Genomic DNA, 57,671 nt, shown 5'->3' with positions numbered 1-57,671 from the left:
GCACAGGTTTGTTCATTGCACCAAGTAACGCAACGACAGGACCACCGTGAGCAACACTGTTAGTAATGCCAAATGAGAAGGCCATAACAGCAGCAACCATTGAACCGAGTACGTTAGCAGGGATAACGGACATAGGATCTTGGGCAGCGAATGGAATTGCACCTTCTGATATACCAACCAAGCCCATTGCTCCGGCAGCTTTACCCGCTTCTGTTTCTGAAGGTTCGAACAAGTCTAACTTACGACCTAATACCGTCGCTAGTCCCATACCTAAAGGTGCAACTGGAATAGCACAAGCCATTGCTCCCATAAATTGAGTTTGGCCGCTAGCAATCATTCCAACAGAGAATAGGAAGGCAACTTTGTTAAACGGACCACCCATATCAAAGCCAGCCATACCACCTAAAACAATGCCGAGTAACACGACATTACCAGTGCTCATACTGGTTAATAGCGCGTTTAAGCTGTCCATTAAGCTAGCGATTGGCGCGCCAATAACAAAGATAAATAGTGCAGAGATAAAGAGTGAACCAGCAATTGGCGCAATCATAATTGGCACTAATGGCTGAATGAATTTATGGTAGTTAATACTGGTTAACCAACGAACAAAGTAACCAACCAATAAGCCCGCAATAATTGCACCGATAAATCCGGTACCTGCTTCTGCACCGTAGAAAGAGCCATTATTTGCAATCCAGCCACCAATTAGACCAGGAGCAAGGCCTGGACGGTCGGCGATAGCATAAGCAATATAACCGGCAAGAATAGGGATCATCAAAGTAAAGGCAACCACACCAACATCCAGTACTTTATTCCATAAACTGTCAGCTGGAATCGCCATACCGGCTTCGGATGGTTCGCCACCAATCGCTAAAGCCAACGCAATTAATAGGCCACCGGTGACGACGAATGGGATCATATGCGATACACCATTCATCAAATAACGATATAAATCACCGCGAGTTTGAGATGCTTTGCTTGATGATGAACTGGTTTGTGAACCATCAGCAACATAGGCAGGGGCAGCTAACGCTTTTTTAATCAGACCTTTAGCATCACTTATCGGTGCTTTTACACCAGTTTCGATGACTTTTTTACCAGCAAAACGATTCATGTCGACTTGCTTGTCACAGGCGACAACAATTGCGTCTGCCTGTGCTATTTCTTCCTCGGTTGGTGCGTTTTTGACACCAATTGAGCCATTGGTTTCTACTTTAATTTTGTAGCCAAGCTCTGCTGCACCTTTTTCAAGTGCTTCGGCAGCAAGATAAGTGTGCGCAACACCTGCAGGACAACCCGTTACCCCAATCAAGAAACCTTGATCGGCTGGTGGTGTATCCGTAGCAGGTTCAACTTTTTCTACTAATAACTGCAGTGCTTGTTGTTCTGATGTTGCTTTGAGAAACTTTTCAATAAAGCCATCTTGGATAAGTTTAGAAGACAATTCGGCGAGGACTTCAATATGGTGATCTGAACCGCCATCTGGAGAGGCTATCAAGAAGAAAAGTTTTGAAGGTTTACCATCTTCGGCACCATAATCGATACCAGATTTACTGATACCGATAACTACAGCTGGTTTGATAACCGCAGAACTCTTAGCGTGTGGCAGCGCGACACCATCTTCAAATCCTGTGTTTCCTAGCTCTTCTCTTGCTTTAACGTCAGCAAGGAATTGTGATTTATCGTTAATACGTCCTTGCGCATGAAGCACATCGATTAATTCGATAAATGCTTCATCTTTCGTCGTCGCGGCAAGATCAAGACGAATCAATTTTTCATTAATCAATTCAGTGATCATAACTGTGTCCCCATTGTTGTTTTTGTGTGTTGTAGACTTATGTTTGTTGCTAAATAGTTTGGGTGATTACAACGAATTGAGATAGTGTATAGGAAAGACATTTACTGGATTATTGTACCATCATTATTTTTGTGTGATGTGTGTCATAAAATATACAAGGCTCTGATTTGTTATTTTTTATAATTAAAGTCGTTATTTTACAATAATATATGTGTAAATTTGTCATAAAAAAATAAAGTTAAAAAAGTGTTACTGTTATTTCAATGTGATTTTTCTAGACTAGAGTGATATGAAAAGAGTGAAGATTGTGTGTTTTATCTCACATATTTTCTGTAAGTTGAGCGTACAAATGGTGAAATGAGATTGAGTGGTAAAGGATGAATAGTGTTTTTCATGGATTAATAGAAACTCTGTTAGAGGAAAGAGCTACGTTTAATCGCATATGGTTTGCCAGCGATAAGTTGACCCCTCCACAGTTTAGTTATCAAGTGAACTTTCCACGGCTAGAGTTAGTACTCAGTGGGGAATATATCAATCAAATTGAAGATCCCGAACAAGGGATCGTAAGTATCCAAGTCTTAGCGGGGGATGCGTTATACGTGCCGCCAAACTGCTGGAACAAACCCGATTGGAGTACCGATTGTTCGGTATTGAGTTTACTTTTTGGTAGACGGCAATTGGGTTTTAGTTTAGTTAGTAAACATAAAAATGAAGCTGGGTTTTTTGATGTACAGAAACACAGCATTCAAACTCGAACTGGCCATGCTATCGACCACATACTCGATGCATTGAATGCATTAGGTAGTGAAGCAAGAAAAAGCCCAATGGATGAACATTTGCTGTTGGCGCTTATGAGTTATGCCCAATCTATGATTTCAGATCCTGCTCATGCATCTAACAAGAGGGCAGATGATGTTTATCATGGGATATGTATCTATATTCAAGAGAATTTTCATAAAACGATTACGCGATCAAGTATTGCTGAACGTTTTAATATTTCGCCAAATCATCTTTCAAGGTTATTCCGCTTTCAAGGTCATATGACTTTGGCGGACTATATTACTTGGGTCCGAATTGATAGAGCTAAGTTTATGCTGCGACGTTACGACTTTCGATTGGCTGAGGTGGCCACTCGTTGTGGTTTTCAGGACGTGAACTATTTTTTTCGTGTGTTCAAAAATAAAACTGGTCACACGCCAAGTGAATACAGAAATAATGCATACTAGTTAAGATGGTTGCTGAGTGCGCGACATAACGTGTAATAAAATGGCTTTAAATGCCTCTGGCTCAACGGTTGATGTGAGCAAATGACAGAAATCGGCATCAATCAAACGACGAGTCAACTGGGTGCAAGCTTTAATTACCGCCATATTGGCAGGTTTGGGTATCAGCACAGCAATGATGGTATTGACGTCTCCTCTAGGTGAGTGCCAATTTATCGATGAATCTAGTTTCATCACTGCTAACGACGGCTGACTCACTCCCTCTATCATTACGTGGGGTAGTGCAATGCCATGACCAATATAAGTGGTAGCAATGGCTTCTCTTTTTAACATGGCATCAAATATCGGTTGAGCGTTCCGTGCATTGAGCATACTGCATAATTTGGACAGCAAAGCGTATTTTTCTATCGATTTGTCGGCAATGCTTTTATAACCGTAGGTGATAGAAAAAGGTAAAGAAAAAGTTGGGTGTGCACCGATAACGGAATAACTAAACTCTTCCGTTTTTCGATGGGCAGTATTAACAATTTCAAATTGATCGGCAATAAAATCCGTTAACACCATGCAAGCCAGTTCGGCGTCTGACCCTTCAATCCATAGTTGGCAAAGATGGTTTTTCTGACAAGCAATACTCATAACTTGTAAGGTATGTTCTGCATTGGCATGTGATTGATTGGAAATATTTTGAATGATAACAACCGAACGAAAATAACTAGAAAGCGTTTTTAAACGGTTTAGTTTCCATGCTGCGAATCCATCATTACCAATGATAAAGGTTATTCTTCTTTCTATTTGCATAAGTATTTTATTCGCATAATTATTTGATTCGTGTGAGCTATTTTATTTGCGTCAATCGTTCTATGTGGGTCAATCATTCTATTCGTATCAACAGGTTTATTTTTATTGGTATAAATCTATCATTTTCATATGAGCGACATTTAGAATGGCTACGAATTTAATTGCGCGATTAATAATAAGTAGTTCAGGTGGTTAGAGTTGCTGACAGCGACGTAACACCGAACTTGCGTCAGCGAGAACTTCTTCTATTGTGACACAATGTATTTTACTGCCAGTAAATCTTGTTCGTTGCTCTATTTCTATATCTGAAGCGATGAGCACTACATTTGCAGAAGCGATATCTGAGGCGCTCAGTAGATTTTCGATACCCATCGCACCTTGAGTTTCAACTTTTATTGGAATACTTTGTTTATGTGCTTCTTTTTGAAGTGCATCTGCGGCCATGTAAGTGTGAGCGATCCCTGTGGGACAGGCGGTTACTGCGACTATTTTCATTTTGTTGACTCACATTAGTAATTTGTTTATTCGAACGGTTAATTAAAGGGTAGTTTATAGCATACTTCTTTTCTGTGGGAGAGATTTGTCGTCTAGCAATTTAGATTAGATAGGTCTATTTTAGATCACTAGATTTTATATTGTCACCTTATCAAAGGTAATGGGTAAATTTAAGGGATAGCCATTAAAAGGAAAGCTAATGAAAAATATTGTTTGTTTAGATGGGTTTACGTTGAACCCTGGCGATAACCCTTGGGATGCGATTGAACAACTGGGTAATTTTGTCTGTTATGAGCGCACATTAGATGGCATTGAACAAACCATTGAAAGAGCAAGCAATGCGCACATTGTTTTAACCAATAAAACAATTATTAACCAGCAAGTTATAGACCAATGCCCTAACTTAGAATGTATTGCCGTGCTTGCTACTGGCTATAATGTGGTGGATTACCAGTATGCTAAGAAAAAAGGCATAGTAGTGGTAAATGTTCCACAATATGGCACTGATACTGTGGCAGAGATGACATTTGCCATGATTTTTCGTTTAGCGAGATCGATCGAACTAAATAGTCAGGACGTACGTGAGAATCTTGGCTGGACCAATAATATTGACTGGACCTATTGGTTAAATCCACAAATGGAACTTTCAGGTAAAACCATTGGTATTGTCGGTTTTGGAAATATTGGACGTCGCGTGGGCGAAATTGCCAGTGTTTTTAAAATGAACGTTCTTGCTTATGATAAGGCTTATAGTGTTTCTCCTGACTATCCACATCAATGCGTTGAATTAGACGAACTTCTGGCGAAGTCAGACATTGTTTCGCTTCATTGTCCTGTATTTGCGGATACGGAGAACATGATCAACGCCGATAAGTTAACCTTGATGAAAAATAGTGCGTTTTTAATTAATACCTCACGGGGCCAACTCGTTGTTGAGCAAGACCTTGCCAACGCCCTCAATAATGGCGTTATTTTTGGTGCAGGTCTAGATACTTTACAACACGAGCCTCCTGCGGAAAATAACCCACTATTGACTGCAAAAAATTGTGTAATTACACCGCATATTGCTTGGGCAACGCTGGACGCTAGAGCCCGTATCATGGCGACGGTAGCCGATAATGTGAAATGTTATCTCGACGGTAAGTTGCAGAATGTAATTAATGCATGAAGGACTAGCACTTGATGCTGACTGGATGAATAATAGAAAATTATGGAGAAATCGTGAAGATTTCTCTTTATCCTTAGCAAAATAGCCTGCCGATCGTATACTCACTGGGTTCTAACATTTATAAGGTCGAGTAGATTTGTCTATTTTTACTAAACTGTTTGTTTCGATATTACTCGTCAGTGTAGTCATGCTCGCAAGCATGGTGTGGTTAATTAATTCTAGCTTTCAACAAGGATTGCAAAATTATTTAAATAGTGAGGAAGTGGATAAAGCGCAATTAATAGCCGAAAAAGTTAAGAATTACTATTCTCCCACTTATGGTTGGCAACGACTCAATTCTGCGCCATATTTATGGGCGAGTATTTTGACTCAATTTGGCGAGGCACCGCCACCCAGAAATAGGCAGTTAAGCGAACATCCGCCTCGACCAGAAAGAAGAAGGCCAAACGATACTCATCCCCCTGAACCTGATTTTGAATTGTCAAAAGAAACCATGGTAAATCTGGAACAGAAAGATTCTGTTTTAGTGCCTCTGAGTGTCAGAACGAATTTATTTGACGTGGATGGACGTTCACTTTTTGGCCTTGAAGAGAACCTACATTATGATCAGCAACGTTTTAAGCAAGTTAGAGTTGATATTATTGCTGACGACAAGTTGGTAGGTTGGATTACCGTACTGCAAAGTAAAAGTATTTCTGGAAATTTAGCGGAAAGTTTCTTTCATGAACAGACTAAATATACCGTTACAGTCGCGGTGCTCGCAGTGTTCTTTTCCTTTATTATCGCTTTTTTCTTAGTCAGGCATTTTCTTAACCCACTGAAAGCATTGCATGAAGGGGCGAAGGCTATCGAACAGGGGAACTTGGATGTTCATATTGAATCTAAAAGTTCAGATGAACTGTCCGCCCTGACAACAGCATTTAATCAGCTAGCGATGTCGTTAAAAAAACAGCAAATAGATAGACAGCAGTGGTTATCTGATATTTCTCATGAACTAAGAACCCCAATTGCGGTATTACGCAGTGAAATTGAAGCGATACAAGATGGCATTCGTAAGCCTGAACCCAAACGGATAGCATCGTTACACCAACAAACGATGACCTTAGGTAAATTAGTCAATGACTTGTATGAGTTGTCTATCTCTGATTCTGGTGTGAATTTTGATCTAAAACCTATCGACAATGTTGTAGAAATATTAACCGATGTGGTTAATCAAAATGAACTTAGGTGCAGACATAATCAACTAGTAGTGAATTTGCGTTGTAACGTAAATAACAAGGTTTCATTAGTGGGTGATAGTCAATCTCTTAAACAGTTGTTCTTAAACATAGTGGAAAATAGCATCAGATATACCGATGCTCCCGGCAATATTGTCATTAGCATTACTCAATATGAGCACAATATCAAAATAGTATTTGAAGACAGTTTACCCGGTGTTCCAGATAACGCTTTACCAAAACTGTTTGACCGATTATATCGAGTAGACAAATCTCGAAGTCGGGCGAGTGGTGGCTCAGGCATAGGATTATCTATCTGTAAAAATATCGTCAAAGCACACAATGGCACGATTCAAGCTAGTCATGCGTCAATAGGCGGCGTAAGAATAGAAATAACGTTACCAACACAAAATAGTTACTCATGATGGAAAACAGTAAAAATGCAAAGTAGTAGATCAGTTTTAGTTGTGGAAGATGAATTAACATTAGCCAACGTTCTGTGTGAATATGTAAATCATTCGGGAATGGTTGCCCATCATATTGATAATGGAGGCGAGGTAATTGATTGGGTGAAAAAACATCATCCCGACCTTATTGTTTTAGATTTGATGTTACCTATCCGTGATGGGTTAGATATTTATCGGGAACTTAGAACTTTCTCTAGCGTACCCGTTATTATGGCAACGGCGAGAGTAGATGAAATCGACCGTTTATTAGGATTAGAACTAGGTGCAGATGACTATATTTGCAAACCTTATAGCCCAAGAGAAGTGATTGCCAGAATCAAAAATGTATTGAGACGTAGCAATGGATCATTACAACCCGAAGCGGAAACTAAGTTGACGATTAATGTTGAAAAAATGAAAGTAATACTGAATGGCTCTGAACTGTGTTTAACGCCAGCCGAATTTAAATTACTTAATTTTCTTTTTCAGCGCGAAGGACAAATATTCAGCCGAGAACAACTGATGGACCGAATATATGATGATGGCAGAGTCGTAACGGATAGAACCATTGACAGCCATATAAAGAATTTACGTAAGAAAATGCTAGAGATAGATAAAGAATGTGATTACATAAAATCTATTTATGGCATCGGTTATAAATTTGAATTTACTTGGTAAATTGGTTTAATCAATAAATTTAATTCTTAGTGTTTAACTTCACTATTGCTCCACATTTTCTCCTCTATTTATTTTTATACTTTATCCATAAAAAATATCATAGCGAGAATTAAGATGGCGAGTAAAGTAGTGGTGTTCAAGGTTAATTTAAGTATCGTGATGTTGGGGATTAGCTCGTTGTCTGCTGATGTTGTTGCTAATACTATGGGTAACGTTGCACCTAGTATTAATAAGTTAGCGGTGAATTTGACATATCCTATTGTTGATACCAATCAAAATCTCTGCTTTTCCACCTCTGAGCCACTAGAAAAATGCCCTTCTCGAGGCCAAAACAACGTCGGCCAAGATGCTCAATATCAAGGTTTTGTCGCTAGTTATACCGAAAATCACGATGGAACGGTGACAGATAACAATACCCGTTTAATGTGGTCTCAGACGGTAGATATAAACAGTGATGGTAAAATTAATATCGCCGATAAATTAAGCTACCAAGAGGCTCAAACCTATGTGATGCAACTTAAGTTATCAGGATATAACGATTGGCGACTTCCAACCATTAAAGAGCTGTATTCATTAATACTATTTGATGGTGAAGATCCGAGTGGATTGAATACCCAAAATAGCGTGTCTATTATTCCATTTATTGACCAATCGGTGTTTGGTTTTAATTCTGGCGATACACAATCGGGTGAACGTTTAATAGATTCACAATATGTCACTAGTACCAAATATGTATCTACTACTATGAATGGAGATGAAACGGTATTTGGCGTCAATTTTATTGACGGTAGGATAAAAGGTTACGGTTTAAAAGCCAGAGATGGCGGAGCTAAAAAATTCTATGTTTTAGCCGTTCGGGGTAATATTGACTACGGTATTAATGCGTTTATCGATAATGGAGATCAAACAGTTTCAGATAATGCGACAGGGTTAATTTGGCAAAAAAGCGATAGTGGGATGGCAATGAATTGGCCTGTTGCGCTTTCATATTGTGAAAACTTAACGTTAGCAAATAGAAGTGATTGGCGTTTACCGAATGTAAAAGAACTGCAGTCTATCGTAGACTATTCTCGATCACCTGACACCACAAATAGTCCCGCAATCAATTCAATTTTTAATTTTAGCTCGATCCTTAATGAAAATGACCAGTTTGATTATGCCAATTATTGGTCCAGTACCACGCATAAGAATTTAAAAAATGGTAGAAATGCCACCTATATCGCGTTTGGACGATCATTAGGATTTATGCAAGGCCGTTGGATAGATGTTCATGGTGCAGGATCTCAGCGAAGTGATCCTAAAGTAGGTAATGCATCTCAATATCCTACCGGTCATGGGCCGCAAGGCGATGCAATACGAATCAATAACTATGCCCGTTGTGTCACTGGGGGACAAGCGACTTTTGTTCAATCGCCGAAATTCATTCAACGTAGAGGTAAAGTTTTTTCTTCTATCCAGATGGAAGGCAATGGTCCTCATATTAACAAGGAAAGTCCCCACACCAGTAATGGGCTGCCTAGTATGGGGATGAGTAAGCTATCGCACGGTTCTCGACCTAATAGAGCAATGAAACCTGATGATTTGTTCGCCTCTATGGACACCAATAATGATGGTTACCTATCACCACAGGAGCTAAAAGGACCACTAGCTAAAGATTTTACAAAGATAGATAGCAACGGTGATGGGCTAATTAGCAAGGATGAGATACCAGAGCCTAAAAATAGATCAAAATAACGCATAAGGTATTTTGTTAATAATTAATCCAATAAATCAGATTGTTACTGACGAAAAATCAGTTGTATATTCACGTTTATTGTATTGTACTATTTGCTGATAGTAGGTTAGCTTTATGGCTAAACCATACTAAAACTATAATGCTAGGCTAGATAAATAATGCTAGGTGGACGCTAGGTGCAATACTTAAAAATTAAACAAACGATTGTTGAGCAAATTGATACTGGCTTGTTAGTGGCAGGGCAAAAATTACCAACAGAAAGAAAGTTTGCAGAATTGTTTTCAACCACACGAGTAACGCTTAGAGAAGCTCTCTCTTTACTAGAAGCGGAAGGTAAGATTTATCGTGAAGACCGACGTGGGTGGTTTATTTCACCACAACCGCTGCGTTACGATTTAGGGAGAATGACCAGTTTCTACGAGATGGCAAGAGCACAGAATAGAGCCCCCAGTACAAAGCTTATCTCATCGATAAAAGGGCTAGCAAATAATCAAGCCTCGCTTTTACTACAGTTAACACCGTTTAGTGATTGCTATTCAATTGAGCAACTACACTATATGGAAAATAGGCCAGTAGCTTTTGTTATTAATCATATTAAACCTGAGCTATGTCCTAATCTTCTTAATTGTGATTTAACCACGTCATTGACTAATGTATTGATACATGAGTACGGTGTTATTCAACATCAAAGCCAGTTTCGCGTGAGTTCTACTTCTTTGTTTGGAAATATAGCGCAAGCCCTTAGAGCAACGCCTGGTACATTAGCTACTCAAATTGAACGCATTAATTACGATAAAGATAAACAGATTATTGACTGTGCTGTCGAGTATTGGCGACATGATGCTATTTGTATCGAATCACTGGTTATACTCAGCCAGAGTTAAATTATAACCAGTGAAATAGCGAGAACCGAAAAGGTTACTGAGTATTATTTTACAGCAAAGTTAATGATCGAATGAATGGGCCCTAACGATAATGTTACCTATCTACTAGGGCGGGTTTTATTGTATAGACTGTTTTGTTGTACAAACTATTCTATTATACAAACTGTGCGATCGGTTTTTCTAATCAAGACGATTTATTGTTTTGCTTCTCTGTCGTGACGTCCTTCATAGTATTCCCATTGCTCGTATTTTTCATCTTCAGAGAATACACAGTACATGACACGAGCTTCGCTCTCATTGAAAGCCATTAATTCCCCTTTTTGCTGAACACAATAGACTGACGCTGGATTAGAAATTTGATCATAACCTTCTACATCGTATCCGTCTGGCTCACTTGAACAAGCGGTAAGGGTTAAAAGTAGCGTAAAACTAACTGACCAACCGAGTTTATTCATCTGTTTTTCTCCAAAAAATGGTTGAGTTTTAATTTAATCTTTTTCCCAAACTAAGTGTAGAAGAATTTTACGAAAATTTGTTGTTTAAACAATATATTGCTGAAAAAAACAGATATAACGTTAGTTGATATAAACAAATTAGATGAATGTGTTAGCATACTAGCCCCAAAAGCCTTTCACTACTGAAAACAATTATATATGAGACATATCCATACTCAAATTCACTCTGAGATAAATCACTTAGAAGATAAGACAATATACCAACGTCGTAGTGCCAGAGCCATTGTGCTTGATGGTAATAATATTCTAATGCTGTATACAGAAAGGTACCATGACTACACCATCCCTGGTGGAGGCTTAGATAATGGTGAAGATGTTATTACCGGATTAGTGAGAGAGCTTAAAGAAGAAACTGGAGCGAACAATGTTCATGATATAAAACCTTACGGCATTTATGAAGAGTACCGACCTTGGCACAAAGATGATGCCAATGTAATGCACCAAATTTCTTTTTGTTATACATGTAAAATAGACCAACAATTGGGTAAAACGGCACTTGAAGATCATGAAATAAACAACGGCATGAAACCTGTTTGGATTAACATTCATGAAGCAATTGCTCATAATGAGAAGACTATGTTGAATAATCCAAAGAAAGGTATGAGTATAGAAAGGGAAACGTTTTTACTAAAATTAATAGTTAAAGAATTGTTATAGCCTATTTATTTAGTGAATAAGATGGTAATAAAGTCTTATCAGCATCACACAACTTTGACCGTTTACATACCTTTACAGCGAATTCTTGACACAAGATCGCAAAAAACTTGCACAAAATTGGCAATGAGGTAGATACTATATCAGTATAATTATTGAACAATCTGACTAATTATTGTTTCTAAATATTTAACCTAGTAATGAATTCAGATTAATTAATTGTTATGAGGTCAGATATGAAAAAATTATTGATAACTATTACCATTGTTATATTAAGCATCTTCGCTTTAGTTTTTAGCCTTTTATTCGCTATTCCATTAACGTTCTTAGCTCTTATTACAGGAATAAAGATAAAAAATAATCTTGAGCCAGAGTATATTAACAATAGAAAGTATGTTTTTATTGACGGAGAGTATCATGATATTTCTGGTAAATAAGATGCTCTAGTTAATCCAATTTGAATAATTCGGGTCAACTAATAATTATAATTAACTGGGATGGAAATTAAACAGGTGAGCAGTAGCCAGTATTATAACTTCCCATTTTAATCCTCAATTGTTGGTCTGGAATGGATTAGTCTGGTTTTATCAACAATACCTGCTGTGTGCTGATGTTTCACTACATATCAAATTCATTTGATATTTTCTCAAAATACCCAATATTCCTGACATTTTGCCTTGTCTGATATTAAGTTAACTACCGACAAAATAGTATTTAGCACTTTCCATGACGTACAAAGCGTGTTGTAAATAATACTAAGGCGGTGTTGTGATTTGTGTTTAATAGTTAAGCATTTGCGTGTTTAATAACTTAATAATTTCAGATTAGCACTCGTGTTTTTTGGATTGGATACCGACGTTGTGGAAGAATCAAAAAAAGGTAACAAAGGGTTAATTAACTTTGGTATGGAAGTTGTTCCTGTTTTGGATAAACAAGATGGGAAATTCTAGTGAGTACAATAGAACTGAGATATTTTTAGTTATAACAAAAGGCGAACCAAATGGTTCGCCTTTTGTTATTCAAGTTAGTTTCCAACTTAGTTATCGGTTTCCAACTCGGTTATCACAGTTTCCAACTTGGTTATCTGTGATCAATCAATTTGTCATTACTCATACTCACTAATGCTAGGGCAAGAGCAGACCAAATTACGATCACCAAACACGTTGTCGACACGGTTTACCGTTGGCCAATATTTAGAGGCTTTGGTTTGTTTGGTCGGGAAACAGGCGATTTCGCGTGAGTAAGGTCGGTCCCATTCATCAGTTGATAGATCAACTTGAGTATGAGGCGCATTTACTAATGGGTTGTTATCTAGTGGCCACTCCCCATTTTTAACTTGATCCATCTCTTCACGAATGGCGATCATTGCGTCACAGAACCTATCCAATTCTTGCAAATCTTCTGACTCTGTCGGTTCAATCATTAGCGTGCCTGCGACTGGGAATGACATCGTTGGTGCATGGAAACCGTAATCCATTAAACGTTTTGCAATGTCTTCTTCACTAATACCTGTCGCTTCTTTTAGAGGACGAATATCAATAATACATTCGTGCGCCACACGCTCATTAGTGCCACGATAAAGAACAGGATAGTGCGGAGCCAAGCGTTCCATGACGTAGTTTGCGTTCAGAATAGCCACTTTCGTCGCTTGAGTTAGACCTTGTTCGCCCATCATTGCAATATACGCCCAAGAGATAGGTAAAATAGAAGCACTACCCATATCAGCAGCCGATACTGCAAAGTCATCGCCTTCTAGGCCACCTTCAATATGTCCTGGAAGAAATGGTGCTAAATGCGATTTAACGCCAATAGGTCCCATACCAGGGCCACCACCACCGTGCGGAATACAGAACGTTTTATGTAGGTTCAAGTGTGAAACATCCGAACCGATAAAGCCCGGTGTGGTTAAGCCCACTTGTGCATTCATGTTAGCACCATCAAGGTAAACCTGTCCGCCAGCGTCATGTACCATGTCGCAAACTAATTGTACCTGTTCTTCGTACACGCCATGAGTGGAAGGGTAGGTGATCATAATGCTAGACAGATTATCGCGATGTTTTTCAATTTTTTCAGCTAGATCTTGAATATCAATATTACCAGCTTCGTCGCACTTAACCACAACCACTTTCATAGAAACCATAGAGGCAGTGGCAGGGTTGGTTCCGTGCGCTGAGCTTGGGATAAGACAGACGTTACGGTGTGCATCGCCACGGCTTTGGTGATAACGTTGGATAGCGATTAATCCAGTATATTCGCCAGATGCACCGGAGTTAGGTTGGAGAGAAAACTCATCGTAACCAGTAATTTCACACAACATGGTCTTAAGCGATTCAGCCAGTTTACTGTACCCCTTAGTTTGCTCTTTAGGAGCAAATGGGTGCAGTGACCCAAATTCTGGCCAAGTAACAGGGATCATCTCAGCAACCGCATTGAGTTTCATGGTACAACTGCCCAGTGGGATCATGCCATGGGTCAAGGAGAAATCTTTGTTTTCGAGTTGTTTGAGGTAACGCATCATTTGCGTTTCGCTATGGTATGTATTGAATACCGGATGGGTTAGAAAACTCGATTCACGACGACACGCTTCTGAAATTGCACCAAATTCATCCTCTGCAATTGAACCAGAAATCGCATTCACATCTTGTTTAATATCGAAGATAGCAAATAAATCGTTAATATCTTGAGTCGTTGTTGTTTCATCAAAGCTAACACCTAACTTGCTATCAAACTTACGTAGGTTGATGCCCATAGAAAGTGCTTGATTATATAGTGCTTCTGTCTTATCTCCGGTTTCGATAGTAACGGTATCGAAAAAGCTTTGATTGCTAAGTTTGTAGTCGGCACTTTTTAAGCCTGATGCTAGAACAGCCGTTAGGTGATGAGTGCGGCGCGCGATGGTTTTTAGCCCTTCACTACCATGGAATACGGCATAGAAAGAGGCCATATTGGCCAATAATGCTTGAGCGGTGCAAATATTAGACGTCGCTTTTTCACGACGAATATGTTGTTCGCGAGTTTGCATTGCCATGCGCAATGCTTGATTGCCTTTTGAATCAATAGAAACACCAATAACTCGCCCAGGCATAGTTCGTTTATGCTTATCTTTGGTTGCCATAAACGCGGCATGAGGACCACCGTACCCCATTGGCACACCAAAGCGCTGTGCACTACCGATAACAACATCGGCGCCCATTTCACCAGCAGGCTTAATCAGGGTAGAGGCCAATAGATCAGTTGCAACAGTAACCAATGTTTTATTGGCTTGTGCCGCTGAGATAACATCCGTTAAGTCAATGACTTCCCCAGTAGTCGAAGGGTATTGTAGTAGGGCACCAAATGCATCTTGCTCGGCAAGTGAATCAATTGAGCCTATTACCACGTCAAAACCAATAAACGCAGCACGAGTTTTTACCACTTCTATGGTTTGTGGGTGAACGTCATCTGCCACAAAGAAGGTTTTGCTTTTGTTTTTACCTGCTCGTTTACATAAGGTCATGGCTTCGCCAGCAGCGGTTGCTTCATCAAGTAATGATGCATTAGCAATTTCCATTGCAGTTAAATCCATCACCATTTGCTGATAATTTAACAAGGCTTCTAAACGACCTTGTGAAATTTCTGGTTGGTAAGGGGTATAAGCCGTATACCAACCTGGGTTTTCAAGTACATTACGTAAAATAACATTAGGTACAAAGGTGTTGTAATAGCCTTGGCCGATAAAGGTACGTTTAACCTGATTAAGTTGCGCGATCTGTTTTAGCTCAACCAACATATCAGATTCACTCATTGGCGCATCAAGTGACAAAGGGTTAGGCAAACGAATACTTTGTGGAACGGTTTGATCGATTAACTGCTCTAGGCTGTCTAAACCCATTGTTTGCAGCATTTTTTGCTGATCAACGCTATTCGGACCGTTGTGGCGAGAAACGAATTCGTTTTGTGTGCTTAGCTTTTGAAGTAGTTGTGTCATTTCCTTTGTACCTTATGAAAAAGCTGCCCATGGCTGACAGCTTTTTGTTAAATTTTGCCTAATTACTTTATCTATACTTGCAAATTACTCGTCTTCAATACTGCTTAGGTATTCTTCAGCGTCGGTTAGCGCATCTAATTCCGCTGCATCAGACATCTTAATTTTTGCAATCCAACCGCCTTCATATGGTTCTTCGTTAATCAGTTCTGGGCTATCTTCCAGCTCTTCGTTTACTTCAACGATTTCACCAGTTATTGGAGTATAAATATCAGACGCCGCTTTAACTGATTCTACTAAAGAAAAACTTTCACCCGCTTCAACTTCACTTTCTACTTCTGGTAAGTCAACGAAAACCACATCACCGAGCATTTGTTGTGCGTGGTCTGAGATACCAATAGTCACAGTACCGTCACCATTGTCTTTAACCCATTCATGGCTTTCTGTAAACTTGAGGGTGTTGTCCATTTCTTTGTCTCCAAATATGTTTGTGTCGATAATTATAAAACTGGTCTATACAAAATGTTGTCATTTATGACTGAGAATTTGATTGAAACGCAACCGTTTGCTTCGCTTGTGGCTATTGCGCTTGCATAGCCGTAACATAACCATTGTTTTTACAATAATCAATTAAAATTTCCAATAGGAAACATAATTTCGTATTGTTAGATAAATGGCTGTTAAAATTTGGCCGTTTCCTTATTCGTAAGCGTCATGTAACAATAACGCAGCATGTTAACCAGAGTATGAAGAAAAGATGTCAATAGAAAACTTAGATGAGTACCCGTCTATCAAGCTAGAAAAGCAAGGTGAGAAAGAGACAATCGAGCCATTAAAGCTGGGACAGAAGATCAAAGATATCCGTTCAAACTTAGGCATTACACTTGAAGAAGCCAGCCAGCGCACTGGTTTGGCGCGTTCTACTCTGTCTAAAATTGAAAACGAACAAATTTCTCCGACCTTTCAAGCAATGCAAAAGCTTGCATCTGGATTGCAAATTGATATGCCGCAGCTGTTTGAACCGCCAAAATCGAGCATGGCGACAGGGCGTAGAGATCTGACTAAACAAGGGCAAGGCAAACCTCACCCAACACCTACTTATGAACATGAGCTGTTAGCAACTCAGCTTACTCATAAAAAAATGATGCCGTTCAAAAGTAGAATTCGAACCAGAGAAATTACTGATTTTGCTGATTGGGTTAGACATGATGGTGAAGAGTTTTTACTTATTCTAGAAGGCGAAGTGACGTTATTTACTGAATATTACGAGCCTATAAATCTCAAGCAAGGTGATAGCGCTTACTATGATGCGAATATGGGCCATATGTTAACGTCAGTGAGTGAGGAAGATGCGTTAATCCTTTGGGTTACGGCAAAGTAAGCTATGTAATGTCGCTTAGTAGGCTCGTTTTATTTGCGTTACAGATGAAATTAACAGGTGATAAATCTAAAACAATCTGCTATTAATGCCCCATATAGTAAATAATGTTTATTATTGGAAACAGTTCGGTTTGTGACCGTGTACCAGTCTAACGATTAAAATCTTTATGGAGAAAGAAATGTCCGATTTACATAAGACCCCGCTATATGAATTGCATATTGAAGCGGGCGCGAAGATGGTTCCTTTTGCTGGCTATGAAATGCCGGTTCAGTATCCACTTGGTGTAAAAAAAGAACATTTACATACTCGAGCGTCAGCGGGTCTTTTTGATGTTTCTCATATGGGACAACTCCGTTTAAAAGGTAATAACCGAGCTAAGGTGCTTGAATCATTAGTTCCTGTAGACATTATTGATCTACCTGCTGGAAAACAGCGTTATGCCTTTTTTACTAATGAGCAAGGCGGTATTTTAGATGACTTGATGGTGACTAATTTTTCTGATCATCTATTTGTGGTTGTTAATGCCGCATGCAAAGAACAAGATATTGCGCATCTACAAGCTCATTTGACCGATGAGGTTGAGCTAGAACTAATTGAAGATCGAGCACTCTTAGCCTTGCAAGGACCGAAAGCCGCGCAAATCTTGGCATCTATTGAACCTTCTGTTGCTGATATGGTTTTTATGGATGCTAAAATAGTGCAATTAAATGGCGTTGAGTGCTATGTAAGCCGCTCCGGCTATACCGGCGAAGATGGCTACGAAATTTCGGTGCCTGCGGAAAACGCTCCAGCATTAGCGAAACAATTGACCGAAATGGACGGTGTAGAGTGGATCGGGTTGGGAGCTCGCGATTCTTTACGCCTAGAATGTGGTTTATGTTTGTATGGGCATGATTTAGACACAACAACAACGCCTGTAGAAGCGAGTTTGCTTTGGGGTATTAGTAAATGTCGTCGCCAAGATGGTGAAAGAGCGGGTGGCTTTCCTGGTGCTGAGATTATTCTTCAACAGATCGCTACTAAAGATGTACAGCGTAAACGCGTTGGTTTAGTTGGTCAAACCAAAGCGCCAGTACGCGAAGGTTGTAAACTGTTTGACGCGCGAGATAATGAAATTGGTGTTGTAACCAGTGGTACAGCAGGCCCGAGTGCTGGAATGCCCGTATCTATGGGGTATGTACAAATAGATTACACCGCTGTAGATACAGAAGTTTTTGCTGAAGTTCGTGGTAAGAAACTACCGATGATTGTGAGTAAAATGCCATTTGTCGCACAAAGTTACTATAGAGGCTAAACGTTACTATAGAGGCTAAACGTTACCATAGAGGCTAGCTGTAACATTAGTCGTGTTATATTGGCAGAGTGTCACCGTTACTGGTGACACTCTTTTGCTATAAATATCGATACAGCGTCAACCGCATTTTGCCATTTTTCCTTTCAAAAAACCTTTTTAACATAATATCGCTATTCTCATCTTCTGTTTTTTAAGTTAGTGTCAGTGCTGGTTCTACTTATGTAAGATAAAAAACACGATATGCTCTCGCTGTTTTATCTTAACAAAAGTGTAATATATTCAATTAACTATCTTTTATTGAATGACACTAGACAGCAAGGCAATAAGGTCTTCTAAATAAGTACTAAATCTACAATGAATACTAGGACGACAAGAAACACAAGGTCTACAGGAATAATTGGTTTAAAAGGTAACGACTATGCTTAAAAAATTATTTGTGAGTGCTTGGTTTATATTTGGTTCATTAATGGTGGGGGCAACTGAAGTTGCAACTTACATTGTTAACGGTACTAATACGTCAACATCAAGCTATCCATCGTACGCACGCCTTTACTACAATGAATTTGGCAATTTTGGTTATTGTGGTGGAACGTTTATCGATGCCACTCATGTACTAACCGCAGCACATTGCGTTGATTTGAATGATGATGATATATCTGAAGTCAGCTTATTATTCACTGTTGCTATCCCAAATTTAGATGATGAAGATGATATATCGAATGCGCAATTATATTATATCGCCAAGTTTTATGTTCATGAAGATTATGACTCTAGCGATCTTAGTAATGATATCGCCATTTTAGAGTTAGAGTCAGCAGTTAACATTGGTTCATATGCAGAAATAGTCACTGATGAGAGTAGCTATCGATCTGATGGAGCGAATCAAACGTTTATTGCTGTTGGCCATGGCAATACAAAAACCAATGAAGACGATACGAGCGTCTTACAACAGGCTGAGTTAGACTATTTAGATAACTTGGCTTGTAATGATTATTATGGTGATGCAGGCGCACCGGATTCTCAATTATGTATGTCGGGTGAGATCAGTCATGGATTAAGAAAGGCGACTTGTAATGGCGATTCCGGCGGCCCGCTTTATTGGACCGATAGCAGTAATAATCGTCAGGTTGGCATAACCAGTTATGGGCCGGCTGACGGGTGCGGTGATATTTCGGTGGTGGCTACATCGGTTTTTACAGAGGTAACAGATTACGCAACGTGGATCGCTAATGTACAAGCTGGCTTGGTTGAGCCTACTTACACAACCAGCGAAAGTGATAGAGATTACTATCGGCAATATGGCGTTGAAGACGCGACAGAAGACAGTAGTTCAACCAGTGGTGGCAGTGTTCATTTTTGGTTTAGTATATGGTTAGCTGTTTTGGCTGTTGGACGAATGAGAACGGTAGAATAAGCCAATAAATAGAGTGTTAACTTTGCTATTGTAGCTACAGATAAAAACCGCCTAACTTATGGTTCGGCGGTTTTTTTATATGTTCAGTATTTATCTATTCATTGGTTTAGGTTAAAAAACCATGTGAGCTACAGCGGCTATTACAGGTAGAGTAATCAGGGTTCTTAAAATAAAGATAAAGAAAAGCTCGACAAAATTTACTGGAATACGGCTTCCTAATAATAGAGCCCCCACTTCTGACATATAAATCAGCTGTGTTACCGACATTGCTGCAATAACAAATCGAGTGATTTCACTATCAACAGAAGAAATAATAATCGCTGGTAAAAACATATCAGCAAAACCAACCATCATTGTTTCCGATGCGGCTGCCGCTTCTGGTATGGCAAGAAGCTCTAGATAAGGAACAAAAGGTGCGCCTAAAATTGAAAATAGGGAAGTGTATTCAGCAACAATCAGCGCTAAAGTACCCAGACCCATAACAACCGGTAGCACACCAAATACCATATCTGCAGCATTTTCGAGCCCGTCGCACACGACTTTTCGCATGCTTTTAACTTGAGCCGCTTTATTGAGTGCTAATTCCATTCCCCATGAAAAGCTGTTGTGGTGTTCAGGGACAAGGTCAATGTCTTTATCTGGCGAACTACCATCTATATAAAGATCTTTTTTGCCTCTGAGCGGAGGCAAGCGAGGAATAATGATTGCCGCAACGATGCCAGCAAGACAAATGGAACCATAAAACGGTAAAAAATAGGCTTCTAATTTAACTTGAGCTAAGACGACCAAGCTAAACGTTATTGATACTGCAGAAAAAGTTGTGCCGACAACCGCTGCTTCTCGTTGAGTATAAAACTTACTTTCGTACTGCTTACTGGTTAATAGAATACCTACACTACCATCACCTAACCATGAGGCGATGCAGTCAATCGCACTTCTTCCTGGTAAATTGAAAATAGGGCGCATTACTTTACTTAATAGCGTTCCGACTAATTCTAATAATCCAAAGTTCAATAATAGAGGCAAAAGCAAACCTGCAAAAATAAAGACTGAAAATAAGGTTGGTAATAAGCCTTCTAATACTAGTCCTCCAGTATTCTCTTCCCAAATCGCGTTTGGTCCTAAATGGAAATAAGTCATAGTAACGGCAATACCGCCAATAACACGAACAATTAACCAGAGTAATGTCGGGGTTAATAAGCGGTTAAGAAACGCGCTGTTACGAATGAATTTAGGTTTGACTATACGGTAGCCTAAAGAAGCGATTGCCATGAAAGCAATAATCGCACTGACTAAAGGGATAATGGCGTCACCAAGTAACGTTGTTAATCCTTTTGCGAGTATCGCGACTGGTATAGTGATGTCACCTTGATAGCTGATCGGTGCCATAAATAAAAATAGGCCGATTATCGAGGGGATGATAAAAATCCAAAAGGGTTTTTCTTTAGGTTCAAGCACACTAGCTTGTTCATTATTTGGCATCTGATTTCTCTAAATATCTTAGTGTAATGCACCATGGTCCATGGCATAGTTATGCACTAAATATCCTTATTTAGTCAGAGAGTGCTAGACTATCGTTTGTTATTATCAAATGCAATAGTATTCACTAAATATAATGCTTTATGCAGACGGGATCGCCGTTTATTTGAATGATACTGGCTGGTTATGTTGGAATAAGACGTAATGTCGATATTAAGAGTGATAGGTCTAAAATCACAAGGATTTGTATTAATAAATCGATCAATATGTAATTTATCTATTGTTATAATATAACATTTGTCATAATGTTGACGTACAGCTAATGGTGATTATGGTAAACCTGCGTTAGTATAGATAGCGGTAATAGTCAATGTCTCTACTTGGCAGTTAGACTCTGCTGTGTAATTTAATTCATATTTCTTAAATCATGGACAGTTGGATTTATTGTGTTTAGAAAATTATTTTCCCCGTTTTTTTGCATTTTTTCTTATGATGTAGCGTTAAAAAATAAGTGGTTTGCGGTAGTTTTGCCTTTAGTCGCTGTTATTACTATCGTCAGCGTAACTTCCGAGGCCCATTCAACTGAAAGAAAATTTGTGCCTTTTGAATTCAAAGAAATGCCAAGTTACGAAAAAAAATCTAAAGAAGTCGATCCGTTAGGAGTCGACTCTGCACCTGAATATAGCTATATCATTAATCAAGGTGATAACCTCAGTACTATATTCGACCAACTCGGTTTCCCTTATAGCGATTTATTAAAAGTGATGGAATCCGACCTTAACTATTTAATGTTAGATACCTTACGCCCAGGCAATCAATTGATGTTTTGGCGAACAGAAGACGGCCAACATCTAGATAAAATGGTGCTACAGTTCAATATTGCCGATAAAGTTATTTATACTCGTCATCAAGAGGGTGGGTTTCAGTTTAAAGATATATCTACACCTGGTGAGTGGAAATTAGATGCTATTGTGGGAGAAATACACGGCAGCTTTTCTCAATCGGCTAACAAATCCGGCGTTGGAAGTTATGAGATAGAACAGATTAATACTTTGTTAAAAGACAAAATAAACTTTTCTCGAGATTTACAGGCCGGCGATTTGTTTGAAATCGTTCAAAATAAACAGTATGTAGGCTCTGAGGCTACTGGGAAAAAAGAAGTTCAAGCTATCCGTATTCATAACAAAGGGCGAGTGATTACTGCGTTTTTGCATACCGATGGACAGTATTATGATAAAGATGGCAAAAGTCTACAACGCGCATTTCAAAAATACCCAACCAGTTCTCGTTATAGAATCTCATCATCGTTTAACCCTAATCGCAAGCACCCTGTAACCGGACGGATTTCACCGCATAATGGTACCGACTTTGCCACGCCTATTGGCACGCCAGTTTATTCTACAGGGGATGGTAAAGTTATCTTAACGCGAAATCATCCATACGCGGGTAAGTATATTGTTATCCAGCATGGTAATTCATACAAAACCCGTTATTTACACTTGAGCAAAATCTTAGTTAAAAAAGGTCAAAGTGTATCCAGAGGACAACGTATAGGGTTATCAGGTAATACTGGCCGTTCAACAGGACCACACCTACATTATGAATTCATCATTCGAAACAGGGCTGTAAATGCTATGACAGCAAAAATCCCAATGGCGAGTTCGATACCGAAACAAGAAATGAATGATTTTAAAGCCAAGATAGCTCAATACGATAAGATGTTCGGAGAGCGTTTGTTGGCAAATAATAGCAATTAATATCTAGGTAATTTGCTAATGAATCATAATAGACGTGATAATCGACAGGCGCCATAATTGTAATAGACGAAATAATTATAACAGACGCAATAATAGTAACAGACAGAATAGTGAACATAATTATTTATAACGAGAGAAAATAATGCTCCAACAAGAATTTGAAAATGTAGTCAAGCAACTAAGTCAGCTAGATACTTTACCTCAAGTATTAGAGCAACTGGCAAAAAATGATGATCAAGAGATCGCCAGTGCTGCTCAATCGCTGACAGGCCAGTTTGCATTAGCTGAGGTGGAAGGAGAAAAACGAATCTATCATGTTACTCTGCAACCGAATAGTGAAGGTGAACAACAAGAATTTGTAGAACATGTCATGAATGAAGGCGACGAAGTTATTCACTTTATTGCTTGGTTTTTCTATGTAATGTTCGAAGTAAAACACAAAGAAACTTTTCAGGCTGCAGGTAAGACCTATAAGCAACCTAAAAGAAGCTAATGGTATGTAATACAAAGTAACGCACTAGCAATAGTGCGTTCTACATAACGTATACCGAAACCTATACCAAAAGTAGCAATCATACCTTAAGTCTCATTTCCCTCGACAGTACCATTTATACCGAAAAATCACGTCTCAACAAAAATTATTTTTTGAGTTTGAACCCAATTTATTCGACATAATACCGATAAATTATAATAATTTTAGTATATATAACCACTTCAAATATAATCTATATCAATAATTTCACTGACTTGCTTTGATAAGGTGGCAAATAAGGGAAGGAATATTCACACAATGAATAACTGAGAATAGCGTATGTTAGGTAAAATTGTATGTTAGACGAAAGAGTAAAATACTCTGATGCTGATAGTTTAATATCAACCACCACTGCAGATAGCCATATCACATATTGTAACGATGAATTTTGTCGTGTGGCACAATATGAACAGAAAGAGCTTATTGGTAAACCGCATAATATCATTCGTCATATCGACATGCCCAAAGCGGCGTTTGGACAGTTATGGGAATATATTCAATCGGGAAAAAGCTGGATGGGGTTGGTTAAAAACAAATGTAAGGGCTCAGGACATTATTGGGTATCAGCTTTTGTTACACCAATATTAGATGATGATGGTAATGTTTACGAATATCAATCAGTTAGAACTCAACCTTCCGATGAACAAATAGAAAGAGCTAGTAGTTTATACGCTAAGATAAAAAAAGACAGCAAACCGTCGAAGCGAATCAAGTGGATGAGTATTAATATAGGCTTAGTTTCACTTTTATTACTGACTTTATTTACCCAGTTTTTAGGCATTATTTCAGCGAGTCTCTCACTGTATATACTGACATCAATTAGCCTTGGTTTATGTATTGTTTTATTCCGCTTGAAGATGCGGATAGATACGATTAATGACTTAGCCAAAAACAATTACGATAACCCGTTAATGGAGCAACCATACACTGGCTATTGTGATGATTTATCCAGAATTGAACTGTCGATGATCATGAAAAAGGCGGAATTAAGGGCGGTAACAGCGAGAGCGACTGAAACCTCAGAGAAATTGGTTGAATCCGCGCATGAAGAAGTAAAAAGCAGCCAACTAATCAATGAAGAATTGGCCGAACAAGATGTTGCAACTGATGCAATGGAGTTATCCGCTAAAGAGTTATTAAACTCTATTGACCAAGTGGCTAAACAAGCGAAACAAAGTGCTGAATTTGCCCATCTTGCACAAAATGAGGCGGAGAGAGGAAGTAATACCATAGGAGAAGCCACGGAGAGTGTAAACTTACTGTGTCGCCGATTAGCTGACTCTAAACAGTCAATCGCTCAACTGTACCAAGATGTCAATGGTATTGAAGTCATTTTAGAAATTATCGAAAGTATTGCGGAACAAACTAATTTATTAGCACTTAATGCAGCAATTGAAGCGGCCAGAGCCGGGGAACATGGGAGAGGATTTGCTGTGGTTGCCGATGAAGTACGTGCTCTATCTGCAAAAACCAGTGCATCTGTAGACGAAATCAAGGCCAAAATTGAAATGTTGCAAGCAACGGTCAATCAAACTGGCCAACTAATGGAAGAAGGTATTACAGCATCCGAGTTGAGTGTGGTCAAATCAGAAAATAGTAAAGAAGCTTTTCACTCCATTGTGAAGGATTTGGCTTCTATCGACCAACAAAGTACTGATACATCCAAGGTTATTGCTGAGCAAGTAAAGGTTACTCAAGGTACGACGGAACATGTAACTAGGATGAAACAAGCAATTTTTAGAACAAAGCGTTTGTCTTCGTATTCTGTAATTCGAACAAGCGAACTGGTGGAAAGCTTAAATAGTTTACAGCGACTGGTAAAACAATTTAGCCAAAACTAATGAACATCAATATTGACAGTGTCTCAACATTGACAGTGTCGTAAAATACAAGATAAAAAAATAGAGTGGCGTAGGTCGCGACTCTATTTTTTATAATAATCTATATTTTTTATAATAATTTACTGTGGTCTTTCGCCTTGAGCTGGAGGGGCGGGCAACTCCTCTTCAGATAAGTAACCATCCCCATTACTGTCAAACTTATCAAAATCTTGTGCAAGTGGGCCTTTCACTTCATCCAAACTTAGCTGACCGTCACTGTTAATGTCCATATCTTCAAATTTAGGCGGTGGCATTTTACCCTGAGATGGTTCTTCCGTATTTGCATATGCAAAGAGAGTGGTTAAACCAATGCAACTGGCGGTGAATACGGCGATGGTAGTTTTGATCGAGGAATGTTTTTGCATATCTGAAACTCACTAAGTATATAAACCATAAAAAAGACACAAAAAAAACCGCCTAAAGTTCCTTTAAAATAGGGAAAGGTTGCCTTTAGGCGGAAAAACGCAAATGAGTGTCTATCTAAGTAGAGAGGTTGTCGTCTCTACTTGCTAACTAAGATAAGATTAAAAAAAGGAGCAAATATGGAGAAAAGAAGGAGAGTGATATTTTTCGCTGAATGCATTATTTAATAGAAAAAACTCGTGCTTACTTATTATCCTGAACTCTGGATTAAAGGCAAATTAACCTTTAAAGATGCTAGACCTTCAAAGAGCCTAGCTGGAACACTTTGCTTGCCCAGAGTTCAGATTATCTATTAACTAACCTATTAACTAACTTATTTGTTAAGCGTTGGCGACGGTCGCTAGTCTCTGGTTACTATCATTAAGTAACCGAGCGGAAGCCACGCGCGCCTGGTCTGGATTACCAGACATAATCGCTTCATAGATGGCTCTATGTTCGTCAAGACAGTAACGTCCACCTTCTGCTGAACGATCAATAAATCGTCTAAAAATAGTGGATAGAATATTACCAAAAGGGACGAAAAATTTATTGGCGGTCGATTGGAATATTTTACAATGAAATTCTAAATCAACTTTTACCCATGCCTGTTCATTATCTTCTAAAGCGGCTTGCGTCATTTTTTGAAATAAAATAGAAATTTCTTTTCTTTGTTCAACAGTCGCATTTAAAGACGCTAAGGCACATGCTTCAGGCTCTATCGCTTTTCTGAGCCCCAAAAATTGGCTTAGGAAAAATTCTGTTCCTTCAAGGTCTTGTAACCACTCTAAAAGTTGAGGGTCCAAAAAGTGCCAGTTTTCTTTTGTTAACACTTTTGTACCAACTTTTGGCCTAGAAGCAAGCAAGCCTTTGGCTGAAAGTAATTTCATTGATTCTCTTAAAGCCGTACGGCTAATACCAAATAATTCACATAATTCGAGCTCATTAGGTAATTTTGCACCCTGTTCAAGCTCTCCCGATAGGATTTTACGGGCAATTTGTTTAGCGACTTGCACATGAATACGTTTACTTGATTCTGCGACAAGTGAGAAAGTAACCATTAATTAACTCCTGATAAAGTAAGCAAACAGTACCATTGCTTACTGGGTAGCCAATGACCAATGAGCGACCGTTCGTCATTGGGCTTTACAAATTGGCCGTAATATATCCATCGCACCGATCTAATGCAAAAGGACAAATAACAGAGCTCGTTTTGATGTTATTCAACACGTTTCTAATATCAATACCAGCACCGTAGCTTGCAAATATTTTAGCTGGAGTTAATCCCGTACCATCTGTAAAATTACTGACAGTACTCATTTACTGTTAAGTCATTACAAATAATGACGTTCCGCTTATGTACATTAGCAATATTGTTTTATTATCATACAATACGCCTATTTGCGGCAAGTTATTATTTTATTTGTACTGAGAAACAAGATCGAGGACACATAAAACATTAGAGTGGATCAATATAAGTTACATAGTTGTTGGTAAAAACGGAGGCTATTAATAAGTTCCAATAAAATAACCTGCTAACTATCACGTTTAGTAACTTGTAAATTGGTTAACCTTATTAAAAATGTTACATTTCCATAAATAATACATAATTACTAAAATTTAAGAAGCGACCCATGTCAAGCACATTTAATTCAATTTCGGGTTCAAAGCGGAGCCTGCACGTTCAAGTAGCAAGAGAAATAGCCCGAGGAATATTATCCGGTGATTTAGCCGAAGGATCGGTTATACCGGGTGAAATGGTTTTATGCGAAGAGTTTGGTATAAGCAGAACCGCATTACGAGAAGCTGTTAAATTACTTACTTCGAAAGGTCTTTTAGTCTCTCGTCCTAAAATAGGCACAAAAGTCGTTGATAGAGCATTTTGGAATTTTTTGGATCCGCAGTTAATAGAGTGGATGGACGGGTTAATTGATACCGAAGAGTTTTGCGAGCAATTCTTAGGCTTACGTAAAGCTATTGAACCAGAAGCGTGCGCACTGGCCGCTATTCATGCGAGTGCAGAACAAAGAATAGAGTTATCAGAAACATTTCAAGCTATGTGCGAAATCGCTCATGCAGAAGTATTTAAACAAGATGAATGGATTGATGTGGATATGAAATTCCACAATTTAATTTTTAATGCTACTGGCAACAATTTCTATTTACCTTTTGGTCATATATTACAAACAATGTTTATCAATTTTTTTGCTCATTCTTCAAAAGAAGGGGATGTCTGCTTAGGTGAACATAGAGAAATATATGAGGCAATTATGGCTGGCAATGCGGATAAAGCAAAACAAGCTTCATATGACCATTTGCAATCGGACAAGCACCGTTTACCTGCTGATAGCTAATCGCTTATTTCAGAATACAGGCATATTGATATGTGCTATTAATTGCCTAAATACATAAGTAAGAAGCCAATATATTCGCATATTGGCTTTTTTTTCCTATGGTAACATGACTTAACAATTTGCCAGAATAAGTGGTATTTTTATTCAATTGTCTTCAACAAATATTGTTTTTGAGAGCTAGGTTTCAGCTTGTTTTCGAAGTTATTGTGCTTGTTTAATCACCGTGTTATAAAATAATACAAATAAATTTCAACCATATCGAATTAATATGTCTGATACACTACTTCCCAATATAATCCAATTTATCAAGCAAATAGATCCGTTTGATATTCTACCCGATTCTATTGTCAAAACATTGTCACAGAAAATACAAATCACCTATTTAGCTAAAGGTGAAGCAATTAACCTAGACAATGAAGAACACAAATATCTTTATATTATCCGTACTGGTTCGGTCGAGCAGCGATTAAAAAGCGGAGTGCTACGTGCTAGGTTAGGCACGGAAGATTTGTTTGGTTTTACCTTTTTTGACAGTAATGATGATGAAGATGGAAAGTACACCGCAACAGCGATAGAAAATACCTTACTTTATCTCATTCCGCACGACGCTATATTGGATCTATTTCGCGAATACCCACAATACGCCGAACATTTTGCATCTCAAGCCCAGGTTCGACTTAAATCGGCGTTAGATGTGGTGTGGTCAAATAAAGAAAAAGGTTTATTCATAAAAACCGTTTCGGAAGTGGCCAGTGATAAAGTGGCAGTGGTTGATGTTTCCATGTCTATTCAAGATGTCGCGGCTGAAATGAGGATAGCGAAACGGTCGTCATGTGCTGTTGTATTAGATAATGGTAAAATTGTGGGTCTTATTACCGATAGAGATATGACCAAGCGTGTTATTGCGCATGGCGTGCCTATTGAAAAACCTATCTCCGAAGTGATGACACTTGCACCTTTGATTGTTAAACCAACGGATTTAGTGTTGCATGCAGCGTCGGTAATGATGCAATTTAATATCAGAAACCTGCCTGTTGTTGATGATGATAAAGTGGTAGGTCTTCTTACTACTTCTCATTTAGTGCAAAATCACCGTGTTCAAGCTATTTTCTTGATTGAGAAAATCAAGTATTCGGATAGTGTTGAAGCTTTAAGTCATCTTAATTCAGAAAGACAGGCTATTTTTGAAGCGTTGGTTGGTGGTAATGTTTCGGTTGAAATAGTAGGCAAAGTGATGTCGATGATCATGGATGCTTATACTCGGAGATTAATTCAGATTGGCATTGATAAATTTGGTGCGCCACCTTGTGATTTCACTTGGGTGGTTGCAGGATCTCATGCTCGAAATGAAGTGCATATGTTATCCGACCAAGATAGTGCAATTGTTTTACCCGAAACAGCGACAGAAGCAGATCGGTTGTATTTTAACCATCTCGCGATGTATGTTTGTAATGGCTTGGCTGCTTGCCAATATCCACTTTGCCCTGGTAAGTTTATGGCTGCAACGCCTAAATGGTGTCAACCGATTACCATGTGGAAAGAATATTATAAGAAATGGGTGGCCAGCCCAGAGTATGAGCGTTTGCTGAATATTAGTGTCTTTTTAGAAGTTAGGGCGGTGTATGGTAATGCTGAGTTTGTTGAAGAGCTTAACTCGTGCATGCACAGCAAAATTTCATCTAACCGAGAGTTTTTAGGCATGCTTGTGCAGCAAGCAACCAGTATTAGCCCACCTTTAGGTATATTCAACAGTCTTGTTCTTGAAAAAAGTGGTGACAACAAAAAAGCGCTAAATATAAAAAAATATGCGCTTAATTTAATTATTGATTTAGCCAGAATTTATGGCTTATCAGTTAAGTCAGAAGCTACGGGAACAGAAGAGCGTTTTCGTGTAGCCAATGAGCAAGGTTATTTATCGGATGACGCATATAAAAATATTATAGGCGCTTATCAATTTATTTCTCAATACCGACTCAATAACCAGTTAAATGCGCTTCAAAATGGAGTAGAACCAAATAACCATATTAATCCAGATATGTTTGGCAGCTTTGAACGAAAACACTTAAAAGATGCCTTTAGGATTATTTCTGAGTTACAAGACTCAGCAAAAGTAAGATTTGGAAATCACTAATATGCGATGGATTAACTATTTTCACCCACTGAGAAAGTTGCAAAGACAACGTATTACTAGCTATAAACAAAGACAACTCCCTGATTTTTTAAAGTTAAATCTAACTGAGGAGTATCCAGATCTAGAAGATGAAGCAAATAAGCTCGAGTTTGTATGTCTAGATCTTGAAACGACGGGTTTAGATCCTAAAAATGATCGAATTTTAAGCGTCGGTTGGGTGGTGATTAAAAACCTTAGGATAGATATTTCAAGCCGAGTAGAATTATTAGTTAAAAGTGACGCCGAAGTTAGCGCGAAAACGGCAGTAATAAATCACATAACGCCAGAAATGTTAGCCAAAGGTGTCACCGTTGATGAGGCTTTATTGGCTTTTTTCACTCAAAGTCGAGGACGAGTAATTGTCGCGCACGGCTGTGTTGTGGAGAAAAATTTTATTAATCACTACTTGTATCATCGTTATAAACTCAATCCATTACCGTTACTCTGGTTAGATACACTGATGATAGAAAAACATCTGAGTAAAATTGTCGACAAGTCTGAAGGCAGCACCGATCTACGTTTGTCGTCTAGTCGTAAGCGATATGGTCTACCAGAGTACAATGCGCACGGTGCTCTGATAGATTCACTAGCAACCGCAGAACTTTTATTAGCTCAACTAAAGCGTGTCTATAAAGATGACAAAACGTGCTTTGGCCGTTTGTACCGTATCGGACTGTATAAATAATGTTGAGTTAATATAGTTTAACTCATATATAGCTGTTAACTGATCTAGTTCCTAACTGACATATAATTTCTGATAGAAGATAGAAGATAGAAGATAGAAGATAGAAGATAGAAGATAGAAGATAGCTTCAGAGTTGCTATTTAAGTTTTGTCTTAACTGGTCGATATAAAAAGGTAGTCGAATTATTTACTAAACCGACGTGCTGTCGATTATTGGATTGTTTACGATGAAAAAAATAATACTTATTGTCTTGGCGATCATTTTACTAGCAGGCATAGCTGGAGGCGTATACTATTATTTTTTTATGTTAGAACAAGATACAACGGCAACCAGCGTTGGACAAGTGCCGCTAGAAGTCGAACAAATACAGCAAACCGACAGTAAGATATTAGAACCACAAAATAATACTTATTTTGTCTCGAGCAATAAACTTAATGTTAGGTCTTATCCACGTTTAACTGCTTCTGTGCGGTATATTCTACGCAAAGGTAAACAAGTTACCGCGTTAGAAATTCAACAAAAATGGGTTAGGATTTCAGACTATCAAGTACACGATAGTGGACAAGATATTGCTGATTGGGTGCATATCGATTTTTTATCCTCTAAAAAACCGGTGATCACCGCTCAAGAAGTGAATAAAGCAATGCAAAAAATGCTGAATAAGTCGGATGATTTTATTGAATATGAAGATTCATTTATAAACGCGACTAAGCATTTGTTAGACGATGAGCGTTGTAATTATGAGGATTTTGAATTAATGAATGGCTGGCTTTTGTCGCGAACTTACACTGACGAGCCAGTCTATTTTGTATATTGTGGGGGAACAGAACAAAAAAATAAAGTGTATTTAAATGTTATGACTCAACAGATTTTCCAGCCTTAAATTCTTTAGCATTTTTCCCTTCGTCAATGAGCAAACCTGTTGCAATTAATAATGTCTGTTATAAATAGTTGGCATTCAAATACTCTAACGCATCTTCGTTGTTTCAGGCTAACCATAATTCGTTAGTATATTGTAAGTATAGTGTTAACAAGTATTTTGTTTTTATTCGATACGCTTTCCGTCGACCTTGTTCAAGGTATCGACTGCCTTGTAGATTTAGTGTCCGCATTTAGCTAAGATTCCATAGCAATATGTACTACAAATAAAAAATTAATGAACGAATTGATACTCAGTAACCTAATTTCTTTACACTAAGAAAATATTAAAAACAACAATACTATAGATATATATAATTGAAAATAATGAATTTTTTCAATTTATTTTGATTTTATCATATTGTTTGAAATTACACTTTTGTGTTTATTTGTAATATATTTAACAAAAATTTGATATAGATCTCATATTTTGTATTTGTAATACATTATGATTAACCTCGTCGGTTACTTATGAGATGTGTAGAATCCTATATCGCGACATTTCTAATTAACTCTCCATTGCGGAAAGTTATGATGATGGTAAAAAACGATAACTGTTACAAGTGTAAACTGCTCGTTAACGAATAAGTTCTGATATATACATTTCAATAAGTAGCTAATTATACGCAACAAGTAATAACTCTACGTTAGTTTTTCCTACGGTTAACGTATGAGTAGAGGTGAGTCCTCTTTTACGCCCATATTGATTACAGGCAATATGGGCGTCTTTTTATGTGAAAAATAAAGGTGTATAGATCGGTATGGTTGGACATTGTGATGTCTAGTCTGTAAGTAAGCTGAATTCTAAACTACCTGAACCTCTCATTCGTACACGTTTAGTGCCCAACGTCGTTAAACTAAGTCAACAGACCTTGTGAGCTATGTATCTAAAATATCAGTAGGAGTCATAAGTAGGCATTTATATTTTACCACTGCACGGTTATCGATTTGTTTATGCAGAGTTCAAGCTACAAAATAAAAAATAATGGCTCACTTATACCGCTTTAGACATATTGGGATATAGTATTACTATACTTTTATATAGCTAAAAATTGTTATGATATTTTCTTGTTTATAAATATGTTTATGCTGTGTTCCTTCTCATGAATAATTGATCTGCATCATAAAATAATATTAATTATAAGTATAAAAATAGAATTAATTTAACTAATGTATTGATTTTAATTGTTTATTTGTTATTTCGTTATCTAGATAGGATAATAGTTGCATTGTCAATTGTATTACTAATATATATAGAAATAAGGAGATCGCAATCACGCAATTAGCTTATTGTAGTACAATAAGTTTTACTGTCAGTTATAATAAAGCCTGAATTTAATACATAAGAAGGTTTACTTGATGGACTTGAATATTCTGATTGTAGGTATCTACTTTCTATTCCTAATGGCTATAGGTTGGATGTTCCGAACGTTTACTAGCACGACGAGTGACTATTTCCGTGGGGGCGGTAGTATGCTCTGGTGGATGGTTGGTGCAACAGCATTTATGACCCAGTTTAGTGCATGGACCTTTACCGGTGCGGCTGGTAAAGCGTATAACGATGGTTTCGCAGTAGCGGTAATCTTTTTAGCCAACGCGTTTGGTTATTTGATGAATTACCTATACTTCGCTCCGAAATTTCGTCAACTTCGAGTTGTTACGGTTATTGAAGCAATAAGAATGCGTTTTGGTAAAGTGAATGAGCAAGTATTTACTTGGTCAAGTATGCCAAACAGTATTGTTTCTGCTGGTGTATGGTTAAATGCACTTGCTATTATTGCATCTGGTATTTTCGGTTTCGACATGACAACAACTATTGTCGCAACAGGTCTTGTTGTATTAGTTATGTCTGTTACAGGTGGTTCATGGGCGGTAATCGCATCTGACTTTATGCAGATGGTTATTATCATGGCAGTAACCGTAACGTGTGCTGTTGTAGCGATTATTCAAGGTGGTGGTGTTGGCGAAATCGTTGCTAACTTCCCTGTTGATGAAGGTGCATCATTCGTTTCTGGTAATAACCTGAATTATGTTGGTATTTTCGGCATCTGGGCTGTATTTATCTTCCTAAAACAATTCAGTATTACTAACAATATGCTAAACGCATACCGTTATCTTGCTGCAAAAGACTCGAACAATGCTAAAAAAGCGGCGCTTCTTGCTTGTGTGCTAATGATTATGGGTCCATTAATTTGGTTTATGCCTAGTTGGTACATTGCTGGCCAAGGTGTTGATCTAGCTTCTGTATATCCTGAGCAAGGTAAAAAAGCAGCAGATTTCGCATACTTGTATTTTGTTGAGCAATATATGCCAGCAGGAATGGTCGGTCTTCTAATTGCTGCAATGTTTGCTGCGACTATGTCTTCAATGGACTCAGGCTTAAACCGTAACTCAGGTATTTTTGTTAAGAACTTCTACGAACCAATTCTACGTAAGAATGCGTCAGAAAAAGAACTAGTAGCGGTTTCTAAAGTGACTTCAACTGTTTTTGGTATCTTGATTATCCTAGTAGCATTGTTTATTAACTCGCTAAAAGGACTGAGCTTATTCGATACCATGATGTATGTAGGTGCGTTAATCGGGTTCCCAATGACTATTCCTGCATTCTGTGGTTTCTTTATTAAGAAAACACCTGATTGGGCTGGTTGGGGTACGCTAGTTGTTGGTGGTATCGTTTCTTATATTGTTGGTTTTGTTATCAATGCTGATATGGTTGAAGGTTGGTTTGGTCTTAATGAACTAACTAGCCGTGAATGGTCTGATATTAAAGTAGCGATTGGTCTTCTTAGTCATGTTGTCTTCACTGCTGGCTTCTTCATCGCGTCTACATTGTTCTACAAACCGTTACCAGAACATCGTCAGAAAGATGTTGATTTGTTCTTTAATAACTTAGCAACACCATTAGTGTCTGAATCAGATGAGCAAAAAGTACTAGATAATAAACAACGGCGTATGCTTGGTTCATTAATCGCTGTGGCTGGTGTTGGTATTATGGCTATGTTCCTTCTGCCAAACCCATTGTGGGGACGCTTCATCTTTGTACTTTGTGGTGCAATTGTATTAGGTGTTGGTTTACTGCTTGTTAAAGCGGTTGATGGAAAGATTGCAAGTAAATAAAGCAAAGAACAATTGACTAGCAAAAGTTAATTAACAGGCAACTTAGATTATCTTAATAATTTAAGTTGCTATAATAATAAAAAAGCCCTCACGTTAATCGTCGAGGGCTTTTTTTATGTGTTAAATCAAGTGCATCTTCTATTTTGTCCATGGTGCTTATACGGCTAAGTTGTTGAGTAGAAGAACTGAATATTATTACGGCTATAAATAGGTAACAATATTCATTTGCAAGCGCATTCCTTATATCAGTGGGCTAGATTATTATTGAGAAAGTCTACAGTTGCTTGATTCACAATATAAACTGTTGTCAGCCACGTTCAGGCGAACAGATTGATACTGGCAGAGTTAGGTTATTCAGAAAACAAAGTGAGGTGTGGATTTGTAGGAAAAATAGGTTTATATGCCGGTACCGCTTATATGCTAGAATAGATAGACATGAATATTTTGACGTAATTGATTGGAAGAGAGTATTTTTGCGTTGAATTGCCGCTTATTTTACTATCAAAAAGGCCGTTTATTTTCAGCTAGTAATAGGCTATTAGGAGGTCAAGTTAAATTGACCGCAATGTTGAATCAGCTAATAAGGCAGGCGATAGACCACCAGCATGCTAGTGCTAAGATGAACTACAAATAGAAAATGTATTAGTAATTGAGTCGGTAAAAAATTGATTATGAATAGGGTTTGCAAGGTTTATAGAAAGCTAGGTTTATAGAAAACAATGCTAATAGTAAGTAATGTTTATAGAAAGCCATATTTATAGTGAGTCATGTTTTTGTTTGTAATTATATGGGGCAATAAAAAAGGCTTCACTATGGAAGCCTCTTAAAACTAACTTTAATAACGATTAATAATTAGTTAACTTTTTTAACTGCATCAGCAACTAATACGCCAAGCTCGTCCCATTTACCTTGGTCAATTAAGCCCGTTGGAACCATCCAAGTACCGCCGCAAGCCAATACAGATGGAATAGACAAATACTCATCGATATTAGCAACACTTACACCACCAGTTGGCATAAACTTAACAGGGTAAACAGCGGTAAGTGCTTTAAGCATACCGGTGCCACCTGAAGGTTCAGCAGGGAAGAATTTAAGTGTACGTAAGCCCATCTCCATTGCTTGTTCTACTAGGCTAGGGTTGTTTACACCTGGAACAATAGGGATGTTTTTGTCTAAGCAATATTGTACTGTACGAGGATTAAAGCCAGGACTTACAATGAAATCCACTCCTGCTTCAATTGCTTCGTCAACCTGAGCATTGGTCAGGATTGTACCAGCGCCAATCAACATCTCAGGAAATTCTTTACGCATTAATTTGATAGCTTCTACAGCACATTCTGTTCTGAACGTGATCTCAGCACAAGGCATGCCGTTCTCTACCAATACGCGGCCTAGTGGAATAGCGTCTTCTGCTTTATTAATCGCAATAACAGGAATTACTTTAAGTGCTGCAAGTTGTTCGTTTAACGTTGTCATTATTGTTTCACCTAATCGTCTAGATCTATAGAGGGCATAGCATTACGTGGAATTATTGCTCCTGGATGTTGAATCACTGCGCCAGCCATTTTATGAGCTGCACTTGCTGATTTTATCGCAGAACCACCAGTAAAACGTTTTGCTAAATAACCACCACTGAATGAATCGCCAGCAGCTGTTGTATCGACCACATTGGTTACTTTCGTTGCGGCAACATAATTTGCATTGCCACCTTCAATAACCAAACACTCTTTACTGCCGCGTTTAATGACGATTTCAGATACGCCTGCTTTGGTTGTTCTTTCAATGCAAGTATCTAAATGTTCATCGCCATATAAGTCTTGTTCATCATCAAATGTTAGAAGGGCAATATCTGTCTTTTCTAGCATTTTCATATAATTTTCTAATGCGACTTGTTGGCTTGCCCATAATTTTGGACGATAGTTATTATCAAATATAACTTTGCCGCCTTTTAGGCGATAGCTGTCCAAAAAGTCGAACATAACCTCACGACCAGAATCAGTCAAAATAGCGAGTGTGATACCGCTCAAATAAATTCCATCATAAGCGTAGAGCTTTTCAAGTAATTTACTTGACTCTGGTTGATCGAATACATATTTAGCCGCCGCGTCATTTCTCCAATAATGGAAATAACGTTCACCGGTTTCATCAGTTTCGATGTAATACAGGCCAGGTTGTTTGTCGTCGACTTGAAGTATCAAGCTCGTGTCGATGCCTTCTGATTTCCACTGCTCAAGCATGTCTTGGCTAAAAGGGTCGGTACCAAGAGCGGTAACGTAACTTACGTTAATAGCATGATTTTGAGTCAGACGAGTCAAATACATGGCTGTATTCAAAGTGTCGCCACCAAATGCTCTTTTTAACAGGCTATCTTGCTGCTGTTGCAGCTCGACCATGCACTCGCCAAGGACTGCAATGTTATGCGTTGCCATAACTATACCTTATTTAATGTTTAAAAAGTCAGCACGTAGAGGGGAGAACATGTCTAATAGAATACTATTGTCTTCTAACGCTACTGCGCCATGAACAAAGTTTTTAGGTGCGATATATGCGTCGCCTGCTTTTAGTACACATTTCTTGCCATTCACTTCTGCTTCGAAGCTACCAGCAACAACGTAACCAATCTGGTCATGAATATCGTGAGCGTGTGGTGCACCAACTGCTCCTTTATCGAAATTCAAATGTACCGCCATTAAGTCATCAGTATAACCGACAATCTTACGTTTTATACCACCACCAAGTTCTTCCCACTCGTTGTCAGAATTTACAAAAAAAGGGTTCATACTGATATCTCCTAAAAATTATTACCAATTACACTTTAACTATTACCAATATAATACGATGGAAAAGGCTTATTGTCATACAATATAGTTCAATATTTGTGAGGTTAATCAAAAATATATTATAATGTTATTATTTAACAATAAGTTAAATATAATGCAGTGCATAAAATATTGGGCCTATGCCATATTTAGGTCAATTAAGATCAGAATTTAGGGCAAATTAGTGTGATTTAGCTCGTTTTTTTGTAAGTATATTGAGACTTTTAAGCAATATTGTATTACTTTATGTTGTGTGAAAATTCAAATTGAAGGCGTTTCTGTATAAAAATGAACCAATCTTTCATTTTTTTTATCAGCAAACCGAAATAATTAGAGGTTTATTTAATAATGAATGCGATTACCCAGCCAATACTGCTTGATGAAGCAGACATTGCAGAATTAAGAAAGGAAGTGGGTCGCGATAGCTTAATGGGAAAAACCATTTCTGCACATATCGCTGAATTAGAAGAATTTATGAAGCTTGGTCATGATGTACCAGGGCATGGTGAAGCGGGCGGTTATGAACACAACCGCCATAAACAGAACTACATGTATATGAATGTAGCTGGTCGCTTGTTTCTTATCACTCAAGATGAGAAATATGCTCGTTTTGTTACTGAGCTTCTAGAAATATACGCAGACAAATACCTAACATTTGATTTTCATGTACAAAAAAACACCAATCCAACTGGTCGGTTATTTCATCAGATTTTGAATGAACATGTTTGGCTTTTATATACCAGCTTAGCTTTTTCTTGTGTGTCATCTACCATGAGTGAACAGCAGCGTGAGCGTATTGTTGAGCGTGTTTTCGAGCCGATGCTAGAGATGTTTACTGTTAAATATGCGCACGATTTCGACCGTATACATAATCACGGTATCTGGGCCGTAGCCGCAGTAGGTATTTGTGGTTTAGCGGTAGGTAAACCGGAGTACTTGCATAAATCGGTATATGGCTTAGCGAATAATAGTACTGGTGGGTTTTTAGCACAAATCTCCCAACTGTTTTCACCGTCAGGTTACTACATTGAAGGACCATATTATCACCGTTATGCGATTCGTCCGACCTGTGTATTTGCAGAAGTATTACATCGTCATATGCCAGAAATCGACATTTTCAAATATAAAGACGGCGTAATTGGCAACACAGTGCAAGCGCTATTGTCAACGGCTTATCCAAATGGTGACTTCCCAGCTCTTAACGACGCTTCACGTACCATGGGCATTACCGACATGGGCGTTCAAGTTGCGGTTAGCCAATATGCTAAGTATTACGGTTTAGATAGTAATCTGATTGGGATGGCAAAAATTCAAGATCGAGTATGGATGCACCCATGTGGACTTGAATTGTCTCGTGCACTAGAAAAAGCAGAGCAACAAGAAACAGTTGGTATGCCTTTCTGGCCAAGTGTGGAATTGAATGAAGGCCCAGACGGTGACAAAGGAGCTCAAGGTTTTATCCGTATGCAGGATAAAAACAAAGATGTGTTTCAGTTGGTTATGAATTACGGCCAACACGGTATGGGACACGGACACTTTGATACGCTTGGAATTACCTATTTCAACCGTGGTCAAGAAGTGTTGCGCGAATATGGCTTTGGTCGCTGGGTTAACGTTGAACCGAAATTCGGTGGCCGTTATTTAGATGAAAACAAGTCGTTCGCTCGTCAAACTATCGCGCACAATGCGGTAACAGTTGATGAAACCTGTCAAAATTATTTTAATGTCGACCGTGCAGATGCGGTTCATGGGGTTGGACAATTTTTTAGTGTCGATTCTGAACAGCTAAAAGGTATGAGTGCATTTGCAAACGATCATTATGATGATACTGAAATGCAACGCAGTGTTTTCATGTTACAAACCGAAGAATTAGAAGCACCTTTGCTCATTGATCTCTACCGAATCAAAGCGGAAGGTATACATCAGTATGATTATTCTCATCAATATGATGGTCAAATTGTACGTACCAATTTTGAGTACCAGACTTCTGATGAGATTGACACCGTTGGTGATGATTATGGTTATGAGCATTTATGGCAAATAGCGAAAGGTGAAAGTAAGGGTTCTACTCTCGTAAGCTGGCTGCAAGGTAAGTCTTATTACACGTGGCTTGGTACCAGCTCAAATGAGCAAGATGAAGTTATTTTCGCTCGTTCAGGTGCGAATGATCCGAGTTTCAACCTTAGAAGTGTGCCAAGTTTCATTCTTCGTTCTAAAGGTGAATCAACTTTATTTGCGTCAGTGCTAGAAACTCACGGCTATTTCAACGAAGAGTTTGAACATTCAGTGAATGCTCGAGGTGAAGTACAAAGTATTCACGTGCTTGGTTTTAATCAACAAGGTTCTGTTATTGAGATTTTAACCGCTAAAACAAAAATTACATTGATGGTCAGCAATCAACAAGGCGTTAGTGCAGAGACCGAAAACAGTGTCGTGATTAAAGACAAAACATACAGCTGGGTAGGGCAATACGCTGTTGAGAAGGAGACAGTATAAATGAGTTATCAACCATTAATTCTTAGCCACGAAGAAGCCGCTGAGCTCAGCAAAGATCTTGGTAAAGAGACACTTCTAGGTAAGGCTTTATCGCGTGATATCGCTCAAGTTGATTCCTATATGGAGCAAGTTGGAATCGAAGTTCCTGGTCATGGTGAAGCGGGCGGTTACGAGCATAACCGTCACAAGCAAAACTATATCCATATGGATATTGCTGGACGCCTATTTTTGATCACGAAAGATGAGAAATATCGCGATTACATCGTTAATATGCTGATTTCTTATGCAGAAGTTTACCCAACATTAGAAAGTAATGTGAGTCGTGATACTAACCCTCCTGGCCGTTTGTTTCACCAAACATTGAACGAAAACATGTGGATGCTATATGCCTCATGTGCTTACAGTTGTGTTTACCATACGTTAACAGAAGAGAACAAGCGTCATATTGAAGATAACTTGCTTAAGCAGATGATCAATATGTTTGTTGTTACTTATGCGCATGATTTTGATATTGTCCATAACCACGGTTTATGGGCAGTAGCTGCTGTTGGTATTTGCGGCTATGCAATTAATGATCAAGAGTCGGTTGATAAAGCATTATATGGCCTAAAACTGGACAAAGTAAGTGGCGGTTTCCTTGCTCAACTTGACCAGCTGTTTTCTCCAGATGGTTATTATATGGAAGGCCCGTATTATCATCGTTTTTCCCTAAGACCAATTTATCTGTTTGCCGAAGCAATAGAACGTCGTCAGCCAGAGCTAGATATTTATCATTTTAATGATTCAATTATTAAAACTACCACTTATTCAGTTATGTCGACAGCTTTCCCTGATGGTACGTTGCCCGCTTTGAATGATTCATCTAAGACAATCAGTATTAATGATGAAGGAGTGATCATTGCGACAAGTGTATGTTTCCAGCGTTATGAACAGAGTGAAACATTGCTAAGCATGGCCAACCACCAACAAGATGTTTGGGTTCATGCTTCTGGTCAACTGTTGTCTAATGCGGTTGCCACTTCATCTGATATAAAACCATTTAGTTGGGGGAGTTTGTTCCTAACGGATGGCCCTAAAGGGGATAAAGGTGGAGTGACTATTCTTCGTCATCGTGATGAAAAAGATGATGATACGATGGCGTTATTGTGGTTTGGTCAACACGGTAGTGATCACCAATATCACGCTGCATTAGATCATGGCCACTATGACGGTTTGCATTTAAGTGTGTTTAACCGTGGTCAAGAAGTATTCAATGACTATGGTTATGGTCGTTGGGTGAATGTTGAGCCTAAGTTTGGTGGTCGTTATATTCCGGAAAATAAATCGTACTGTAAGCAAACTGTCGCTCACAATACGGTAGTGGTGGACCAGAAAACACAAAACAACTTTGATACAGCAACAGCCGAATCACGCTTTGGACAAAAGCATTTCTTTGTAACGGATGATGAGTCGCTACAAGGTATGAGTGGTACTATTTCGCAGTACTATGATGGCGTAGATATGCAACGTTCTATCGTACTTGCAGAATTACCAGAGTTTGAAAAACCGCTGGTTATTGATGTTTATCGAATCGTAGCAGATAAACCACACCAGTATGATTTGCCAGTACATTTTAATGGTCAAGTTATGTGTACTAATTTCGAATATAATGTTGAACCAACGCTTAAGCCACTTGGTAAAGATAATGGTTATCAACATATGTGGAATTTGGGCAAAGGTAGTACAGAAAATGGTTCGTTGGTTACTTGGTTACAAGGCAGTAGTTACTATTCTTTAGTCAGTTCTGGTGGAGAAGGAGCGGAAGTCATTTTTGCTCGTACTGGCGCTAACGATGTCGACTTTAACTTACGTAACGAACCAGCATTGATTCAACGTCAAACTGGACAAAATCATGTGTTTGCTTCTGTACTAGAAACACACGGCTATTTTAATGAATCTATTGAAGCTTCTATAGGAGCGCGTGGATTAGTTGAAGCAGTTGAAGTTGTTGGTCATAACGACCAAGCAACGGTTGTGCGTATAAAAACAGTGAGTGGTAAAAATTACTGCTGTGCAATATCGAACCTGTCAGAGGACAAGCAACAAGGTCAACATAGTGTTGAGTTTGCTGGTGAAACATTCAATTGGACGGGTTCATTCGCTATACTGTAATTCTAGTGTTTATATATCAATATAATAAATAGCTGTAAAAGCCGAACATATTATGTTCGGCTTTTTTATTTATCTAAATTTATGCCAGCCCAAACAGCAGTGGAAGTAAGTTATGGTTGTCTGAAAAACGATAAGAGCGATTAAGGTAATGCTGCCGTAATGGTTAGCTATAATGATGAGGCATAACTGTTGGTTATAGATGTTAGGCGTAGTAGTAAAGGAAGCTATGTAATGTGAGCCAGAATGAACAAAGGCAGTCTTAAATATTAGTAGATGAGCGGACAGGATAAAACGAGAATTAGTAGAGTTTACGTTGGCAGATTGAATAAAACCCGAATACAAATAAACTGCATTCGGGTTCTATTTATTAGTAAAAGCTAGACAGATTTATTGCTCTTGTTCAGCTTTTTGTTTCTTTTTTAGTCTCATGGTCGAGTATACAGAAAATACTGCAAGCGCTATAAATGCTAGAGCGATAGGTCGTTCGTACAAGAATGACCAACTTCCTTCATACATTAATAGAGACTTTCTTAGGTTAGTTTCTGCCATAGGACCAAGAATAATAGCGAGCAATATTGGTGATGATGGTATGTCTAGTTTATTCAAAATAAAGCCCAACAAACCAAAGCTAATTGCAATGCCGATATCAAACATAGAGTTGTTAATCGCGTAAGCACCAACGATAGATAAGAAAATAATGATTGGTATCATCAACATTTTTGGTACTTCGATAATTCGACAGAAGAAACGAATACCAAGTAACCCCACTAGAAGCATCACGATATTTGCTACCAACATTGAACTAAAAATACCATAAACGATCTCAGGGTTTTGGCTAAATAGTAATGGACCAGGAGTTAAACCTTGAACAATTAATGCACCTAAAAGCACTGCAGCTACTGCGTCGCCAGGTACACCAAGAGTAAGCAAAGGAACCAAAGAACCACCGGTTACCCCATTATTACCCGCTTCTGCAGCTGCTAAACCTCGTACCGAACCTTTACCAAACTCTGAAGGGTTTTTAGATGAACGTTTGGCTTCGTTATAACAGACAAAGGCAGAAATATCGGCACCGGCACCAGGTACTGAACCAATGGTTGTACCAAGTAAACCACTCTTTATCGCGGTAGGGGCCATATCCTTTATATCTTGCTTACTTAGTAACTTATGGCTGAATTTCGGTGGTTTAACATGCGCTTCGCTTAACAGTTTTTCTAATTGATTAAGTGCTTCAGAAATAGCGAACAAACCAATTAATACCGGAATTACGTTAATTCCGCTGTACAGATCCATCACGTCAAACGTAAAGCGAGGAACGCTACTAATTGGATCTAAGCCGACAGTAGAAATAAGCAATCCAATCGTACCTGCAAGTAAGCCTTTAAGGATATTTTGACCAGAAACACTGGCAATAATCGTTAAACCAAATAATGCCAATGCAAAATATTCTGGTGCATTAAATCTAAGGGCAAATTTAGCCAGCATAGGGGCAATTGCAATAAGTACGATAGTACTTAACAAACCACCAATGAACGAGGCAACCGCGGAGATACTAAGAGCTCTTGCTGCTTCACCGCGAACGGCCATGGTGTGGCCATCTAACACGGTAGCCGCAGAAGCGGGTGTCCCTGGCGTTTTTAGAAGTATGGCCGCTATTGAACCGCCGTAAATTCCACCAATATATACACCAATTAGCATTACAAGAGCTGCGGTTGGTTCCATGCCGAATGTAAACGGTAAGAGGATGGCAACCCCCATAGTGGCAGTTAAACCAGGTAGTGCTCCTAAAATAACACCGCCTAAAACACCAAAAATAAGTACGGGTAAAACACCAGGACTGAAGGCTGTTAGCAGCCCATTTAACAAATGTTCAATCATGAGATATTCCTAGTAGAACAAAGAGCCTTCAGGCAAAACAATAACGAAGACTGTACCGAAAAGATAATAAATACTGAATACAAAACCGACAGCAATTAAATAATAGAGTGGCTTTTTAACTTTAAAATAAATCAGATAGGCAATAAAAGCAGTTAAGCTCGCAATTAAATAACCAACAAAACTCATCAATACCGCATAAGAGACTAGAAACCCGAGACCAAAAATAGACAGTTTGGAAAACATTGGATTAGAGCCTTGAGAATCTGTACTTGATTGAGCTTTCATTTTATGTTGGAAAATCAATGCTAAACAAAGAATGATCTGACCGATAACAATAACTCGAGGAAAGAATTTGGCATCAACGCTAGCTTCTTGGTACATCGGTTCATCGAAATGGCCGATAACGTAAAATGCGACAGCACTTAAAAGAATAACAATGGACGGGAAAATGACGTTTCTATCTAACATAGAATCCATCCTTACAATAATTGAGCAAAAGAAAAGGGGCTAAAAGGTTAGCCCCAAATTGATTTTATTTGATTAGTGAACCAAGAGATTGAGTATCTTCTTTAACAAACTGCGTGAACTCTTCTGCGTTCATGTTATGGATAGTCATTGCGCCTTTTTCCATGAACTCTTTGAATTCTGCTGAAGCCATGGCTTCATCAAATGCGTTACCTAGAGTTTCGATAACTTCAGCTGGAGTGCCTTTAGGAGCACCAATACCACGCCATGTACCAGTAGTAACATCGACACCTTGTTCTTTCAGTGTTGCTACGTCTGGGATGTACGAAATACGCTCATTAGACATAACACCGAGTGCTTTTAGTTGACCAGAACGAAGTTGAGAAATCGCTTCACCTGGTGTAACCATAGTTACGTCAGTGTGGCCACCAAGTAGAGCAGGGATAGCTTCTGAAGCACCATTGTATGGAATTGCGTTAAGCTTAATTCCTTCGTGCTTTTCTAATGCCATCAAGTAGAAGTTAGGTTTTGCTGTAGAAGCAAATTTTACCTTACCTGGTGCTTTTTTAGCTTCTGCAATCAGATCGTTAATGGTGTTGTAAGGACTGTCTGCCGAAACAAGAACGACAGCAGGATCTAAGTTAACCATACGAATAAGTTCAAAGTCATCAGCAGTATGTCGCATCAGACCCATCTGAGGAAGAGAAGCAATTTCACGTGTAACAACAGTTAAAGTGTAGCCATCCGGTTTTTGTTGAGCGCCAAAGCTCATACCCACAGCGCCTGCACCACCAGTACGGTTCATGACGGCAATGTTTTTGCCTAAAATATCTTTAGCACTATTTGCAATAGTACGGCCAACCGCATCAGTACCACCACCGGCACCAAATGGAACGATAAGGCGAATGTTTTTACTTGGGTAATCAGCTGCAGTAACAGATACTGAAGCTAAGATTCCAGCAGCGATCATCAAGGATTTAAGTAGTTTGCTCATGTATTAGACCTTTTTTTCGTTATTTCGACAGGTTTGAGTAGGGTTTTCTATCTTTGTTGTTTGGTATTCATGCATTGCAAGTTGTTCGAACGCGACTGCGACCCAACCACTGACTAACATGTCATACCATTGCTGAACTCCGCTACATCCGACAACAATGTTTCCATAGACAAAAGAACCAAAAAATAGAACGTCGTCATCGTTAAGCGAAGAAGGGTGTAAAAACTGGTTTTGGATATTGGCATTACTATCACGCCATGCTTGTTTGGCTTTTTGGCGTGCAAGTTTATCAAATTGAATTGTCCATGACTCTGGCGAACCAAATGACGCTTCATGCAGAATCGCGTCTTCAAATGATTTGCCATCCCAAGGTTTGACTCGTGGGTCCATAATGACAATATGTAACTCTTTGCGGTTCGTGCGTTCAAAAAGCTTTTCAATAGATGGTGCAACTAAATCTACAGCATCAATTGCAATTTCTTTATGGCTTTTCACAACAATAATCCTTAGTTATCTAACTCGATTAAACTGACTATATTGTATTATTATATACCGTACAAAAAGAAAGTTAGTCCAATGTTAGTCCCGTCACATTGTGAATTTTAATATATGACGACGATCAATTTTATAAGGCTATATGGCTTGAATATACGAACTAAAGTCTCACTTTTAAAAAAACAGGTATTGACAAATATATCAATTCTGAAAGAGCTATTTGTATTAGTTTTAATAATAGGAGAAATAAACATTAGCAGGAGAGATCAAGCTTAAATATGTGATCTTGGATTGAATTCTAGGATTACAATTTGATTATTTTTGTGTATATCTGTCTTTCTCACTGATTTAGGTATATTGGAATTACTCACGTTTTTGAAATAAGGAATGGGCATTGAAAACAATAGGTCTAATTGGCGGGATGTCGTGGGAATCGACGGCAAGTTATTATTCGGCTATTAATCAAGCAGTCAAAGATAAGCTAGGAGGCTTGCACTCTGCTAAATTGGTGATGGTGAGTGTCGATTTTGCTGAAATAGAAGCTTTGCAACACAATGGCGAATGGGATAAAACAGCCGACATTTTATCTAAGGCTGCGCAATCTTTACAGCTGGCAGGTGCCGATTTTTTCCTTATTTGTACTAACACAATGCATAAAGTTGCAAAGGAAGTTCAAGCGACGGTTTCCATCCCTCTATTACATATTGCAGATGCTACCGCCAACAAGCTTGTTGCTAATGGAATAGATCACGTAGGGCTAATAGGAACTCGTTTTACTATGGAAGAGTGTTTTTATAAATCAAGGTTGACGGACAATTTTTCAATTAAGGTTATTATACCTGGATTGAAGCAAAGAAATATAATACATGATGTTATTTATAATGAACTCTGCTTAGGTGTTATTAATGAACATTCTAAGTCGGCTTATATAGACATAATAAACAGTCTACATTTGAGTGGAGCTCAAGCCGTGATATTAGGTTGCACAGAAATAGCGTTGTTAGTAAGACAACAAGATACCAATATTACTTTATATGATACAACGATGATACATGCACAAGCTGCAGTGGATATGGCGTTATCAGATAAAAAAACCGAGCATTAAGCTCGGTTTAAGTAACAAAAATTATTTAAAGGATATTAAATAATTAAGCAAGTACTTCTTTGGCTGTGTTAACTACGTTGTCTACAGTAAAACCAAACATCTTAAACAGTTCACCTGCTGGTGCTGATTCACCGAAGCTATTCATACCAATAACACGACCATCAAAGCCTACGTATTTGTACCAGTAATCAGCAATACCTGCTTCGACTGCAACACGTGCTCTTACGTCAGATGGCAATACCGATTCACGGTAAGCGGCATCTTGCTTATCAAACACATCCGTTGCCGGCATAGAAACAACGCGGACTTTTTTACCTTCTGCACTCAATTGCGCCGCGGCTTCTACCGCTAATTCAACTTCTGAGCCAGTCGCAATTAAGATAAGCTCTGGTTGGCCATCACAGTCAACTAAAACATAACCACCTTTCGCGATAGCCGCGACTTGAGCGTCTGTTCGGGCTTGCTGTGCAAGATTTTGACGAGAGAAAATAAGCGAGGTTGGGCCATCTTTACGTTCAATCGCAAATTTCCACGCTACCGCCGATTCCACTTGGTCACATGGACGCCACGTGCTCATATTTGGTGTTAAACGAAGTGAAGAGACTTGCTCTACTGGTTGGTGGGTTGGACCATCTTCACCTAAACCAATTGAATCGTGGGTATACACTTGAATGTTTTGTACTTTCATTAATGCAGCCATGCGCAATGCATTACGAGCGTATTCCATAAACATAAGGAAGGTCGCGCCGTAAGGAACAAACCCACCGTGTAGAGCTAAACCATTCATAATGGCGGTCATACCAAATTCGCGAACACCGTAATGAATATAGTTACCCGATGCATCGTCTGCTGATACAGATTTAGAACCAGACCACATGGTTAAGTTAGAAGGAGCAAGGTCAGCCGAGCCACCCATAAACTCAGGCAACATAGTACCAAACGCTTCTAGCGCATTTTGCGACGCTTTACGTGAGGCAATATTGGCAGGATTAGCTTGTAAATCAGCAATGATTTGCGTGGTTTTTTGTTGCCATTCAGCAGGTAATTCACCGTTTATACGACGGGTATATTCTGCTGCAAGCTCTGGAAACTCGCTCGCGTACGCTGAAAATTTCTTATTCCATGCCGCTTCTTTTGCTAAACCCGCTTCTTTTGCATCCCACTGAGTATAAATATCTGCAGGGATCTCGAAAGGCCCATGCTTCCAGCCTAGAGCTTCACGAGTGGCCGTGATTTCATCGGCACCTAAAGGTGCGCCATGACAATCATGCGTTCCCGCTTTATTTGGCGAGCCAAAACCAATCACAGTTTTAGTACAAATCAGGGTTGGTTTGCCTGTTTCCGCTTTTGCTACTTCAATGGCTGCATTGATTGCCACAGGATCATGACCATCTACGGCAGGAATAACATGCCAACCATACGCTTCAAAACGCTTAGGTGTATCGTCGGAGAACCAACCTTCTACTTCACCATCAATAGAAATGCCATTGTCATCCCAAAAAGCAATCAGTTTACCCAGCCCTAATGTGCCAGCTAATGAACACGCTTCGTGAGAAATGCCTTCCATTAAACAACCGTCACCCATAAACACATAAGTATTATGGTCAACAATCTGATGTTCAGGTTTATTAAACTGCGCGGCCAAAGCTTTTTCAGCCAACGCCATACCAACACCGTTAGTGATGCCTTGACCTAAAGGTCCAGTCGTGGTTTCGATGCCAGGTGCATAACCATATTCTGGGTGGCCCGGCGTTTTCGAATGTAATTGACGGAAGTTTTTCAAATCATCAATAGACAAGTCATAACCTGTCAAATGAAGCAGAGAATAAATCAGCATAGAGCCGTGACCGTTAGAAAGCACAAAACGGTCACGATCTGCCCACTGTGGATTCTGTGGGTTATGGTTTAAATGACCACGCCAAAGTACTTCAGCGATGTCAGCCATCCCCATTGGTGCGCCTGGGTGACCTGAGTTGGCTTGTTGTACGCCGTCCATGCTAAGCGCGCGAATTGCGTTTGCTAGCTCTTGCTGAGAAGGTTGTTGAGATTGCATTGTTCTAATTCCAAATATTTAAAAAGATAGGGTTCTATTTTATCGCCTGGATAAAAATGGTGCCCCTTATATAGAAGGAGCACTTTGAAATAGTGGTGAAGACTAAAGCTTCTCAGCTATCATCTGTTCTAGCTTACCTTGGTCAACTGCAAAGTTGCGTATACCTTCAGCCAGTTTTTCAACTGCCATTGGATCTTGGTTATGTTCCCATAAGAACTCGGCTTTTGTCATACGGTCAGGACGAGTGTTAACATTGGTTACTTCAACCAGTTTTTCTACTACTTCGCCTTGTGCGTCTTCAAGTTCTTGCAGTAGTTGTGGAGCAATCGTTAAACGGTCGCAACCGGCAATTTCTAGAATTTCACCAATATTACGGAAGCTTGCACCCATAACAACCGTGTCGTAGCCATATTCTTTGTAGTAGTTATAGATTTTTGTTACCGACAGAACGCCTGGATCTTCTTGGGCTTCAAAATCACGACCTTCTTTCGCTTTGTACCAGTCCATGATGCGACCGACAAAAGGAGAGATAAGGAAAGCACCAGCTTCAGCACACGCACGAGCTTGGGCAAAAGAAAATAGTAGGGTTAGGTTACAGTTAATGCCTTCTTTTTCAAGAATTTCTGCAGCACAGATTCCTTCCCACGTAGAAGCTAGTTTGATTAGGATACGATCATTTGTGATGCCTGCATCGTTATACATTTTAACTAACTGACGGGCTTTCGCTACGCTTCCTTCGGTATCATAAGATAGGCGTGCATCAACTTCTGTAGATATACGGCCCGGAATAGTAGTAAGGATCTCTTTACCAATATTGACGGCTAGTTGGTCACATGTATCTTGAATTTGTTGGTTTTTGTCAGTGCTTTGAGATTTAGCGTATTTTATTGCATCTTCAATAAGAGGTGCATATTGTGGAATTTGAGCGGCTTTTAGAATAAGAGACGGGTTAGTTGTTGCGTCTTCTGGTTTGTATTTACGAATCGCTTCAATATCACCTGTATCGGCAACGACAGTGGTTATTTTGCGAAGTTGTTCTAGTTTGTTACTCATATCCATCATCCTATTCTGTAAGGCAAAACATGGTTAATTACTGTGTGGTTAACCATAAGTGTCATAATTAAAATATTGTTCTTTTCAACTGTAAACAATGCCCCGTGAACATTTGGAGTATTGCTGAGGAATTGATGAGTCCAAATTAGCTGATTTATATCGAAAGTCAATTAGTTCGTTGGATAAAAAGTGCTATTAATCAATTTTTAGTCCGGTTTTTATGATATAAACGTTTTCCTATCGATTAAAAGCAACATTTTCCATTTAGATTCGGTTGATTTTTCATTGAGCATTTGTAACCTACCTTATCATTTGTAATGCAGTTTGTTATTTGTAATGATGATGTGGCTCAACGTGGTCATTGAACATGGAACGAAAATATTTAATGAGGGCAAGATGAAATATGAACAGTAAAAATCAACAGACAGTCGACAAAGAAACGGATCTTCTTACTGAAATATCAATTGCTTATTATCAAGATGGCGCAACACAAGAAGAAATATCAAGAAAATACGGGATTTCGCGTGCGAAAGTAGGACGAATGTTAAAGCAAGCTCGCGATGAAGGGATTGTTGAAATTACCGTCAAATATCACCCCGTATTTAGTGCTAAAATTGAACAGCGTTTAATGGAAAGGTTTGGTGTGCAAAGAGCGTTGATCGCATTAGATCAAGCTAATGAAGAGGCTCAGCGGACTCAAGTGGCAGGTCTTGTCTCAAACTATCTGTCTAATACCTTAAAAGATGGGATGGTCGTGACAGTAGGACAGGGGAGAAATGTGTCTGCTGTGGCCCATCATGTTGGTGTAATAACACCAAGAGATTGCAAATTTGTCTGTGGTATTGGCGGTATTCATCCTAGAGGTGGTATGTATAATGCCGATCATATTTGTCGACAATTGGCAAAAAAATATGGTGGAACCTCAGAAACATTGTATGCGCCAGCTTATGCGGAGACCAGAGAGCAAAAAGTAGCGTTTATGGAAAATAGTACAGTAAAGCAAACGCTGGATCTTGCACGTAAGGCTGATGTCTCTTTAGTGGGTATTGGCGATATGAGCGAAAACAATTATATGGTGGATTTGGGATGGTTTACCACTGACGAAGTTGTTCAAGCAAGGCTACAGCAGGGAGTTGTTGGAGACTTTGCTGGATATGATTTTTTTGATATTCAAGGCAGAACAGCGAATACAGTAATGAGCGATAGAGTAATAGGTTTGAGTATGCAAGAATTTAAACCTATTGCCGAAGTTATTGCTATTGCAGCGGAAAACAGTAAGCCTTTGGCACTATTAGGTGCTTTACGTACTGGGGTAGTGGATGTTATCGCAACAAGTGTGAGTAATGCTCTAACGGTTTTGAACCTAGATGAACAATTGAAATAATTTAACTAACCTTAAAAATCGGTATTGGTGCTTTGCTGCCGATTTTGTTTCCAAATTTCGAGTTGTATCCATGCGTTTTGTAACTCAAGCAATTCTTCATCGGTTAAAAGTGACGTACTTGGCTGTCCACTTAGCCCGAAGGAAAAGGAGAAAATTTGTGATTGAAAATATTTTTTCAACTGAGAAGTTTTAAGTTCCGTCACTGCGCCACTCAATATATTGTGTATTAATCATTATTAAGGTATAGCATGCCATTAAAAAAATCTAATGCAATATAAAATTACATTTCGCACTCATTTTAGCCTTTATTAGTTGTTTTTTGACTTTTTAAAATTTACATATAAAGCTCAACTATTCTAGTTGCATATTGGGCAGCTAGGGTTTTTGTTTATTTTCATCTCTCTCCAGCTCAAGTTTAAGGCGTCAAATATCATTAATTTCCCTTTTTTATATTGACCGTAGTTAGACAACAATTTAATCGCTTCTAATGCTTGCATATTACCTATGATACCAACAACAGGCGACATGACTCCGGCTTCTACACAACTAAGAGTAGTGTTACCAAACAAAGTACTTAAACATTCATAGCAAGGTTCGTCATCTTGATAGGTAAAAACGGATAGTTGTCCTTCCATACGAATAGCTGCCCCTGAGACCAAAGGGGTTTTTAATTGTTGGCAAAGACGATTCAGTTGATTTCTTGTTTCTATATTATCAGTCGCATCTAAAACAATATCGTGTTTGTTTAGTAACGCTAAAAGATCATCATCATTCAGTTGTTTTACTACGGTATTGACTACTAAGTATGGATTAAGCTTAACTAGGCTTTCAGCGGCGGACACAACTTTTAATTTACCGATATCGGCGTCAGTATGCAGAACTTGTCTTTGTAGGTTAGAGAGCTCAACGGTGTCGAAATCAACCAGAGTGATTCGTCCAACCCCCGCTGCCGCAAGATATTGACTCGATGCACAGCCTAATCCTCCGGCACCAACGATTAAGACTGACGCTTGTTTTAACGCCTCTTGTCCTTCGAAATCAAAATTTTTCAGGATAATTTGCCGATTGTAACGCAGCATTTCTTGGTCGGATAGAATTTCCATTGATTGATTCCTAAACTTTAACAGACAAATAGCCTGAGCCATATAAAACAGCGGCATTCTGTCAAAAAGACGCTGCCGCTTATGTCACTATTGATTAATGTTAAGTATGGTTAAATATTAATATTGAGTATGGTTAAAAGGTTGAATTTGTACCGTGTCGCCAATATCTACTCGTCCTCGATCATGCTCTAAAATTACGAAGCAATTTGCGACGCTCATTGACGTAAATGCGCCCGAACTTTGATTACCGGCGCTAACCACTTCAAACTTGCCATCTTTTACAGTGTAAACTCCCCGTTGATAATCCGTTCGTCCAGGCTTTTTATTGAACGCAGATTTTGTCGTTGCAGGGATGTTTTGTGGTGGAGCCCAGTTAGATTCTGCTGACAGTTTTGCTAGCATAGGCTGCACTAAAACATAAGTGGTAAGAGCTGCGGAAACAGGGTTGCCTGGTAAACCACAGAACCAAGCATCGTTTAGTCGGCCAAAAGCAAAAGGTTTACCCGGTTTTATGGCTATTTTCCAGAAGCTTACCGAACCTAGTTGCTCAAGTATGTCTTTGGTGTAGTCGGCTTCACCCACACTGACACCACCAGATGTTATGACCACGTCAGCTATCTGTTGGGCGTGATTAAATGTGTCGCGCAACTTTTCTGGAACATCAGGAATTATCCCTAAATCAATTCCTTCACAGCCAAATTTTTCCAGTAATATTTTTAAACCATAACGATTACTATCGTATATCTGACCTTGTTTAAGTTCTTCACCTAACGGAATTAATTCATCTCCCGTTGAGAAGAAAGCAACTTTTGGTTTATCGAAAACGGTTAGATGACTGATACCTAAAGACGCAATCATTGGGATATCTCTAGGGGTCAATCTTGAACCTTTGGCTAATACAATATCACCACGTTTAATGTCGTCACCAATAGGGCGGATGTTATTGCCAGCTTTGATATCGATATTATTGAATTCAATACCATTATCAGTTACCACGGTATCCTCTTGCATAACAACCGCATCGCAACCTTGTGGTATCTTCGCTCCTGTCATTATGCGAATACACGTTCCAGTAGGCCAATTCCCTTCAAAAGGTTGTCCTGCAAAAGATTTACCAGCCAGTTGAAGTATGTTTGTCGCCACTAAATCATTGCGTTTTATTGCGTATCCATCCATTGCCGAATTATCAAAAGGCGGAACGTTAATAGGGGATAGAATATCTTCTGCCAAAACAAAACCAACGGTATTTTCTAATGCTAGTTGCTGAGTTGTCTTTATTTCCGTAACACTCGAGAGCATTTGCTCGATCGCATCATCAATTGGCATTAGACCGGGGGCGTCACAACATCCCATAGTAAATCCTTATTATCAGTAGCAAATTTTATGGGCGAAACCATACCACATATCGTCATTGGTCTATAGAGCGTCGAAATCACAATTTATAAAATAAGTGGCAAGTCTATGTAAATAGAGTAGAAGCATTGCTATCGAGCGGCTTAGTGGACAAATTTACTTTAAATATCCGTCAATCCTAGTATGCTTAGCAGCCTTAAATATTGGCAATTATAGTTGTGAGTAGGAGTGCATATGTCGGGTATTAGTGAATCAGCGAAATTGGTAAAGGATGCGCTGGAAAAAAGAGGCTTAGAAACCCCGATGCTACCGAACGAGGTGAGTCGAGAAGAGAAAAAAGACCGCATCGAATACCATATGCGTGAAGTGTTAAACCTGCTTGCATTAGACCTATCTGATGACAGTCTTGAAGAAACACCTGCACGTATTGCCAAAATGTACGTTGACGAGCTATTTTCTGGTTTAGATTATGCGAATTTCCCTAAGATTACGGTTATTGAAAATAAGATGAACGTAAGTGAAATGGTACGGGTAAAAGAGATTACCGTCACCAGCACCTGTGAACATCATTTAGTGACGATTGATGGTAAAGCTGCGGTAGCATATATACCAAGAGGGAAAATAATTGGTCTTTCCAAAATCAATCGTATAGTGCGTTTTTTTGCTCAACGACCTCAAGTCCAAGAACGAATGACACAGCAAATATTAGTTGCGTTGCAAACCTTGTTACAATCAGACGACGTGGCAGTAACTATTGATGCGACTCATTATTGCGTTAAATCGCGTGGTGTAATGGATGCAACCAGTGAAACTACCACCACTGCGTTAGGTGGGATTTTTAAATCCAACGCGGCAACTAGACACGAGTTTTTATCTGGTTTGAAATAGTGTTTTGAGCATTGAGAGAACATATACAAGTGATTTCTCTCAATGCAATTAGAAGGTTATTTACTCTCAACTAGAAGGTTATTTACTCTCAACGATTTTCAAATCGATTGTAATCTAGTAAACCAAATTCTACTGGCTGATCGTCTTGATACCATTGATGGAGAGCATCACTAAATGGCCAAAATTGCTTAGAACTTCGACGTACCGCAAACCTATCCAGTAATTTGATGTAATCTTGCTCTGTTCTCATCACGCTTAGCATTTGATACAGCTCGCTAATCTCATCTTCCTTTACATGCCAAAAAGCGGCAGGGTAACTACCAATTACACCTCGTACTAGGGTTAAATCATCTTCAAGTGGCGTTCGTGTTTCTGCTTCATTGAATAAACTACTGATGTTTTTATGGGCATTGTTTCTTAATAAAGAGAATAGCTGTTGCTGTCCATTTTGTGCCTCAACCATAATCATGCTGATTTGTGGAAGGGCGTTTTCATCCATCCCAGTAATGTGGTCAAATTTCCTGAGTATCGCTTCGTTTTCAGCTTTTAGCCCCGTATTATTAATGGCATATCTCTGGTCTAGAACGGGAGACAATTTACTTTTAATCATCTCAAATAACTCAGCTTGATAATCAGTTGTTTGATAAGGCACTTGGCTTGGTTGATCAAAAGGCTGCACATTTCGAGTCATAAAATCATTTAACTGCTTACTTTTATCTTGATACCAAGACTGATGCACTTCGTGGCGTATCTCTTTGGGCAGCAAGCTCAAAAAGTTACTTTCCCCTTCTAGACGTAAAAAATCCATATACAGTCGAGTCACTAATTGGTGTCCGTAATTGCCATAAACGTCAAAGCCCGCAACCAGTAAATAATGGATACGCTCTAATAATCCATAATCTATAATCCAAGCCGTTTTAGGCTGCGTACCTACCATCCCCTGAACTACTGAAGCGCTGTCAAAATGCCTAAAAATAGTCAGTGCCGCATTCGGGTTAACATTATTTCCAGTCCAAAGAACGTCAGTGGTCAAATTTGCGCCATTATTAAACCATTTATTGGTAAATTCAGATTTTGCTGCAAGATAATCCGCTTGTTGTTTAGAGTACGAAATCCAATTAGTAATAGGATTGATAATGGTTTCTTGTTCTCCTGGTAGTTTTAAATTGGCTTTTTGTTCAGTATAAAATTGATTGATTTCAGGGACATTGGCTTTTTCTGGATCAATGAAAAATACCCAAAATCGATCATTAATAACATTCAGTGCAAGTTGCCCACGACATACAGGCCCTTTAATAAACGCCATGATAGTTTTTTGAGCGTTATCCACTAAAAAATTAAACCGACTTTTAACTGGAAGTTGAACGAATGCCGTCATCGGATTAGCGGCTATTTCTGGCTGATAGCTTGGCATGGTATCAACATTATATTCAGTATCGATGAACCATTTAGCCCAATCGCTAAAACGTTGTTGATTGAGTGCATATGGCATATGCGTTTTATCCACAATAGTGGCCTGTTCAGGTATCAATCGATAATAAACTCGCTCTACCTGTGGTGGATCATAAGGGCGACGAGTGGATATTCGTTTTACTGGTTGGCCTGGTGGTGTAGATGATCTAACCAGTGTAAAAAAACGTGGTTGTTGGTCTATTTCAGAAAAATACAGATGGAATAAAAATAGATGTTCGTACAAATAGCGCGCACTAAGCTGAGTTTTTAAATCGCTTTTGTTAAGAAACGCCTCCCATTTAACAATATGTCGCTGTTCTTCATCAGAGATTGGTTTGTCACTCGGCATTAAACCACCTTGCTCCAACCAACTCATCAAGGTGTTGAACTCAGAGCTTGATAAATTAGGCATGCCATAAGGCATTCCCCATTCAGGGTAATCTTTCTGATAAGTAGCATGTTCTTCTATTGTTGGACATTGCTCATTTCTATAAATAGAAAAATCAAATCCTTCTAATTGATCTTTTTCGGGTAACGGATAAAGTTCTTTTTGAAGCAACATTTTTGCCATTAATCCTGCTTCTAGATTCGCTTGGCGAGTTTGGTTGCGTTCATTTAATACCGGATGAAATTCCGCGTCTCTCCATTGCTGAGTAGTTTGCGCGTCTTCGAATAGACGAGTAGGGGTGCTTGCTACCAATCGAGTACCATTATAAACCGGATTTTTACTTGCTCCGCGATCAATGCCTTGCGTAGATGACATCTTATATTGACACGGCGAGTCGTAGCAGGCGTGACAAACCACACAACGCTGTTCAATAACCGGTTTAACGTTATTGACGTAATGCTCTGCTAACGCAGTACCGTAAGGTACTTGACGTTCTCTGACAGATTCTTCACCAAATAGTTGATCAAAATTGAGTCCAGCGTAAGTTGCGCAGCCAGAAAAGACTATAACGCCCAAAATAATAATGCTTTTACGTAGACTCATATCTTTACCGTATGTTATCTGATAATAGTTCAAAAG

At 38.9% G+C, this 57,671-nt stretch carries 46 protein-coding genes (1 of these 46 cut by a window edge); 24 read left to right on the top strand and 22 right to left on the bottom strand.

Annotation, left to right across the window (positions count from 1 at the left end):
- On the bottom strand, positions 1-1,798 hold the 5' portion of the coding sequence (locus tag ACLKML_RS01925) for a fructose-specific PTS transporter subunit EIIC (protein ID WP_413283407.1). 101 nt of this gene lie to the left of the window's left edge; 1,798 of the gene's 1,899 nt are visible here — the first part of the coding sequence; the start codon lies at positions 1,796-1,798; its stop codon lies off the left edge, out of view.
- Positions 1,799-2,175: 377 nt separating this feature from the next.
- Between ACLKML_RS01925 and ACLKML_RS01920 the strand changes: the two genes are divergently transcribed.
- On the top strand, positions 2,176-3,024 hold the full coding sequence (locus ACLKML_RS01920; protein WP_413283406.1) for a helix-turn-helix transcriptional regulator: 849 nt from the start codon (positions 2,176-2,178) through the stop codon (positions 3,022-3,024).
- Here ACLKML_RS01920 and ACLKML_RS01915 read toward each other — a convergent pair whose 3' ends face one another.
- Both ACLKML_RS01915 and ACLKML_RS01910 read right to left on the bottom strand, forming a co-directional pair.
- Positions 3,025-3,819: a PTS sugar transporter subunit IIA gene (locus ACLKML_RS01915; RefSeq protein ID WP_413283405.1), complete on the bottom strand. Its 795-nt coding sequence runs from the start codon at positions 3,817-3,819 to the stop codon at positions 3,025-3,027.
- A 192-nt stretch (positions 3,820-4,011) separates the two neighbouring features.
- Positions 4,012-4,314 (bottom strand): PTS fructose transporter subunit IIB, encoded by a 303-nt coding sequence (locus ACLKML_RS01910; RefSeq protein ID WP_413283404.1) that lies wholly within the window; start codon positions 4,312-4,314, stop codon positions 4,012-4,014.
- Positions 4,315-4,513: 199 nt separating this feature from the next.
- On the opposite strand from ACLKML_RS01910, the gene ACLKML_RS01905 reads away from it, so the two are divergent.
- The 5 genes from ACLKML_RS01905 (at position 4,514) to ACLKML_RS01885 (ending at position 10,442) form a co-directional block, all read left to right on the top strand.
- Positions 4,514-5,482: a D-2-hydroxyacid dehydrogenase gene (locus ACLKML_RS01905; protein ID WP_413283403.1), complete on the top strand. Its 969-nt coding sequence runs from the start codon at positions 4,514-4,516 to the stop codon at positions 5,480-5,482.
- 136 nt (positions 5,483-5,618) lie between these two features.
- Positions 5,619-7,124, top strand: coding sequence for an ATP-binding protein (locus tag ACLKML_RS01900; RefSeq protein WP_413283402.1), 1,506 nt, complete (start codon positions 5,619-5,621; stop codon positions 7,122-7,124).
- 15 nt (positions 7,125-7,139) lie between these two features.
- A complete protein-coding gene (locus ACLKML_RS01895) occupies positions 7,140-7,823 on the top strand; it encodes a response regulator (RefSeq protein WP_413283401.1) in 684 nt (227 codons plus the stop codon).
- A gap of 114 nt (positions 7,824-7,937) precedes the next feature.
- Positions 7,938-9,557 carry a DUF1566 domain-containing protein gene (locus tag ACLKML_RS01890; RefSeq protein WP_413283400.1) on the top strand — a complete coding sequence of 540 codons (1,620 nt, stop codon included), beginning with the start codon at positions 7,938-7,940 and terminating at the stop codon, positions 9,555-9,557.
- A gap of 177 nt (positions 9,558-9,734) precedes the next feature.
- Complete coding sequence (locus ACLKML_RS01885; protein ID WP_413283399.1) at positions 9,735-10,442, top strand: UTRA domain-containing protein; 708 nt, start codon at positions 9,735-9,737, stop codon at positions 10,440-10,442.
- Positions 10,443-10,636: 194 nt separating this feature from the next.
- Here the strand turns inward: ACLKML_RS01885 and ACLKML_RS01880 are convergent, their stop codons facing one another.
- On the bottom strand, positions 10,637-10,897 hold the full coding sequence (locus ACLKML_RS01880; protein ID WP_413283398.1) for a DUF333 domain-containing protein: 261 nt from the start codon (positions 10,895-10,897) through the stop codon (positions 10,637-10,639).
- A gap of 198 nt (positions 10,898-11,095) precedes the next feature.
- Between ACLKML_RS01880 and ACLKML_RS01875 the strand changes: the two genes are divergently transcribed.
- Together ACLKML_RS01875 and ACLKML_RS01870 are read left to right on the top strand one after the other, a co-directional pair.
- Positions 11,096-11,614 (top strand): NUDIX hydrolase, encoded by a 519-nt coding sequence (locus tag ACLKML_RS01875; RefSeq protein WP_413283397.1) that lies wholly within the window; start codon positions 11,096-11,098, stop codon positions 11,612-11,614.
- Between the two features lie 233 nt (positions 11,615-11,847).
- A complete protein-coding gene (locus ACLKML_RS01870; protein ID WP_413283396.1) occupies positions 11,848-12,048 on the top strand; it encodes a hypothetical protein in 201 nt (66 codons plus the stop codon).
- Between the two features lie 668 nt (positions 12,049-12,716).
- Here the strand turns inward: ACLKML_RS01870 and gcvP are convergent.
- Together gcvP and gcvH are read right to left on the bottom strand one after the other, a co-directional pair.
- On the bottom strand, positions 12,717-15,578 hold the full coding sequence (gene gcvP / locus ACLKML_RS01865) for an aminomethyl-transferring glycine dehydrogenase (protein ID WP_413283395.1): 2,862 nt from the start codon (positions 15,576-15,578) through the stop codon (positions 12,717-12,719).
- Between the two features lie 84 nt (positions 15,579-15,662).
- Positions 15,663-16,043 (bottom strand): glycine cleavage system protein GcvH, encoded by a 381-nt coding sequence (gcvH, locus tag ACLKML_RS01860; protein WP_413283394.1) that lies wholly within the window; start codon positions 16,041-16,043, stop codon positions 15,663-15,665.
- Between the two features lie 289 nt (positions 16,044-16,332).
- Here gcvH and ACLKML_RS01855 point away from each other — a divergent pair, with 289 nt between their 5' ends.
- The 3 genes from ACLKML_RS01855 (at position 16,333) to ACLKML_RS01845 (ending at position 19,664) form a co-directional block, all read left to right on the top strand.
- Entirely contained in the window at positions 16,333-16,956 is a 624-nt protein-coding gene (locus ACLKML_RS01855) for an XRE family transcriptional regulator (RefSeq protein WP_317716174.1), read from the top strand.
- 178 nt (positions 16,957-17,134) lie between these two features.
- Entirely contained in the window at positions 17,135-18,250 is a 1,116-nt protein-coding gene (gene gcvT, locus ACLKML_RS01850) for a glycine cleavage system aminomethyltransferase GcvT (RefSeq protein WP_413283393.1), read from the top strand.
- A gap of 418 nt (positions 18,251-18,668) precedes the next feature.
- Complete coding sequence (locus ACLKML_RS01845; protein WP_413283392.1) at positions 18,669-19,664, top strand: S1 family peptidase; 996 nt, start codon at positions 18,669-18,671, stop codon at positions 19,662-19,664.
- A 111-nt stretch (positions 19,665-19,775) separates the two neighbouring features.
- Here the strand turns inward: ACLKML_RS01845 and ACLKML_RS01840 are convergent, their stop codons facing one another.
- Positions 19,776-21,146, bottom strand: coding sequence for a YjiH family protein (locus ACLKML_RS01840; protein ID WP_413283391.1), 1,371 nt, complete (start codon positions 21,144-21,146; stop codon positions 19,776-19,778).
- A 443-nt stretch (positions 21,147-21,589) separates the two neighbouring features.
- Here ACLKML_RS01840 and ACLKML_RS01835 point away from each other — a divergent pair, with 443 nt between their 5' ends.
- From ACLKML_RS01835 to ACLKML_RS01825, 3 genes are all read left to right on the top strand, one after another.
- Positions 21,590-22,900 carry a peptidoglycan DD-metalloendopeptidase family protein gene (locus tag ACLKML_RS01835; RefSeq protein WP_413283390.1) on the top strand — a complete coding sequence of 437 codons (1,311 nt, stop codon included), beginning with the start codon at positions 21,590-21,592 and terminating at the stop codon, positions 22,898-22,900.
- A gap of 142 nt (positions 22,901-23,042) precedes the next feature.
- Positions 23,043-23,393 (top strand): hypothetical protein, encoded by a 351-nt coding sequence (locus ACLKML_RS01830; RefSeq protein WP_413283389.1) that lies wholly within the window; start codon positions 23,043-23,045, stop codon positions 23,391-23,393.
- 335 nt (positions 23,394-23,728) lie between these two features.
- Positions 23,729-25,273 (top strand): methyl-accepting chemotaxis protein, encoded by a 1,545-nt coding sequence (locus ACLKML_RS01825; protein WP_413283388.1) that lies wholly within the window; start codon positions 23,729-23,731, stop codon positions 25,271-25,273.
- Between the two features lie 119 nt (positions 25,274-25,392).
- Here ACLKML_RS01825 and ACLKML_RS01820 read toward each other — a convergent pair whose 3' ends face one another.
- Positions 25,393-25,677 (bottom strand): hypothetical protein, encoded by a 285-nt coding sequence (locus ACLKML_RS01820; RefSeq protein ID WP_413283387.1) that lies wholly within the window; start codon positions 25,675-25,677, stop codon positions 25,393-25,395.
- A 378-nt stretch (positions 25,678-26,055) separates the two neighbouring features.
- A complete protein-coding gene (locus tag ACLKML_RS01815; RefSeq protein WP_413283386.1) occupies positions 26,056-26,772 on the bottom strand; it encodes a FadR/GntR family transcriptional regulator in 717 nt (238 codons plus the stop codon).
- A gap of 573 nt (positions 26,773-27,345) precedes the next feature.
- Here ACLKML_RS01815 and ACLKML_RS01810 point away from each other — a divergent pair.
- The 5 genes from ACLKML_RS01810 (at position 27,346) to ACLKML_RS01790 (ending at position 34,955) form a co-directional block, all read left to right on the top strand.
- Positions 27,346-28,065 carry a FadR/GntR family transcriptional regulator gene (locus ACLKML_RS01810; protein WP_413283385.1) on the top strand — a complete coding sequence of 240 codons (720 nt, stop codon included), beginning with the start codon at positions 27,346-27,348 and terminating at the stop codon, positions 28,063-28,065.
- 268 nt (positions 28,066-28,333) lie between these two features.
- On the top strand, positions 28,334-30,196 hold the full coding sequence (locus ACLKML_RS01805; RefSeq protein ID WP_413283384.1) for a putative nucleotidyltransferase substrate binding domain-containing protein: 1,863 nt from the start codon (positions 28,334-28,336) through the stop codon (positions 30,194-30,196).
- 1 nt (position 30,197) lies between these two features.
- Positions 30,198-30,920 (top strand): exonuclease domain-containing protein, encoded by a 723-nt coding sequence (locus ACLKML_RS01800; RefSeq protein ID WP_413283383.1) that lies wholly within the window; start codon positions 30,198-30,200, stop codon positions 30,918-30,920.
- A gap of 226 nt (positions 30,921-31,146) precedes the next feature.
- Complete coding sequence (locus ACLKML_RS01795) at positions 31,147-31,803, top strand: hypothetical protein (RefSeq protein WP_413283382.1); 657 nt, start codon at positions 31,147-31,149, stop codon at positions 31,801-31,803.
- Positions 31,804-33,197: 1,394 nt separating this feature from the next.
- Complete coding sequence (locus tag ACLKML_RS01790; protein ID WP_413283381.1) at positions 33,198-34,955, top strand: sodium:solute symporter family transporter; 1,758 nt, start codon at positions 33,198-33,200, stop codon at positions 34,953-34,955.
- 852 nt (positions 34,956-35,807) lie between these two features.
- Here the strand turns inward: ACLKML_RS01790 and ACLKML_RS01785 are convergent.
- The 3 genes from ACLKML_RS01785 to ACLKML_RS01775 are packed head-to-tail and all read right to left on the bottom strand — an operon-like array spanning position 35,808 to position 37,735.
- Positions 35,808-36,431: a bifunctional 4-hydroxy-2-oxoglutarate aldolase/2-dehydro-3-deoxy-phosphogluconate aldolase gene (locus ACLKML_RS01785; RefSeq protein ID WP_413283380.1), complete on the bottom strand. Its 624-nt coding sequence runs from the start codon at positions 36,429-36,431 to the stop codon at positions 35,808-35,810.
- Between the two features lie 11 nt (positions 36,432-36,442).
- Positions 36,443-37,384 carry a sugar kinase gene (locus ACLKML_RS01780; RefSeq protein ID WP_413283379.1) on the bottom strand — a complete coding sequence of 314 codons (942 nt, stop codon included), beginning with the start codon at positions 37,382-37,384 and terminating at the stop codon, positions 36,443-36,445.
- A gap of 9 nt (positions 37,385-37,393) precedes the next feature.
- Positions 37,394-37,735 carry a cupin domain-containing protein gene (locus tag ACLKML_RS01775; protein ID WP_413283378.1) on the bottom strand — a complete coding sequence of 114 codons (342 nt, stop codon included), beginning with the start codon at positions 37,733-37,735 and terminating at the stop codon, positions 37,394-37,396.
- A gap of 387 nt (positions 37,736-38,122) precedes the next feature.
- On the opposite strand from ACLKML_RS01775, the gene ACLKML_RS01770 reads away from it, so the two are divergent.
- Both ACLKML_RS01770 and ACLKML_RS01765 read left to right on the top strand, forming a co-directional pair.
- Positions 38,123-40,270 (top strand): heparinase II/III family protein, encoded by a 2,148-nt coding sequence (locus ACLKML_RS01770; protein WP_413283377.1) that lies wholly within the window; start codon positions 38,123-38,125, stop codon positions 40,268-40,270.
- A complete protein-coding gene (locus tag ACLKML_RS01765; RefSeq protein WP_413283376.1) occupies positions 40,271-42,421 on the top strand; it encodes a heparinase II/III family protein in 2,151 nt (716 codons plus the stop codon).
- A gap of 387 nt (positions 42,422-42,808) precedes the next feature.
- Here ACLKML_RS01765 and ACLKML_RS01760 read toward each other — a convergent pair whose 3' ends face one another.
- From ACLKML_RS01760 to ACLKML_RS01745, 4 genes are all read right to left on the bottom strand, one after another.
- Positions 42,809-44,299 (bottom strand): tripartite tricarboxylate transporter permease, encoded by a 1,491-nt coding sequence (locus ACLKML_RS01760; RefSeq protein ID WP_413283375.1) that lies wholly within the window; start codon positions 44,297-44,299, stop codon positions 42,809-42,811.
- A 9-nt stretch (positions 44,300-44,308) separates the two neighbouring features.
- Positions 44,309-44,767, bottom strand: coding sequence for a tripartite tricarboxylate transporter TctB family protein (locus tag ACLKML_RS01755; protein WP_413283374.1), 459 nt, complete (start codon positions 44,765-44,767; stop codon positions 44,309-44,311).
- A 64-nt stretch (positions 44,768-44,831) separates the two neighbouring features.
- Positions 44,832-45,758, bottom strand: coding sequence for a tripartite tricarboxylate transporter substrate binding protein (locus ACLKML_RS01750; RefSeq protein ID WP_413283373.1), 927 nt, complete (start codon positions 45,756-45,758; stop codon positions 44,832-44,834).
- 3 nt (positions 45,759-45,761) lie between these two features.
- Positions 45,762-46,253: a hypothetical protein gene (locus ACLKML_RS01745; protein ID WP_413283372.1), complete on the bottom strand. Its 492-nt coding sequence runs from the start codon at positions 46,251-46,253 to the stop codon at positions 45,762-45,764.
- 394 nt (positions 46,254-46,647) lie between these two features.
- Between ACLKML_RS01745 and ACLKML_RS01740 the strand changes: the two genes are divergently transcribed.
- Positions 46,648-47,358 carry an aspartate/glutamate racemase family protein gene (locus ACLKML_RS01740; protein WP_413283371.1) on the top strand — a complete coding sequence of 237 codons (711 nt, stop codon included), beginning with the start codon at positions 46,648-46,650 and terminating at the stop codon, positions 47,356-47,358.
- 43 nt (positions 47,359-47,401) lie between these two features.
- On the opposite strand, the gene tkt is transcribed toward ACLKML_RS01740, so the two are convergent.
- Both tkt and tal read right to left on the bottom strand, forming a co-directional pair.
- Complete coding sequence (tkt, locus tag ACLKML_RS01735) at positions 47,402-49,411, bottom strand: transketolase (protein WP_413283370.1); 2,010 nt, start codon at positions 49,409-49,411, stop codon at positions 47,402-47,404.
- 102 nt (positions 49,412-49,513) lie between these two features.
- The gene (tal, locus tag ACLKML_RS01730) at positions 49,514-50,464 is read right to left on the bottom strand and encodes a transaldolase (protein WP_413283369.1); all 951 of its coding nucleotides are present in this window, start codon (positions 50,462-50,464) and stop codon (positions 49,514-49,516) included.
- 403 nt (positions 50,465-50,867) lie between these two features.
- Here tal and ACLKML_RS01725 point away from each other — a divergent pair, with 403 nt between their 5' ends.
- Positions 50,868-51,848, top strand: a complete 981-nt coding sequence (locus ACLKML_RS01725; RefSeq protein ID WP_413283368.1) for a sugar-binding transcriptional regulator — start codon at positions 50,868-50,870, stop codon at positions 51,846-51,848.
- A gap of 11 nt (positions 51,849-51,859) precedes the next feature.
- Here ACLKML_RS01725 and ACLKML_RS01720 read toward each other — a convergent pair whose 3' ends face one another.
- The 3 genes from ACLKML_RS01720 to moeA all read right to left on the bottom strand — a co-directional run bounded on the left by ACLKML_RS01720 (position 51,860) and on the right by moeA (position 54,304).
- Positions 51,860-52,051: a hypothetical protein gene (locus ACLKML_RS01720; RefSeq protein WP_413283367.1), complete on the bottom strand. Its 192-nt coding sequence runs from the start codon at positions 52,049-52,051 to the stop codon at positions 51,860-51,862.
- Positions 52,052-52,204: 153 nt separating this feature from the next.
- A complete protein-coding gene (moeB, locus tag ACLKML_RS01715) occupies positions 52,205-52,951 on the bottom strand; it encodes a molybdopterin-synthase adenylyltransferase MoeB (RefSeq protein ID WP_413283366.1) in 747 nt (248 codons plus the stop codon).
- Between the two features lie 117 nt (positions 52,952-53,068).
- Positions 53,069-54,304: a molybdopterin molybdotransferase MoeA gene (gene moeA / locus ACLKML_RS01710; protein WP_413283365.1), complete on the bottom strand. Its 1,236-nt coding sequence runs from the start codon at positions 54,302-54,304 to the stop codon at positions 53,069-53,071.
- A 234-nt stretch (positions 54,305-54,538) separates the two neighbouring features.
- Between moeA and folE the strand changes: the two genes are divergently transcribed.
- A complete protein-coding gene (gene folE, locus ACLKML_RS01705; protein ID WP_317715915.1) occupies positions 54,539-55,192 on the top strand; it encodes a GTP cyclohydrolase I FolE in 654 nt (217 codons plus the stop codon).
- An 88-nt stretch (positions 55,193-55,280) separates the two neighbouring features.
- On the opposite strand, the gene ACLKML_RS01700 is transcribed toward folE, so the two are convergent.
- Positions 55,281-57,635 carry a fatty acid cis/trans isomerase gene (locus tag ACLKML_RS01700; protein WP_413283364.1) on the bottom strand — a complete coding sequence of 785 codons (2,355 nt, stop codon included), beginning with the start codon at positions 57,633-57,635 and terminating at the stop codon, positions 55,281-55,283.
- Positions 57,636-57,671: the final 36 nt, after the last annotated feature.

This window comes from Vibrio sp. MA40-2 (genome assembly GCF_047302445.1).
In the GTDB taxonomy this organism is placed as follows: Bacteria; Pseudomonadota; Gammaproteobacteria; order Enterobacterales; family Vibrionaceae; genus Vibrio.
The sequence above is the reverse complement of the archived record's forward strand: the minus strand, read 5'-3'. Positions and strand labels throughout refer to the sequence as shown.

Excerpts from the sequence above, each read along its gene's own strand:
- ACLKML_RS01920 (WP_413283406.1), top strand. The coding sequence starts at position 2,176 with ATGAATAGTGTTTTTCATGGATTAATAGAAACTCTGTTAGAGGAAAGA.
- ACLKML_RS01915 (WP_413283405.1), bottom strand. The coding sequence starts at position 3,819 with ATGCAAATAGAAAGAAGAATAACCTTTATCATTGGTAATGATGGATTC.
- ACLKML_RS01910 (WP_413283404.1), bottom strand. The coding sequence starts at position 4,314 with ATGAAAATAGTCGCAGTAACCGCCTGTCCCACAGGGATCGCTCACACT.
- ACLKML_RS01905 (WP_413283403.1), top strand. The coding sequence starts at position 4,514 with ATGAAAAATATTGTTTGTTTAGATGGGTTTACGTTGAACCCTGGCGAT.
- ACLKML_RS01895 (WP_413283401.1), top strand. The coding sequence starts at position 7,140 with ATGCAAAGTAGTAGATCAGTTTTAGTTGTGGAAGATGAATTAACATTA.
- ACLKML_RS01890 (WP_413283400.1), top strand. The coding sequence starts at position 7,938 with ATGGCGAGTAAAGTAGTGGTGTTCAAGGTTAATTTAAGTATCGTGATG.
- ACLKML_RS01880 (WP_413283398.1), bottom strand. The coding sequence starts at position 10,897 with ATGAATAAACTCGGTTGGTCAGTTAGTTTTACGCTACTTTTAACCCTT.
- ACLKML_RS01875 (WP_413283397.1), top strand. The coding sequence starts at position 11,096 with ATGAGACATATCCATACTCAAATTCACTCTGAGATAAATCACTTAGAA.
- ACLKML_RS01870 (WP_413283396.1), top strand. The coding sequence starts at position 11,848 with ATGAAAAAATTATTGATAACTATTACCATTGTTATATTAAGCATCTTC.
- gcvP (WP_413283395.1), bottom strand. The coding sequence starts at position 15,578 with ATGACACAACTACTTCAAAAGCTAAGCACACAAAACGAATTCGTTTCT.
- gcvH (WP_413283394.1), bottom strand. The coding sequence starts at position 16,043 with ATGGACAACACCCTCAAGTTTACAGAAAGCCATGAATGGGTTAAAGAC.
- ACLKML_RS01855 (WP_317716174.1), top strand. The coding sequence starts at position 16,333 with ATGTCAATAGAAAACTTAGATGAGTACCCGTCTATCAAGCTAGAAAAG.
- gcvT (WP_413283393.1), top strand. The coding sequence starts at position 17,135 with ATGTCCGATTTACATAAGACCCCGCTATATGAATTGCATATTGAAGCG.
- ACLKML_RS01845 (WP_413283392.1), top strand. The coding sequence starts at position 18,669 with ATGCTTAAAAAATTATTTGTGAGTGCTTGGTTTATATTTGGTTCATTA.
- ACLKML_RS01840 (WP_413283391.1), bottom strand. The coding sequence starts at position 21,146 with ATGCCAAATAATGAACAAGCTAGTGTGCTTGAACCTAAAGAAAAACCC.
- ACLKML_RS01830 (WP_413283389.1), top strand. The coding sequence starts at position 23,043 with ATGCTCCAACAAGAATTTGAAAATGTAGTCAAGCAACTAAGTCAGCTA.
- ACLKML_RS01825 (WP_413283388.1), top strand. The coding sequence starts at position 23,729 with ATGTTAGACGAAAGAGTAAAATACTCTGATGCTGATAGTTTAATATCA.
- ACLKML_RS01820 (WP_413283387.1), bottom strand. The coding sequence starts at position 25,677 with ATGCAAAAACATTCCTCGATCAAAACTACCATCGCCGTATTCACCGCC.
- ACLKML_RS01815 (WP_413283386.1), bottom strand. The coding sequence starts at position 26,772 with ATGGTTACTTTCTCACTTGTCGCAGAATCAAGTAAACGTATTCATGTG.
- ACLKML_RS01810 (WP_413283385.1), top strand. The coding sequence starts at position 27,346 with ATGTCAAGCACATTTAATTCAATTTCGGGTTCAAAGCGGAGCCTGCAC.
- ACLKML_RS01805 (WP_413283384.1), top strand. The coding sequence starts at position 28,334 with ATGTCTGATACACTACTTCCCAATATAATCCAATTTATCAAGCAAATA.
- ACLKML_RS01800 (WP_413283383.1), top strand. The coding sequence starts at position 30,198 with ATGCGATGGATTAACTATTTTCACCCACTGAGAAAGTTGCAAAGACAA.
- ACLKML_RS01795 (WP_413283382.1), top strand. The coding sequence starts at position 31,147 with ATGAAAAAAATAATACTTATTGTCTTGGCGATCATTTTACTAGCAGGC.
- ACLKML_RS01790 (WP_413283381.1), top strand. The coding sequence starts at position 33,198 with ATGGACTTGAATATTCTGATTGTAGGTATCTACTTTCTATTCCTAATG.
- ACLKML_RS01785 (WP_413283380.1), bottom strand. The coding sequence starts at position 36,431 with ATGACAACGTTAAACGAACAACTTGCAGCACTTAAAGTAATTCCTGTT.
- ACLKML_RS01780 (WP_413283379.1), bottom strand. The coding sequence starts at position 37,384 with ATGGCAACGCATAACATTGCAGTCCTTGGCGAGTGCATGGTCGAGCTG.
- ACLKML_RS01775 (WP_413283378.1), bottom strand. The coding sequence starts at position 37,735 with ATGAACCCTTTTTTTGTAAATTCTGACAACGAGTGGGAAGAACTTGGT.
- ACLKML_RS01770 (WP_413283377.1), top strand. The coding sequence starts at position 38,123 with ATGAATGCGATTACCCAGCCAATACTGCTTGATGAAGCAGACATTGCA.
- ACLKML_RS01765 (WP_413283376.1), top strand. The coding sequence starts at position 40,271 with ATGAGTTATCAACCATTAATTCTTAGCCACGAAGAAGCCGCTGAGCTC.
- ACLKML_RS01760 (WP_413283375.1), bottom strand. The coding sequence starts at position 44,299 with ATGATTGAACATTTGTTAAATGGGCTGCTAACAGCCTTCAGTCCTGGT.
- ACLKML_RS01755 (WP_413283374.1), bottom strand. The coding sequence starts at position 44,767 with ATGTTAGATAGAAACGTCATTTTCCCGTCCATTGTTATTCTTTTAAGT.
- ACLKML_RS01750 (WP_413283373.1), bottom strand. The coding sequence starts at position 45,758 with ATGAGCAAACTACTTAAATCCTTGATGATCGCTGCTGGAATCTTAGCT.
- tkt (WP_413283370.1), bottom strand. The coding sequence starts at position 49,411 with ATGCAATCTCAACAACCTTCTCAGCAAGAGCTAGCAAACGCAATTCGC.
- tal (WP_413283369.1), bottom strand. The coding sequence starts at position 50,464 with ATGAGTAACAAACTAGAACAACTTCGCAAAATAACCACTGTCGTTGCC.
- ACLKML_RS01725 (WP_413283368.1), top strand. The coding sequence starts at position 50,868 with ATGAACAGTAAAAATCAACAGACAGTCGACAAAGAAACGGATCTTCTT.
- moeB (WP_413283366.1), bottom strand. The coding sequence starts at position 52,951 with ATGGAAATTCTATCCGACCAAGAAATGCTGCGTTACAATCGGCAAATT.
- moeA (WP_413283365.1), bottom strand. The coding sequence starts at position 54,304 with ATGGGATGTTGTGACGCCCCCGGTCTAATGCCAATTGATGATGCGATC.
- folE (WP_317715915.1), top strand. The coding sequence starts at position 54,539 with ATGTCGGGTATTAGTGAATCAGCGAAATTGGTAAAGGATGCGCTGGAA.
- ACLKML_RS01700 (WP_413283364.1), bottom strand. The coding sequence starts at position 57,635 with ATGAGTCTACGTAAAAGCATTATTATTTTGGGCGTTATAGTCTTTTCT.